Source organism: Intrasporangium sp., from assembly GCF_032907665.1.
Classification (GTDB): Bacteria; Actinomycetota; Actinomycetes; order Actinomycetales; family Dermatophilaceae; genus Intrasporangium.
Genome location: NZ_JAJJPG010000008.1, coordinates 1 through 49,506 on the forward strand (window position 1 = coordinate 1; position 49,506 = coordinate 49,506).

The window sequence follows — 49,506 nt, forward strand, 5'->3', positions numbered from 1 at the left end:
CCAGTGCGAGCCCGCCGGCCCGGCGGCGACCTGGCCCCCAGCGCCGCCCCCGGTCTGGCCGCCAGCGCAGCCGCCGTCTCAGGATGGCGACGGCATCGTGGACGCCTGAGGCCCGGCCGTAGACTGCGATTCCCACAGCGTCAACCGGGAGCCACATGTGAGCATCGTCGTCCAGAAGTACGGCGGCTCGTCCGTCGCCGACGCCGAGTCGATCAAACGGGTCGCCCGCCGCATCGTGGAGACGCAGCGGGCGGGCAACTCGGTGTGCGTCGTCGTCTCGGCCATGGGCGACTCCACCGACGAGCTGCTCGACCTCGCGGAGCAGGTCACCCCCACCCCGCCCGCCCGGGAGCTCGACATGCTCCTCACCGCGGGGGAGCGGATCTCCATGGCGCTCGTCGCCATGGCGATCGCGCAGCTCGGCGCCGAGGCCAGGTCGTTCACGGGCAGCCAGGCCGGGGTCATCACCGACGACGCCCACGGCGCCGCGCGGATCATCGACGTCACGCCCGGCCGGATCCAGAGCGCCCTCGACGCCGGGCACATCGCCATCGTCGCCGGCTTCCAGGGAGTCAGCCAGACCACCAAGGACATCACGACGCTCGGCCGCGGCGGCTCGGACACGACCGCGGTCGCCCTGGCTGCCGCCCTGGGGGCCGACGTCTGCGAGATCTACACCGACGTCGACGGCGTCTTCACCGCCGACCCGCGCGTCCTCCCGAGTGCCCGCAAGCTCGGCGTCCTCTCCCTCGAGGAGATGCTCGACCTGGCCGCGAACGGCTCGAGGATCCTGCACCTGCGCTGTGTCGAGTACGCCCGGCGCTACGGCATCCCCATCCACGTCCGCTCCTCCTGGTCGCAGAAGCCGGGCACGTGGATCAAGGACAACCCCTACGAAGGAGAAGGCGCTGTGGAAGCTCCGATCATCGCCGGCATCGCCCACGACCGCAGCGAGGCCAAGGTCACCATCGTCGGCGTCCCCGACCGGGTCGGCATCGCGGCCAAGGTCTTCCAGGCCATCGCCGACGCCGGGATCAACATCGACATGATCGTCCAGAACGTCTCGGCGATGGAGACGCACCGGACCGACATCTCCTTCACCCTGCCGCAGGGCGACGGGCCCAAGGCGATCCAGGTGCTCCAGGGCATCAAGCAGGACGTCGAGTACGAGGACCTCCTCCTCGACGACAAGATCGGCAAGATCTCGCTCGTCGGCGCGGGCATGAAGTCCCACCCGGGCGTCTCCGCACGGTTCTTCGGTGCGCTCGCCGACGCCGGCATCAACATCGAGATGATCTCGACCTCCGAGATCCGGGTCTCCGCCGTGACCCGCGCCGACCAGCTCGACGAGGCAGTGGGTGCGGTCCACACCGCGTTCGGGCTCGACTCGACCGAGGGCGAGGCCATCGTCTACGGCGGCACCGGCCGCTGACCCGCGCCGGACCCTAGCTGACGATGCCGTGCCGGGCGTTCCAGAGTCGCGCGCCCTGGTACGCGTCGACCAGTCCCCAGACCCAGAAGCCGAACACGCCGAACAGCCCGACGACGAGGATGACGAGCAGCCAGCTCACGAGGTAGCCGACCATGATGACGATGCCGCGCGCGACATCGCCGTTGATGATCGAGCCGAGGCCGGGCACGAAGAACGAGGCGAGCAGGGACAGTCCGGGGTTCTTCGGCGTGACGTAACCGTAGGGTGTCACGAAGGGCCCTCCGACGGGAAGCGCACCTGGGGGTCGCTGGTAGAGGCCGGCCGGCACGGCCGAGTGCGGCTGGGGCGGGGGCCAGAAGCCCTCGCTCGGGGCGGGTCGGTGACTCAGCCCGTGCGCGTCCACCGCCGCGGGAGGACCGGTGGTCGGTGCGGCCGGCGCGCGGACGTGGCTGGTCCACGACTGACCGTCCCAGAAGCGCTCGCTGTCACCGACCGGATACCACCCGGCCGGTGGTGGGGGCTGCTCCGCCATCGAGGTCTCCTCGCTCTCTCCCGGTGCTGTCTCGAGCCGCTGTCTCGAGCCTAGGTGACGCGTCACGTGGACCGGTAGGTATGGGCTGTATTGGCTCATCCGAGTGGGCCGTTTCGTCGCGTACGGTCCTCCCATGACAACGACGACTCACCCCCTCCACAGCATTCCCGTCCGCCTCGACGTCGACGCCGTCGTGCCCGACTTCAGCAAGGCGATGAACCACCTCGACACGACCACGAACCGCGAGCTCGACCGCACCGGCTTCCCCGCCGGGCTGCGCGAGCTGGTCCGCCTGCGGGCCTCGCAGCTCAACGGCTGCTCCTACTGCGTCGACACCCACAGCACCGAAGCCCTGGCTGCCGGGGAGCCGCTCCAACGCGTCCTCGCTGTGGCGGTCTGGCGCGAGTCGACCTTCTTCACCGTGCGGGAGCGGGCTGCCCTGCAGTTCACCGAGTGCGTCACCCTTGCCGCGCAGACCAAGGTCCCGGCCGAGGAGTACGCCGCTGTGGCCGAGCACTTCTCCGAGGCGGAGGTCGGGGCCCTGCTGGCCCTCATCGTCACCATCAATGCGTGGAACGCGATCGGCATCGCGGCGCGGCCGTGGGAGCCGGCGCTGCGCGACGGGTCCGTGCCCGTGACGGTGGAGCAGTGACCGCGGACTCGCGCTGGGTAGATGAGAGGGCATGATCCCTCAAGAACCGCGCCTGCTGCCTGACGGCCGCGTCTTCCCTCCGGTGACGCCCGACCCACCGACCCCACCGGGCCAGGAGGAGGTCGTCGTCCCCGACCTGGTCATCGAGATCGAGGCGGAGCGACGAAGCGGCCCGGCGACCGAGCCGGACACTGACTCGGAGGGGCACTCCTCCGAGCAGACGGCCTGAGCGGTCCCGACGCGCATGCCCACGCTCAGGCGTGACCGTATGCCGCTGGGCAGGCTCGGTGTGCTCGTGCTCTCCGCGCCCCTGGCGGTCGCGATCGCCGGGTGTGGCTCGCCGGAGTCGGAGGCAGCGAGCGCGGCGGCGGCGCGGTTCCTCGACGTCGTGTCGGAGGATCCCGGCGCCGCTTGCGACCTCCTCGCACCGCCCACTGTGGAGAAGGTAGCCGAGGAGGGCGGCGGCGACTGTGCCGCGGGCCTCCAGTCCGCGGGACTGTCCCTCGGGTCTCCCGCCGCCTCCGAGCTGTCGGCCGAGGTCGCGGGCCACACCGCCCGGGTGACCGTCGGCCGCCAGACGGTCTTCCTGTCCCTCTTCGACGACGGGTGGAAGGTCCTCGCCGCAGGGTGCGAGCGCCGGTCGGACGACCAGGCGGAACCGTACGACTGCGCAGTGCAGGGAGACTGACGTGCGTGCGATGTTCTGGGTCCTCATCGCGTTCATCACGGTCGGCCTGTTCGTGCAGATCGCCTGGGGGGTCCTGCAGCGATGACCGGGCAGCGACAGCGGGGCTTCCTCAAAGACAACGCCCTCTCCCTGGCCTTCCTGCTCCTGCTCGTCGTTAGCCTCGTCGGCCAGGCCGTCTCCGGCGTCGCGGGCTACAACGAGGAGGCCCGGACCGCCGGGCTCCAGGAGATCTCGCTCTGGCGTTACCTCACCTCCTCGCGGTTCGCCGTGGACGTCGCCGAGAACTGGCAGTCGGAGTACCTGCAGTTCACCGTCTTCATCTTCCTCACCGTCTGGCTCGTGCAGCGCGGCTCGTCCGAGTCGAAGAAGCCAGGAGAGGAGGGCCGCGAGTCGGACAAGAAGCAGCTCGTCGGGCGGTATGTCCGTGCGGACTCGCCGGCCTGGGCGCGTGCCGGTGGGTGGCGGACGTGGGTCTACTCCCACTCGCTCCTCATCGTGATGACCACCATCTTCGTGCTCGCATGGACCGCACAGGCGGTTGCGGGTCGGGTCGCCCACAACGAGGAACGGATGCACGACCTGCTCGAGCCGCTGGGGCTCAGCCAGTACCTCGCCTCACCGGACTTCTGGGGCCGGACCTTCCAGAACTGGCAGTCCGAGATGCTCGCCATCGCCAGCATGGCGATCTTCTCGATCTACCTGCGCGAGCGAGGCTCCCCGGAGTCGAAGCCGGTGGGCATGCCGCACGACGAGACGACGGCGGACGAGTGAGCGCGACGCCGGTCAGTCCGCGTCGCCCGGCTCGGCCCCGGTCTCGATGACCCGCGCCGCGATCTCGCGCAGCTTGATGTTGCGGTCCTGGGAGGCCTTCTTCAGCATGGTGAACGCCTCGGCCGGCGTCACCCGGTGGCGCTCGATGAGGATCCCGATGGCCTGGCCGATCAGCCGGTGGCTCTCGATGGCCTTGGCCAGGTGGGACTCCCGGTCGGCGAAGGAGGTGGCGGCCACGACCCGGTCGACCGCGAGGGCGAAGGCCTGGCCGAGCAGGTCACCGACGATGCGCTCGTCGGTGGTGACGAGGCGTGGACGCCGGAACTGCACCCACACCCGGCACTCCGAGGACGGGTGGTTCTGGGGAGAGATGAGCAGACCGGCCACGCGCTCGGTCGGGTCCGGCGCCTCGGGGTCCTCTGTCGTCAGGGCCTCCCAGAGCGCGTCGTCGAGGTCGGCGCGGTGGACCGGACCGGCAGCCGTGAACACGTGGTCCTCCGCCCCCGCCAAGGCCCGCACCGTCGAGTCGCCGTCGAAGAGCTCCGCGAAACCCGTCACTGCGGACTCGAGCACCTGCGTCAGGTCCGCGGCGCTCCCGAACTCCGCGCTGAGCTCGGCGGCGGCCTGGCGACGGGTCCTCGCTGCGTGCTCACGGGTCACGTCCTGCATCGTCATGACGACGTAGTCCGGCTGGTCACCGACGCCCTCGACCTGGCGGGTGCTGACCCGCACCCACACGTCGCGATCGTCCCTGGTCACGAGGCGGCACTCGCACCCGTCGATCGTCTCGCCACGCAGGGCCGTGCTCGTGGCCTGCTCCACGCGCTCGCGATCCGTCATCCCATCCGGGCCGACGTCCGAGTCGGTCGCAGCCGGCCACCAGGGGTGGGGGAGCTCGAGCGGCCCGTCGACCGGCGAGTAGCCGAGAAGCTGGGTGAACGCCTCGTTGACCTCGACGACGTGACCGGTCGTGTCCGTGATGAGGATCGCGTCCTGGAAGGACTCCATGACCGCGCGGCGCCACGAGGCATCGCGGAGCCGAGCCCGGGACCGCTCGAGGTTGCTCCCCAGGCGGGCCTTGAGCTCCGCGAGGGAGAACGGCTTCGAGACGTAGTCGTCGGCACCGGACGTCAGGCCCTCCTCCGTGTCGCGCTCACCGGCGCGCGCAGAGAGGATGAGGACGGGGACGTGGCGCAAGTTGACGTCCTTGCGGATCGCCCGGGTGAGAGCGAAACCGTCGAGCCCGGGCATCATCGCGTCGGCGAGCACGAGGTCCGGCCGCGACACCAGACACCGTTTGAGGGCGGCCGTGCCGTCGGGCACGACCTCGACGTCGTAGTCGCCGGACAGGGCGGACCGGAGGTAGGTCCGCATGTCGGAGTTGTCCTCCGCGATGAGCAGCCGAGGCCGGTCGCCGGTCGGGGCCTCCGCCACCTCCTCCGGAACCTTCTGCTCGGGAGCCGGCTCAGCGGCATACGGCAGGTCCCATCCCTCCGTCTCGGCAAGGAAGGCATCGACGTGGCGCGGCGTGATCGAGTGCCCTCCGACGGGCACGGTCGGCGGCTCGCCCCACGGCAACCGGATCGTGAACGTCGAACCGCGCCCGAGGGCCGACTCCACCTCGACGGTGCCGCCCATGAGCTCGGTCAGCTGCTTGACCATGGCCAGGCCGATGCCCGCCCCTTCGTGGGAGCGGGCCTTGCCGGGGCGGGGCAGCTGCTCGAAGCGCTGGAACACGCGGGGGATGTCGCGCTTCCGGATCCCGATCCCGGTGTCGGTGACCGAGACGGTGAAGCCGTCGGGGCCCGGCTCCAGCCGCAGGGTGACCCGGCCTGCAGGGGTGTACTTCAACGCGTTGCTCAGCAGGTTGAGAACGATGCGCTCGTACATGTCGCGGTCGAGATGGGCGGGCCGATCGGTCTGCGGGCACTCGGCGACGAACTCCAGCCCGGCCCGCCGGAAGGCCCCGGCGAAGGAGTCCGCCATGGCACGCGTCTGTCTCGTGACGTCGAGCGGCTCGACCTGCGGTTGCACCTTGCTCGCCGCCATCCGCCCGAAGTCGAGCATGGCGTCGACCATGCGCGCGAGTCGCACCGCGTTGCGTTGGGCGAGCTCGAGCCGCTCGCGCTGGTCCGCGGTCAGGCTGCGGTCGGCCACGGCTTCGGCGAGCGGGCCGCTGATGAGGGTCAAGGGCGTGCGCAGCTCATGGCTGATGTTGGTGAAGAAGGCGCTCTTGGCGATGTCGAGCGCCTCGAGCGTCTCCGCTCGCTGCCGCTCGGAGTCGAGCTCCCGGATGCCGCTGAGCGCGGTCCCGAGGTGCGTGATGCAGAGTGCGAGGTAGGTCGCGAGCGCCGGATCCCACCGCCGGTGTGCCGACCGGCCGATGACGAGCACAGCGGACATCGCCTCGTCGGTGGGCAGGGTGATGGGCAGGGCGTGCAGCCCGTCGACCGCCAGCGCGTCCGGGGCATCGCTCATCGGAATCGGCGAGGGCAGGGCGCGATGGATCTGGCGCCGCTCCGTCGCAGCCTCGGTCGCGGCGGCGAGGACATCGCCACGAAGGTCTTCCGGGACGTCGAGGTCACGCGGGTCGTCGGGCAGGTTGTGCGCATCCACCATCGCGACGAGCGGGTGGTCCTGCGGGTTGGAGCCGAGCACGTCGGCGGCGAGGCGGCGGACGTGCCCGGCATCGGTGGCCTCGCCGAGACGACGCGACAGCACGCCGAGTGTGCCCAGCCTCCGCTCGCTGAGGACGTGCTCGGTCGTCTCGGTGACGGTCGTGAAGACGCCGCCGATGTCTCCGGCGTCCGTCGTGATGGGGCTGTGCGAGTAGGTGAAGTAGCACTCCTCGAGGTAGCCGTTGCGATCGAGGAGCAGGCGCTCGTCCCGGGACCACGTTGCCGCCCCGGTGGTCATGACGGTATCGAGCAGCGGGGCGGTGACATCCCAGATCTCGGGCCAGACCTCGTGGCCGGGGGACCCTAGGGCCTTGGGATGCTTGGCCCCGAGCATCGGTCGGTAACCGTCGTTGTAGATCATGGTGTGCTGCGGCCCCCACCAGATGAGGATGGGGAAACGCGACGTCAGACAGATGCTCACCGCGGTCCGCAGGCTCTGCTGCCACTCGGAGATCGGACCCAGCGGGGTGAGGGACCAGTCGTGCGCGGCAAACCGGGCGCCGAGCTCACCGGGATGCTCCGGGCTGAGGTCGGGTCCCGGCAAACGCGTTGGAGCCGTCATGGTGCGTGCCTTCGCTGGTGGCGACATGTCGGCGGTCCTCTCCACCGGGTTCGCCTTTCGCGAACCTTGACACGGACACGCGCCCGTGGCAAGTCCAGTCTTGCCGCTCCCACGGCTGGTGTCAGCGGATCCGGGCGACTGCCTCGAAGGCCTCGAGGCTCCGGCGGCGCAGCTCACCGAACCGTGCCCCGTCCGTGTTGCCCGGACGCCAGGGCAACCGTGCGGCGGATCCGCCGATCGAGCGAGTGGCGGGGTCCATCCACACGTCGACGAGAGCGAGGTCGTGGGAGATCGTCTCGAGCTGTTCGCCCGGGACGGCCTGTTCGAGGAGCCGAGCCTCGACCTCCTCCTCGGCGCGGGTGTGGCCACCGAGGGCCTCCTCCAGCAGGCCGAAGTAGATCATGAAGTCCATCGAGTCCGGGTCGAGCCCCTCGAGGTTGGTGATGACCGCCTCGATCTCGCGCTCCTCGACGACCCGGCCCTGCACGGCGGCGCGGTCCCCGACGGCCTGGAGGCCGACGGGGTGCATGAAGGTCTGCTCAGCGGACTCGTGCAGTGCGACATAGTGCAGCAGCTCCGCAACCGCGGCTCTGCGGGCCGACCCTTCGGTCTCCGTGACTCGCGAGAGTAGCGAGGCGATGCGCGCGTGCTGGCGACGCAGCACACGGAGCAGGTGTTGGGGGGCGGACATGCTCTCCTCGAGGTGGCGTGTGACGTCAGAAGTGAGGTACCCACGCCCTGACTGGGTAATCGTTCGTCACGCACCGGCGCCGGTGCGCTGGCTCACACCGCGGTCCCGCTGCGAGGGGCGGGCGGAGAACGCGGCCGGTGAGCGCACCGTCAAGGAGGCGAGCGATGCGGCTCAGGAGGAGTGATCCCGCGAAGCCGGGGCTGCGGCGCGTGCGGCGCGGCACGGGCTTCGCCTACGTCGATGCCGAGGGTCGGGCTGTTGACGCGGCCACGAAGGAGCGGATCCAGTCGCTCGTCATCCCGCCGGCGTGGGAGGACGTGTGGGTCTGCCCGTGGCCCAACGGTCACATCCAGGCCGTCGGGACCGACGCTGCGGGGCGCCGACAGTACCTCTACCACCCGGCATGGCACGAGAGCCGCGGCCGGGTCAAGCACGAGAGGGTGGTCGGCCTGGCCCGTCGACTGCCTGAGGCGCGCGCGGAGGTCAGCAGGCGCCTGCGCCGGGCAGGGTTGGGTCGGGAGCGGGTCGGCGCGGTGGCGCTGAGGCTGCTCGATGCAGGTCTCTTCCGGACCGGCGGCGAGGAGTACGAGAGCGAGAACGGCAGCCACGGCGTCGCCACCCTGCTCAGGGACCACGTCGCGGTCCGGGGTGACGTGGTCGCGTTCTGCTTCCCCGCGAAGTCGGGGCTGGAGCGGGAGGCCGAGGTCCGCGATCCCGCGCTCGCGAAGGCGGTGTCGTCCCTCAAGCGCAGCCGTGGGCCGAGCGACCGGCTGCTCCAGTACCGCACCGAGGGCGGACAGTGGTGCGACCTGACGTCCACGGAGATCAACAAGGACTTCAAGGAGCTCGTCGGTGACGAGTACACGGTCAAGGACCTGCGGACCTGGGCTGCGACGCTGCTCGCTGCAGCCTCGTTCGCCGACCGCGTCAACGGGGGGCCGCCGACCTCCGAGCGCGAGCGGAAGAAGGCTGAACGGGAGGTGCTGGCCCTCGTCTCCGAGCACCTCGGCAACACCCCCGCCGTCGCCCGCCGCTCGTACGTCGACAGTCGCGTCATCGACGAGTATGCCGCTGGGCGCACCATCGGCCGGGCGCTCGGCCGGGCTTCTGCCGCAGATCGCAGGCGGTTGCGTCGGGGCGACCTGGCGGAGGTCACCGGGCGCGCGGCTCTGGAGCGGGCCCTCGTGCGGCTGCTCGCCTGATGGTTAGACGCAGGGCCCGCGGGTAGGCGCCGAACATGAGCATGCATGCAACCTCGCGCTTGGCGCCCCACCCGCTCACACCGGGCTGTGTGCCGGGGTTGGACACGATCCCGGAACCGCCGGAGCGGCCGATGCCTCCTCCCGAGCCCGGACCGACCCCGGGTCCGACCCCGGGTCCGACCCCGGGGCCTCCGTCACCCGGCCCGTTCCCGGGACCCGACCCGACCCCGGGTCCGCAGCCCTTCCCCGAGCCGTATCCCACTCCCCAGCGTCCGACGCCGGCACCGCCCGATCCGACGCCGCCCGACACGACCCCGAAGGACCCGTCCCCGACCGAGCCGACGCCGACCGAGCCGACGCCTACCGACCCGTTGTGAGGCGTCCCGGGGTTCAGGTGCGGGTTCGCCGTGTCACGGGTCCTGACGTGACGAGCCGCAGCGCGTCGTCGCGCACCGATCGCGGTCGGGTGGCGGGCGTGTCGCCTCCGAGGCCCCGGGCCATCGCGTCGACGAGCTCGCGCCAGGCGTCGGCACCGGTGTGCCGGGCGCGCCAGCCGAGCTCCCGTTCGGCGCGACCGGTGTCGACGAGGGGGACCTCCGCGGCCATGCGCAGCCACCCGGCGTCGAGTGGCCACAGGTGCGCGGCCCAGAGGGCGTCGGTGACTCGCAGCAGGAGCGCCGAGGGCAGCCGGAGCGGCCGGCCACCCAGGGGCTCGGCGATCTCCCGAGGACCGAGGACGTCGGGGGCCGAAAGGTTGAACGGTCCGGGCGACCGGGTCTCGATGATCCTCGCGATCGCGTCGGCGACGTCCTCCGCGTGGACGACCTGGAGCTCGGCGTTCCGCCCCACGGGCATCACAGGCAGGTGGGGGAGGACTGCCCGAGGCATCAGCGGAGCGACACCCACCCGGCCCAGGGAACCGGCCGCCTTCCCCTGCGCCACGAGCGTGGGACGCGGCCAGCTGATGACGAGCTGCTCGGCGACAGCAGGGTCCCTCGCTGCGCCGGCGAGGACGGTCTCGGCTGCCGCCTTCTGCCGGCTGTAGGCACACAGGGGATTCCCGGTCACCGGGTGCGACTCGTCGACCGGTCTCCCCGTCCGCCCCGGCGCGTAGGCACCGGTCGAGCTGAGGGCGACGAGGTGGCGCACCCCCGCGGCCCGGCACGCGGCGATGGTCTGCTCCAGGCCGCGCACGCCCACACGCTCCTGGTAGTCGGTGCGGCGCATCGGCTGGATCGCCCACGCCGCGAAGACGCAGGCCTCCGACCCCTCGAGCAGGGCGGCCAGGTCCTCGGTGGCCGACTGCGACGTCACGTCGACCCGACGCCACGTCGCAGCCGTCGTCATCCGGCCCGGCCGGGGAAGTCGCCTCGCGGCGCCGGTGACGTCGTGACCGTCCGCCGCGAGGCGGGCGACGGTGGCCGTGCCGATGTTCCCGGTGCCACCGATGACGGAGATGCGCATGCCCTCCCCTTCCCCGGGGGCAGACGGTCCCAAACGTCAGGTGCGGTCGTATGCCGCTGGGCCGGCAGGGCGACCGACGACCCGTCCGCTCGGCACCCTCAGTCGAGTGGCCGCAAACGCGGCTGGTCGCACTCAAGGGTCGAGTGGCCCCAAACGCACGATCGCCTGCCGCTGGGTAGGGGGCAGTCGTGGACGGGACGACGTACGACGCCGTGGTCATCGGTAGCGGGCCGAACGGGCTCGTCGCCGCCAACCTGCTCGCCGACGTGGGGTGGCGGGTCATCGTCCTCGAGGCCCAACCGACTCCGGGCGGCGCCGTGCGAAGCGACGAGGGCGTTCGACCCGGCTGGATTCACGACACCTTCAGCTCCTTCTATCCCCTCGCCGCAGTGTCGCCCACGATCCGGAGCCTCGAGCTCGAGCGGTTCGGTCTCGAGTGGGTGCGCGCGCCGTCGGCGCTCGGGCACCCCCTGTCGGGCGGTCGCTGGGCCCTCATCCACCCTCAACGGGACGAGACGGCGGACGCGCTCGACGGGCTGCACGGGGGGGACGGCGAGGCCTGGTTGCGGGCCTGCGCACTCTGGGACCGGGTCGGGGACGACGTCGTGGGAGCCCTGCTCAGCCCGTTCCCTCCGCTTCGGTCCGGGGCGCGGCTCGGCCTCAAGGCACCACGCATGGGGGGCCTCGCCTTCCTGCGTGAGCTGCTGCTGCCGGTTCGTCGGCTCGGCGACGAATGGTTCGGCGGCGAGGCGCCCAAGCTCCTCCTCGCCGGCAACGCCGCCCATTCCGACATTGCTGTCGACTCACCGGGCTCCGGGCTCATGGGCCTGCTCCTCGCGATGCTCGCGCAGACCCACGGCTTCCCGGTCCCGAGGGGCGGGGCCGGGCAGCTCACAGCTGCCCTGCTGAGGCGACTCGACACAGCCGGCGGAACGGTGCACACCGGCGTGCACGTCGACGAGGTCGTCGTGAGATCCGGTCGGGCTGTCGGTGTGCGGCTCGATACGGGCGATGTCGTTGGTGCCGGTCGCGCGGTCCTGGCGGACGTCAGCGCGCCCGCCCTCTTCGGTGGGCTCGTCCCGTGGTCCGAGCTGCCGGAACGCCATCGCAGGCGGATGGGGTCATTCGAGTGGGATGCCGGGACGGTGAAGATCGACTGGGCGCTGAGCGCGCCCATTCCCTGGGCGTCCGCACCGGAACTCACCCCGGGGACGGTTCACCTGGCCGAGAGCGTCGCCGACCTCGGGCTGGCGGGCTCCGAGATCGCGGCCGGCCGCGTCTCCGAGCGGGGGCTCGTCATCATCGGGCAGATGGCCGCAACCGACCCGAGCCGGGCACCTGAGGGGAGCGAGTCGGCCTGGGCGTATCTGCACGTCCCTCAGCGGGTGGCAGCGGAGGACCGTCCCGGGGGTGCGGGCCTGGACGAGGCACGCGCCGAGGAGGTCGCGGACCGCGTCGAATCCCGAATCTCCGAGCACGCACCCGGATTCCGGGACCTCGTCCTGGATCGCCGGGTGCTCGGGCCGGCAGAGCTCGAGCGCCGGAACGAGAACCTCGTCGGCGGTGCGCTCAACGGGGGCACGGCGGCGATCCACCAGCAGCTCTTCTGGCGGCCCATCCCCGGGCTCGGACGCGCGGAGACGCCGATTCGGGGGCTCTACCTCGCCTCGGCCTCGGCGCACCCAGGTGGTGGCGTCCACGGCGCGTGCGGTTCCAACGCGGCACGCGCAGCTCTGCTCCACGACCGGCTCCGACGACTGACCCCGAGCTCGAGGGACCGGGCAGCCATCAGTGCCGATGGCGGGTCCGCTGGATGGGTATGAGGTAGGCATGAGCCACACGTCGCGCTTCCTGCGCTGCACCCCGGACGACGTCTTCGACGTGCTCGCCGACGGGTGGAGCTTCGCCTCGTGGGTCGTCGGGGCTGCCCGGATCCGGGAGGTGGATGACACCTGGCCCGAGCCCGGCAGCCGGATCCATCACTCCGTGGGCCTGTGGCCCCTCCTCCTCGACGACACCACGTCGGTGCTGTCCATCGATCGTCCCCGCTCGATCGAGCTCAAGGTGCGGGCCTGGCCGACGGGTGAGGGCATGGTCCGCCTCGAGTGCACCGTCGAGGAGGGCGGCACTCGAGTGGTCATGACGGAGCAGGCGACGGACGGCCCCGCCAAGCTCATCCCGCGCCTCGTCCAGGACCCACTGCTCGACGCGCGCAACACCGAGGCGCTGCGACGCCTGGCCCACTTGGCCGAGCGCCGGTCTGCCGAGTCACGACTCCCGGGAAACGGGTAGGGGAGAGGCAGCCAGACCACGGATCACCCCAACCGGAAGGGAACACGCATGTCCGGTGTCATCACGCTGATCAAGGAAGACCACAAGAAGGTCGAGGCCGTCTTCAAGAAGCTCGAGAAGGCTGAGCCGATCGAGATCCCCGACCTCCTGCGGCAGGTGCAGGAACTCCTCGTGCCGCACTCGAAGGCCGAGGAGCAGGTGGTCTACCCGGCGATCAAGGAGATCGTTCCCGACGAGTCGTCCGACGTCGATGACGGGCTCGAGGAGCACCACCACGTCGAGGCCACTCTCGAGCAGTTGCTTGCCTCCGACCCCGAGGCCCCAGGTGTCGACGGCCTGATCGCCGCGATGATCGGCGAGGTGCGGCACCACGTCGAGGAGGAAGAGGAGCAGATCCTGCCCTCCTTCAGCGACGCCGCGAGCAACCAGCAGCTCAGCGAGCTGGGTGAGGAGTTCACCGCCGCGAAAGAACGGGCCCTGCAGGCGCTGAGGACAGGAGCGGCGCCCGCCTGACCCGCCCGACCCGGTTCATGGGCGTGAGCGACGTGCCCGGTGGCGCGCGATCGCGGCGCGGGCGCCTCGCTCGTCCGCCACAGGAATTCGGTCAGGTCGGTGATCAGCGGCCGGTGGACTCGTTGACGCGGTCGCTGCGCTGGGCGCCCAGTGCGGCGCGGGCACAGTGGGAGCAGCAGAAGAAGCCGTGCTCCGACTCGATCCCGTGTCCCAGGATCCGGCAGCCGCAATGTGCGCATCCCGGAGCCCACGCGGTGATGGCGCACTCGAACGAGTCGTAGGTGCCCTGACGGTCTCCGCGCGTGACCGTGAAGGTCTTGTCGTAGTCGTTCCCGCACATGTCGCAAATGGCCATACCGGTCCTTACCCGCCCATGGTCACGGCATTCGCCGCAGGTTCCGTCGTCCGTTTCAACGGCGGTTCGGAGCCGTCGCCATGGGTAGAGGACGGGCGTCGTGTCGATACGGGAAGGGGAACGATCATGCCACGTCGTCGTGGACCAGGTCCGTCCGTCAAGGACAAGGAGCTCTACGAGTCCCTCCGTGAGGACGGAGCGAGCAAGGAGAAGGCAGCCCGCATCGCCAACGCTGCCGCCAACTCCTCACGGAGCTCCGTCGGGCGCAAGGGCGGGTCCTCCGGTGACTACGAGGACTGGACGAAGGACCGCCTCCTCAAGCGCGCCCGTGAGATCGGCATCGAGGGCCGGTCGACGATGAACAAGGGTGAGCTCATCAAGGCCCTCAGGAATCACTGACTGGCATCACTGACTGGCATCACCGACTGGCATCACTGAGCGGGATCACTGAGCGGAATGACTGAGCGCGGGCCGGCGATGACGGCATCGCCCTCGCGACGAAAGGCACCGTCATGAGCAACCTCGCAGGCCGACACGGCAGCGTCTGGCTCGATGACCCCGGCCGGCGCAGAAACCCCGCGACACCCCTCGCAGGCGAGGCCGAGGCGGACGTCGTGGTCATCGGCGCCGGTATCACCGGGCTCACGACGGCCCTGCTCGCCGCGCGGGAGGGGCACCGTGTCGTCGTGCTCGAGGCGCGCCGCATCGGTGACGGAACGACGGGGTACACCACCGGCAAGGTGACGGCCCAGCACTCCCTGATCCACGCCCGCCTCGTCGAGTGGGCCGGTGTCGAGCGGGCCCGGCAGTATGCCGACGCGAACCGGGCCGGCATCGACCTCGTGGCCGACCTCGTCGAGGAGTATGACATCGACTGCTCCCTGACCCGGGCAGACGCCCTCGTCTACACGGCCTCCGACGACGCCCAGACCATCCGGTCCATGGAGGACGAGGCCGTGGCGGCCCGGCGGCTCGCCCTGCCTGCGACCCTCGTGAGCGACTCCGACCTGCCGTTCCCCATCTCCGCCGGCGTCCGCTTCACCGAGCAGCTCCACCTGCACCCGCGTCGCTATCTCGACGGGCTCGCGGACGCGGTGGTGACGGCGGGCGGCGTCATCCACGAGAGCAGCCGGGCGACCCGCGTGTCGGAGGCGCACGGACGGGTCACCGTGCAGACCGACGGCGGGACCGTCGAGGCCGGGAGCGCGGTCGTGGCCACGCTCCTGCCGATCGGCCTCCTCGGCGGCCACTTCGCGAGGACCCGGCCGCACCAGTCCTACGGCCTCGCGGTTCGGCTCCGCGGCGAGGCGCCGCGCGAGATGACGATCTCCGTGGACGAGCCGGTGCGCTCTACCCGCCCCTGGCTGGAGGACGGGCCCGGCGGTCTCATCGTGGTCGGTGGTGGTCACGAGGTCGGGGCGGATGTCGACACGGAAGGTCGCTATGCCGATCTCGAGCGGTGGGCCCGCGAGACGTTCGACGTGGCTGAGGTGTCGCATCGGTGGAGCGCGCACGACTACGTGACGCCCGACCGGGTGCCTTACGTCGGCCGGGCGTTGCTCCACCAGCACGTCTATGTCGCAACCGGCTTCGGCAAGTGGGGCCTGGCGGCGGGAAGTGCGGCGGGGCTGATGATCACGGACCTGCTCGCTGGTCGCGAACCGGTGTGGCTGCCGGTGTTCGACGCCGGCCGGATCGACGGCGTGCGGTCCGTGCCGACCCTGGTCACCGGGAACATCAAGGTGGCTGCCGAGCTCGTCACCGGTGAGCTGCGCCGAGACGCGCCGCGGTGCTCACACCTCGGCTGTCGCCTCCGCTGGAACGTGGCCGAGGAGAGCTGGGACTGTCACTGCCACGGCTCCCGCTTCGCCTCGGACGGCGCCGTCCTCACCGGACCGGCCGTCCGACCGATCGACGTCGGCGGGACCGACCGGTCCGAGCCGGGCCAGGACGTACCGTGACGCCATGAACGTCGACGACCTGTCTCGCGCGGTCCAGCGGAGGCTGGGCCGGGCCCTCCGGTCCCGCGTCGCGGGCGACGACGCCGCCATCCATGCGCAGCGGATCTGGGGCGCGACCGGTGAGCGTTGGTTCACGCCGGCGGACCCGATCTGGCGCGTCCACGCCGATGCTGCGATGTTCCCGGGCGGCATCGCGTCCCTGCTCATGCAGTCGCTGCACCCGCTGGCCATGGCTGGCGTCGCCGGACACAGCGGCTACAAGAGCGATCCATGGGGTCGGCTGCAGCGCACGAGCCATTACCTCGCGACGACGACGTTCGGCACGACCGCATCCGCCGAGGAGGCCATCGCCCGGGTCCGGTCGATCCACGAGCGCGTGCGCGGGCGAGACCACCGCGGACGCCCTTACCGGGCGGGCGACCCCCATCTGCTCCTCTGGGTGCACGTCGCGGAGATCGACTCCTTCCTCCGGGCCCACCAGGCCTTCGGGGAGAGACCGCTGACCCGCGAGGAGGCCGACCTGTACGTGGCGCAGACGGCGGTCGCCGCCACGCGGCTCGGCGTCACCGACGCGCCGGCCACCGTTGCGGACCTGCGCCGCGCCCTCGACGCCTACCGGCCGGAGCTCGAGGCGACACCGGCGGCACGCGAGGCGGCCCGGTTCATCCTCCTCGAGCCTCCCCTGCCCATCCTCGTGCGGCCGGGGTACGCCACCCTCGCCTCGGGCGGACTGTCCGTCCTGCCGGGCTGGGCCCGAAACATGCTCGGGATCCCACTGCCCGAGCGCCTCGCCCGGTGCATCGCCCAACCCCTCGGGCACGCCGGCACGGCAGCCGTGCGATGGGGCATCTCCGGGCTGGACGAGCGGCGCCCATCGGACGTTCCCGCCGCCGGGTGAGCGACCGTCCCGGCGTTCGGGGCCACTCGACCGGGGCGGTTGGTCGAGTGGCCCCGAAATACCCCCGCGGGTGCGCACAATTGGCCACTTGAGTGACCCGCGGGGCGGCGTTTGGGGCCACTCGACTTTGGGGGCGTGCATTTTGGGGCCACTCGACGGTCACCGCTCCAGTGAGGGGCTCCCAGGGCCCGGAGCCCACATGGCGGACGCCGGGTGGGCTCCGTCGACGAGGGCCCCTACTCTCGTCGCAGGTCACGAGTTCCAGTGCCAAGCCCCGGCTCGCTGGACAGCAACCCTCCACCACGGCGGGGTGCTCCGGGTGAGGACCTGGCGACGGCACCAGGCCGTCGCAAGCGTGGAGTCTCGGTCGAGGCACCATGCCGTCCGGGACGACTCGTCAGACCGGACGGCGGGGTCTGCGGACTCGTGTCCCGACCGGGCCTCTCTCCACGCTCCCGCCATGGACGCCACCGGGCGTCCCGACGAGAGGAGACAGACCATGACCACGACGACACAGCTCACGTCCACCACGATCCCGAGTGAGCACCACGTCCGACCGCAGATCCGGACGGCGCTGCGACCGGGGACGGCGACGGAGGTGTCCGTCGATGCGGGCCGCCACCGGTTCACCATCGACGAGCCTGCCTCGCTCGGCGGCACCGACCTCGGCGCCAACCCGGTCGACCACCTGCTCGCGGCGTTGGGCGCGTGCAACGTCATCACCTACCAGGTGTGGGCGGAGAAGCTCGGGATCCGGCTCGACGGCGTGGAGATCGAGCTCGCGGGGGACATCGACATCCGGGGCTTCTTCGGGATCGACCCCGACGTGCGTCCCGGCTTCCAGGGCATCGAGGCGAGGGTGACGCTGCGCGGCCCCGAGAGCGCGGAACGCTACGTCGAGCTCAGGGAGACCGTCGAGGCCCACTGCCCCGTCCTCGACAACCTCACGGCGGGGGTCCCGGTCACGGTCGTCGTCGACGTGGCCGCCTGAGACGCGATCCGGCGCGAAGGGAGCCGTATGCCGCTGAGCCCGGGCCCAGCGGCATACGGCCGCCCGTCGTCGGTGGGCTCCCGCTGGGTAGGGGAGTGCCGTGACTGCACGGTGGTACCGCAGCGGCGTCATCTACAGCGTGGACGTCCGGCTCTTCCAGGACTCGAACGGTGACGGGATCGGTGACTTCACCGGGCTGACGAGCCGGCTCGACCACCTCAGCCGCCTCGGCGTCAGCATCCTCTGGCTCAACCCGATCCACCCCTCGCCGTTCCGCGACGGCGGCTACGACGTCGCCGACTATTACGGCGTCGACCCAGCCCTCGGCAATCTCGGCGACTTCGCGGAGTTCATGGCCGAGTGCGACGAGCGCGGCATCCGGGTCATGCTCGACCTCGTCCTCAACCACACGAGCGACCAGCACCCGTGGTTCCAGGCGGCCCGCTCCGACCGTGACTCGCACTTCCGCGACTGGTACGTCTGGTCCGAGGAGGAGCCGCCCAACCGCGACCATGGGATGGTCTTCCCCGGCATCCAGGAGGCGACGTGGACCTACGACGAGACGGCCGCCGCCTGGTACCACCACCGCTTCTACTCGTTCCAACCTGACCTCAACGTCCTCAACCCGCAGGTCCGCTCGGAGATGAAGAAGATCGTCACCTTCTGGGAACGGCTCGGTGTCAGTGGGTTCCGCCTCGACGGCGCACCGTTCCTCATCGAGAAGACCACCGCGGAGGGCGGTGTCGGCCGAGATCACGGGTTCCTCGTCGAGCTGCGCGACCGGCTGTCGTGGCTGCGCGGTGACGCGGTCTTCCTCGCGGAAGCGCACGTCCCGAACGACCAGCTGCTCGAGTTCTTCGGTGACGCAGACGGTGCGGCGAGCCGGGTCCACATGCTCTTCGCCTTCCGCCTCAACGAGGCGCTCATGCTGTCGTTGGCACGCAAGGACGCCAGCGCGATCGAGGACGCGCTGACCGGTCTTCCCCCGCTGCCGCGGAACGCGGCGTGGGCCACCTTCCTGCGGAACCACGACGAGGTCGACCTCTCGCAGCTGACCGCCGACGAGCGGGCTGACGTCTTCGAGGCGTTCGGCCGGGAGCCCGAGCATCAGCTCTACGAGCGCGGCATCCGGCGGCGGCTCGCGCCCATGCTCGACGGCGACGAGGCGCGGCTCCGACTGGCCTACAGCCTCCAGTTCACCATGCCGGGGACTCCGGTGCTTCGCTACGGCGACGAGATCGGTATGGGGGAGGATCTCGAGCTGCCCGAGCGTGACGCGATCCGGACGCCGATGCAGTGGTCGGGCACAGAGAACGGCGGCTTCTCGACCGCATCGCCGGATCGACTGCTGCGTCCGGTGGTGGATGCCCCTCCCTTCGGCTTCAAGGACGTCAACGTCACCGACCAGCGGCTCGAGCCCGACTCCATGCTCACGTGGTTCGAGAGAATGCTGCACACCCTCCGGGAGTGCGAGGAGGTCGGCGCCGGAACGCACCGCGTCATCGACGGCACCGCCGCGCCGGTCCTGGCGCACGTGGCGGAGGGCTCCACCGGGGTGGTGCTGTTCGTCCACAACCTCTCAGCCGAGCCGCAGCAGGTGGCGCTCGGCGACCTGCCGCTCGGCGACCAACCCCCGGTCGAGGTCTTCTCCGATCACCCGTACGAAGGTGAGCTCGACCCCACGCAGCTGGAGGTGGCTCCCCATGGGTTTCGGTGGATCCGCCTTCGCCGGTCCCATGGCCCGGCGCCCGGCTGACCGTCGGCTCGGTGGACCGGGGGAGTCGTATGCCGTGGGGCAGAGCCCGGCGGCACACGGCACCGCCGTCAGGCCGAGAACTCGACGCGGAACCCGGTGCCCGTGTTGGGCAGGATGAAGGCGCCGTCCTCCGGCGCGAGGTCGGCGCCGTCGTGGTGGACCACCGCGGGGGCGGCGCCGTGGACGACGAGCCGGAAGGCCTCTCGTCGGAACTCGGGGTAACCCTCACCCTCGACGTCGGCCACGAGCGACACGCTCTCCCCGGCTCGCTCGACGACGAGGGTCGTGCGCAGTCGCCGGCCCTCGAGGGCCGCGAAGGTGAGGCCGTCGTCCTCGACGAGCAGCGAGTCGTAGCGACCGTCCCCGAGGGGGACGAACAGGTGCAGCTCGACGAGGTCGGGATGGTAGCCGGCGGTCGACTCTGGCGCGTCGGGCCACATGGGAATCACTGCGCCCCCCTTGGCGTACAAGGGAATCCGGTCCATGGGGGTGGCTGCGATGACGTACGCGCGGCCAGTAACCGGCTCGTCCGACTCCCACGCGTACCAGCCTCCGGTGGGCAGGTAGACCTGGCGCGCGGTCATGCCGGGCTTGTCGACCGGCGCGACGAGCAGGTCGCGGCCGAAGAGGTACTCGTCGTCGACGTCACGGACGGCCGCTTCGTACTGGTAGTCGAAGACGAGGGGCCGCTGGATCGGCTCCCCCGTCTCCGACGCGCGCACGAACGCGGCGTAGATGTAGGGCATGAGGCGGTAGCGCAGCCGGATCGCTTCGCGCGCGAGCTCGTGCACGACCTCACCGAAGGCCCACGCGTACTGGTCGATCTTGCCCGTCTCGGCGTGGTTGCGGCAGAACGGCGTGAGCGCGCCGAACTGCATCCAGCGCAGGAACAGCTCTGCGCTCGAGTTGCCCTGGAAGCCGCCGATGTCGGCGCCGACGAACGACTGTCCGGAGATGCCGAAACCGCAGCCCATCGAGATGGCGAGCCACAGGTGGTCCCACCGGGCCTGGTTGTCCCCCATCCAGTTGGCGGCGTAGCGCTGGATCCCGGCGAACCCCGACCGGGACAGGATGAAGGTCCGCTGCTCCGGCATCGCCGTGAGCAGGCCCTCGGTCGTGCCCATCGCCATGAGCAGGGCGTACTGGTTGCGATAGCGCTCGTGCGGCTGCGTGCCGCGCTCGAAACGCATCGCGTGCGGTGGGATGTCCCCCGTGGCCGGCTCGTTCATGTCGTTCCAGATGCCGGCGAGCCCGGACTGGACGTGCGCCGCGTTGAGCTCGCCCCACCACGTGCGGGCCTCCTTGGTGGCGAAGTCGGGGAAGGCCGTGTTGCCGGGCCAGACCTGGCCGATGTACGTGTCACCACCCGAGGTCCGGCAGAAGACGTCACGCTCCAGGCCCTGGTCGAAGACCCAGTAGCCGGGCTCGTGCTTGACCCCGGGGTCGATGATCGTGATGACCCGGAACCCTTGGTCCGACAGGCGCTTCAGCATGCCCTGCGGGTCCGGGAAGGACTCCTCGTCCCACGTGAACACGCGGTAGCCGTCCATGTAGTCGATGTCGAGCCAGAGCGCGTCGCAGGGGAAGTCGTCGTCGCGGTGCCGCTGGCCGAGCGCCTCGACGGCCGCCTGGTCGTACTTGTGCCACCTGCACTGGTGGTAGCCAAGGGCCCACAGCGGGGGGAGGGGCATGCGGCCCGTGAGCCAGGTGTATGCCGTGAGGATCGTCGGCATGTCGGGCCCGGCGAAGACGTACTCCGTCCACTGCCCGCCCTCGAAGGTGATGCGGTACTCCGTGGCCGGACTGAACTCGTAGCTACCCCGGTAGCCGTTGTCCATGAACGACCCGGCCATCTGGCCGTCGGGGTGGGTCTGGTGGTGGAAGAACGGCACGGAGACGTAGTAGGGGTCGAACTCGGTGCTCGTCCTGTCGCCGCGGGGATCACCCGGCTCGCGGCCCTCGGTGAACTCTCGCGATGCATGGGGGCTGAGCACGTCGGTGTTCCACAGGGTGAAGTCACGTCCCCGGCGGTTGTGGCGACCGCCCTTCTCGCCGAGGCCGTAGATCGCGTCGGCGCCCCCGCACCGCCGCCGTACGGTGAAGGCGTCGTTCAGTGTGGCGTAGGTCCAGTAGCGTCCATCGGCGTCCGCGGCGCTCTCGATGACCGGCGTGCCGTCGCTGCGGTGCACGTCGACGCGGAACGGGTCGAGCCACAGCGTGACGACAAGGGAGTCGGTGACCAGCCGGACGCGCTCCCGGTCCTGCTCGTACCGGAACTCGACCCCCCCGGCACCAGCGCCTTCAAGCGGGTCGACGCTCACGGCATACGTCGGGGACTCGTCGAATCGGCCGCCGCGGCTCATCTTGATGCGGACGACGTCGTCGCGGACGACGTCGATCCGCAGCTGCTCGGTGTGGACGTCCGCGAGCAGCCCGTGGTCGGTCTGCTCGACCGAGGCAACCCGGTCGAAACGGATGAAGTGGTCGGTCTGCAGCATGCTTCTCCTCATGGGCCGGTCGGAGCAGGCGGGGGTCAGCTCCTCCAACCTATGCCGGGCCACTGTGGCCGCACGCGGCCTGGGTCAGGGCGAGCCCTCGCTGGTCGTGCCACCCACGCCGTGGAATCGGCTCCGGTAGACCTCCTCGGCCATCTCGATGGCTTCGTGACCGACCCACGCGATGGCCTCCACCGCGCCGACGAGCGGCTCATGGTCGGTTCCTGAGCCGACGAGGACCCCGGCGAGCAACCACGGTCGACGGTCACCCTCCTGCTGCCCTTCGGGCGGGTCGGCCTGCTGCTGGAGGTCGAGGTACTTGCACAGACGCCTGGCCACCCAGTCCTCGTCGGGCCGGGTCCACCACGGCTCCGGGCTCAGGCTGGCGACGGGGAGACCGGGAAGGCTGACGTCAGCCTCGACGTCGCGGCTCGCCCTCTCCGCATCCGGTCCGGGACCCGCCGAGAACCGGATGTACACGGGCGCGCGCAGGCGGGCGATCTCGACGAGCTCGTCGAAGGTCTCAATGGTCTCCACCACGTGCACGTACCCAGATCAGGAGGGCACGCGCGCAGGACCGCTGCTCCGCTCGGTACGAGAGGCGCCGGCGAGGTTCGCCGAACGAGGCCCTACGTCCGGGAACGCAGCCGAGATGTCGACCGGCGTATGACGTGTCGAGTCCGCGCCGGTCCAACACTCGAGGCAACTGCCACCACAAGAGATTGGAGGGCTCGTGCCCACGTCATCACCCGTTCGAAGATCCCCGTTCCGCTGGGAGGCCGCCGGCAGCCTCACCGCCGCAGCGGCCGGGATCGCCGTGCAGATCCTCGGCGGAGCGGACTACCCCACGGTCCCGCCAGGGTTGCTGATCCTGCTGGCCGCCGCCGCCCTCGTCGCCTTCGTCCACGCACGGTGGGTCGTCGTGGCCGCTGCGGCGGTGACCGTCTTCATCACCATCGGCGGGATCGTCACCCCCAACCTGCGGAACCAGCTGGCGGACCCCGGGGCAGTGCTGGTGTTCACCGGCAGCGCGCTGCAGGTCCTGGCCCTGCTCGGTGCCCTGGCGTTCTGCGGGCTTGCCTCGAAGCACGCCTTCCACGGTCGCGGACGCGACCTCGAGGAAGCCCTTCGATGACGAACAACACCGAAAGACGAGAGCCAGGCAAGACGAGAACAAGGAAAGGTCCTGTGCGAACACGAACAACCCGAGTCCTGACCGTTGGGGCAGCGCTGCTGGCGACACTCACGGCAACCGCTCCCGCCCATGCCCTGGAGCAGGCGGAGGCCTCGGCGACATCGACCCCATGGGCTGCCTCCTGGGCGGCCGCCGAGCAGTACCCGAGGCAGCCCTTCTGGCCGAACGACTGGTCAAAGGCGGGCTTCCAGGACCAGACGCTCAGGCAGGTGATCCGCCTCAGCAGCGGAGGCTCGCGACTTCGGATCAGCCTGACCAACCGATACGGGACGCAGCCGCTGCAGATCGCCGGAGCGACGATCGCCAGGAGCGAGGGGGGAGCGACCGTCGATCGTGGATCCCTTCGACCCCTCAAGTTCGACGGCAGGACTGCCACCACCATCCCGCCGGGGGAAGGCCTGACCTCGGACCCGGTGGCGTTCCCGACTCAGGCGCTGGAGAGCGTCACGGTGACGCTGTACCTCAGGGAGCCCACCGGGCCGGCCACCTACCACGCCGGTGCGAACGCAACGAGCTACCGGGCCGACGGTGACCACCGGTTCGATCCGCGGAGCACCGACTTCGACGAGACGAGCACGTCCTGGTACCTCCTGAACGGTGTGCATGCCGACGGACCCGCAGAGGCTCCCGGCACGGTGGTCGCCTTCGGCGACTCGCTGACGGACGGACGAGGCACGGCACTCGACGAGAACAACCGCTACCCCGACGAGCTGGCCGAGCTCCTCGCCGCCCGCGGCACTCCTCGTCCGGTCGCGAACCTCGGGATCGACGGCAGCAAGTTCCTCGTCGACTCGCCCTGCTTCGGGGAGAGCGGCCTCAAGCGCTTCCGTGACCAGGTCCTCACCCAACCGGGTGCCGAGGTCGCCATCGTCTCGATCGGACTCAACGACATCGGCTCGGCTGGGTGGCCAGAGGGGTTCTGCGGAGCCAACCCCGCCGTGACGGCGGAGCAGCTGATGGCGGCGCACCGGGAGGTCGTCCGCCTGGCACACGAGCACGGTCTGCTGGCGGTGGCCGGCACCATGCCGCCGATGAAGGGTCACAGCTACCACTCGCCGGACAACGAGCGGATCAAGGACGAGGTGAACGAGTGGATCAGGACGAGCGGGGTCTACGACCGGGTCGTCGACTTCGAGAAGGTCCTGGCCGACCCGGAGGATCCCGACGCCTTGAACCCAGCCCTCGACTCGGGTGATCACATCCACCCGAACGACGAGGGACGTCATCGCATGGCGCAGGCCGTGCTGGCAGCTCTGGAACCGATCCCCAGCCGGCCCTGAATCGGCTCCGGGGGTATCCGTCGATCGGCGGATACCCCCGGCGTGCTGTGTGCCGCACCATGCAAGGGCGGGTGTCTTTCGGCACCCCAAACCCAGTGCGCCGGAGGAGCCGTCGGCCGTACGTTTCGCTGCGTAGGTGCGACGCCAACACCGAACGGATGAGTGCCACGTCGTCGTTTGCGAGATTCGGGTCATGTTAGCTGCAGAGACAAGAGAACTCACCAAACGCTACGGAGAGCTGGCCGCCGTGGACGGGGTGAACCTGACCGTTCACGAGGGGGAGATCTACGGCTTCCTCGGGCCGAACGGGGCGGGCAAGACGACGACTCTTCGCATGCTGTTGGGACTCGTCAGACCCACCAGCGGAAGCGTGCGGATCAAGGGCAGGGACCCGGCAGCCCGCGGCACCATGGACGAGGTGGGAGCCCTCATCGAGGGCCCGGCCTTCTACCCCTACCTCTCCGCACGGAAGAACCTGGTCGCGCTGAGCCACCACGCGGGCGTGCCGGCCGACCACGTCGAGGAGGCCCTGCACCGGGTGGGGCTGACCGACCGGGCGGGATCCCGCTTCGACCAGTTCTCGCTGGGGATGAAGCAGCGACTGGGAATCGCTGCGGCGCTCCTCAAACGCCCCCGGATGCTGGTGCTGGACGAGCCCACCAACGGGCTCGACCCCGCAGGGATGGTTGAGATCCGGGAGCTGCTCAGAGAACTACGCACGGCCGGAGTGACGGTACTGCTCTCCAGCCATGTCCTCGCCGAGGTCGAGCAGATCTGCGACCGAGTGGGCATTCTCGTCGAGGGCAGGCTCCTGGCCGAGTCATCCGTCGACGCCCTGCGCGGCGAGGCGGGGACCCTGGTCATCGAGGCAACCCCCTTGGCCGAGGCAGCGTCGGTCGCCCGCAACCTCCTGGGGCACGACACTGTAGCGGTGAGGCAGAGCAGCCTGCACCTCACGGCAGCGGCTCAGGAGGCAGCCCGCGTGAATGCCGCGCTCGTCCGCGCCGACGTTCAGGTGCACAGGTTGGCGTGGCGTGAACCCGACCTGGAGGAGACCTTCCTCCGGCTCACGGGAGGGGGTGGTGATCGTGCTCTCTGACGTGCGAGCCGAGCTGCTCAAGGCCACCCGGCGCCCTGCGACGTGGCTGCTCGTCGTGGTCGCCGTGACACTGGGACTGCTGTTCAACTACGTCGTGCCGTACGTGAGCAACACCAACGGTCTCGGGACGGGGCCGAATGCCCAGCGTGACCTGGAGTCGGTGCTCCCCGGCAACCTGGTGGGCAACTCCATCGCGGGAAGCGCCCTGTTCGTTGGAGCGCTGGCACTGATCTTCGGAGTCCTCGCGGTCGGCAGCGAGTACGCCTGGTCGACCTGGAAGACCGTGGTGCTGCAGGGCGTCACGCTCCGTCAGGCGCTGGCCGCGAAGGTGATCGTGCTGCTCGCCTTCTCCCTGGCGATCACCCTCTCACTCTTCCTCACGGGGGGCCTGGCCTCGGCCCTGATAGCGATCCGCGAGGACGTGCCGATGGGCTGGCCGTCGGCGAGCGAGCTCGGCCTGGCGCTCCTCGGCGGCTGGCTCGTCACGGCGATGTGGGGGAGCCTCGGTGTCCTCCTCGCGGTCGGCTTCCGGTCCGTTGCGATGCCCATCGGCCTGGGACTCGTGTGGTTGCTGGCCGTGCAGAACCTCGTCGCCACCCTGGCTGCTCCGCTCATCGACTGGGTCGACTCCATGCAGACGTTCATGCCGGGCCCGAATGCGGGATCCTTGATCGCCTCGCTCGGCGGAAACGCCGACACGCCGGGGGTCGTGGCGATCGTGGCGGTGGAGCGAGCCGCGACGACCACCTCGGTGTACCTGTTGCTCTTCACGGTCGCGGCCGGCTGGCTGCTCGGGCGTCGCGACATCGCCTAGGAGAGAGATGGTTCGCGCGCGCACCGCTCCCACGTTCGACGTGGCCCTCGCAGCGGTCCTCGTGGCTGGCAGCGTCGTCGGGGTGCTGACCACACAGCTGCCCCGGTCACGCGAGGTGGACGGCTGGGCACTGTCCCTGGCCGTGGGCGCAGCGGTGCTGACCCTGGCGCGCCGGAGCTGGCCCGTCGTGACTGCGGGTGTCATCACCGCGTCGACCTCGCTGTACCTCCTGGTCGGCTATCCCTACAGCCCCATCCTGGTCTCGTTCTTCGTGGGCATGTACTCGGTGGCTCGATACCGCCCGCTGCGCCACGTCGTGCCGACAGCGGTGGTCGCGTTGGCGCTCCTGCTCGTCCATGTCGGCGTCCAAGCCGGTCTCGAGAGCGTCTGGGAGATCCTCATCCCCCGAGCGGCCTGGGTGCTCATTCCGGTCGCGGTGGGCGTGGCGGTGCGCCAGAGCGTCGAGTCGGCCGAGCGCGCCCGTCGCGAGCTGATCCGACAGCACGTGCACGAAGAGCGGATGCGGGTCTCGCAGGAGGTGCATGACGTCGTCGGTCACGGCCTGGCGGCCATCAAGATGCAGGCCGATGTCGCCCTGCACCTCCTGCCGCGGAAGCCCGAGCACGCGGGGGTGGCCCTGGATGCCATCAGCCGGACGAGCGCTGCCGCCCTCGACGAGCTGCGGGCCACGCTGACGACGTTCCGACACGACCCGGAGCGCCGGCCGGTCATGGGGCTCGCGCGACTGCCGGAGCTGGCCCAGAGGATGGCGCAGGCGGGGATCGACGTCCGTGTCGTGGTGGAGGGCGCGTCGAGAGCGGTTCCGACCGATGTCGACCTGGCGGCCTACCGGGTCGTCCAGGAGTCGCTCACCAACGTCATGAGGCACTCCAGCGCGGACACGGTGCACGTCACTGTTGCCCATGCAGGTGCACGGCTGGAGGTCACGGTCCTGAACGGGGGCGACCCCGATGCCCCCGAATCCAGCATGGAAGGGTTCGGGATCGACGGCATGCGGGAACGGGTGGAAAATCTCGGGGGTGAGTTCTCTGCACGCCGTCGGCCTGAGGGGGGCTTCGTCGTGCACGCCATCCTGCCGCTGGGGGCGGAGGGCAGATGATCACTGTCGCGCTGGTTGACGACCAGGAGCTCGTGCGCTTCGGTCTCCGGTCCCTCATCGAGGCCGAGGACGACATGGAGGTCGTCGGTGAGGTCGCGGACGGACTCGCTGCGGTGGAGCTGGCTCGCGCGACCCTGGCGGACGTCGTCCTCATGGACGTGCGGATGCCAGGGATCGACGGCATCGAGGCGACCCGCAGGATCACGGCAGATCCGCGACTCGCGCGCACCCGGATCATCGTGCTGACGACCTTCGAGCTCGACGACTACGTGTTCGACGCGCTGCGCTACGGAGCCAGCGGGTTCCTGCTCAAGGACACTCCCCCCGGTCAGCTACTCGAGGCGATCCGGGTCGTGGCTGCCGGGGAGGCGCTGCTCTCCCCTTCCGTGACGCGCCGCGTGGTCCGTGCGTTCGCCTCCGCGGTCCCGCGGCAGCCGAGACCCCACCCGCAGCTGCCCAGCCTCACTCCGAGGGAGCTGGAGATCGTTGCGCTCGTCGGGCAGGGCCTGAGCAACGACGAGATCGCCGAGACCCTCTGTGTCAGTCCGGCCACGGCCCGGACCCATGTCTCCCGCGCGATGGTCAAGCTGGCCGCGCGGGACCGGGCACAGCTCGTCGTGTTCGCCCACCAGTCCGGTCTGGTCGACTGAACCGGCCGCAGGTCAACTCTTCTCGGTCCAGGGCATCGTGGCCCGTGGGGACTCGCTCACTTCGGCGGACGGTCACCGGGTCGGCGCAGGAGCAGCCAGCGGTAGCCGTAGCCCTCGATCTCGAGCTGCGGCTTGCCGTCCTTGGGGATGGGGTGCTCGCTGCGGTCGTTGACGAGGTCGACGAGCGTGGAGCCGGGTTCGACGTCGCCGAGGGCGACGTCCACGAGGCAGCTCTCGGGGGCGAGGTTGTGCAGGGCGAGCATCGTCCAGCCGTCCTCCTCGCGGGCAATGTGGGCGAGGACGCTGTGGGGCTTCGTCCGGGGCACCTCGACGGTCGACCAGCCCAGCTGCGGGTACTGCCGCCTCAGCCGGATGAGGTTGCGGATGAACCACCACAGCGAGTCCTGGTCGTGTCGCTGGGAGGCGACGTTGATGCGCTCGGGAGAGTAGAGCCCGTCGGGGAAGGGGCGGGTGAGCTTGCGAGGCGGGGCATCGGTGAAGCCGCCCTGCGGGTCGTCGCCCCATTGCATCGGGGTGCGCACCGAGAGTCGGCCGGGCACCTCAAGGTTCTCCGCCATCCCGATCTCCTCGCCGTAGAAGAGCACCGGGGTGCCGGGCAGGGAGAACATGATCGAATAGATGAGGCGCAGGCGGCGGGGGTCGCCACCGACCATCGAGGGCACGCGCCTGCGCAGGCCCCGACCGAAGAGCTGCATGTCTGGATCCGGGCCGAAGGCGTCGAAGACCTCTTGCCGCTCCTCGTCGGTGAGCTGGTCGAGGGTGAGCTCGTCGTGGTTGCGCACGAAGTTGGCCCACTGGCTCGTGACGTCCATCTTCGGCCGTCGGCGCAGGGTTCTCTCGAGGGGTCGCGAGTCCTCGCGGGCGAGGGCCAGGTAGAGCGCCTGCATCGCGGCGAAGTCGAACTGCATGTTGAGCCCGTCCCCGTCGTCGCCGCCGAAGTAGGTCTTCTGCTGCTGATAGGGCAGGTTGACCTCCCCGAGGAGCAGCGCGTCGCCGAGGCGCCGGGTGACGTACTTGCGGATGTCGCCGAGGTAGCGCTTCGGGTCGAACGAGACGGTGTGGCCGTCGGCCGGCACCGTGTCCGGTGTGAAGAGGAACGGCACAGCGTCGACCCGGAACCCGGAGACGCCGAGCTCGAGCCAGAAGCCGATCGTCCGTGCGATCTCCTCCTGCACGTCGGGGTTGAGCACGTTGAGGTCCGGCTGGTGCTTGTAGAAGTGGTGCAGGTAGTACTCGCCCGTTCGCGGCTCGAGCTCCCAGAGGCTGTCCTCCTGGTCCGGGAAGATGATGTCCTTCGGGTTCGTCTTGGGCTTCGTGGGGCTCCAGACGAAGTAGTCGCGATAGGGGTCGTCCTTGCTGCGTCGGGCCGACCTGAACCACGGGTGCTGGTCCGAGGTGTGGTTCATGACGAAGTCGACGATGACCCGGATGCCGTGCGCGCTCGCGGTGCGGACGAGCTCGACGAAGTCGCCGTGGGTGCCGAGCCGCGGGTCCACGCCGTAGAAGTCGGTGATGTCGTAGCCGTCGTCCTTCGACGGGGTCGGGTAGATCGGCATGAGCCACAGGCAGGTGATGCCGAGGTCCGCGAGGTACTCGATCTGCTCGGTCATCCCTCGCAGGTCTCCGACGCCGTCGCTGTCGGAGTCGTAGAACGTCTGGACGTCGGCGCAGTAGAGCACCGCGGTCTTCCACCACAGGTCACCTGTCTGGCTCATTCTCATGAGTGAGTCGGTACCCACTCCCCGTGGGATCCCCACGAGAGCCCCCGAACCGCGCCTTTGCGCACGTCGGCTGGGGTTTCGGCGGGACTTGCGGCGGGTAGACGGCTGCTGCACCTGAGAGCCCCCGACGAGAAGGACCGATTCCGGATGCCCACCATCGGGTTCCACTGCTCGCACGAGCAGATCGCACCGTCCCAGCTGCTGGAGGACGTCAAGCATGCCGAGGCGGCAGGCTTCACCGCTGCGATGTGCTCGGACCACCTCGCACCATGGAGCACGGACCAGGGCCAGTCCGGCTACGCCTGGTCGTGGCTCGGTGCCGCCCTCAACGCGACGAGCCTGCCCTTCGGGGTCGTGACGGCCCCGGGCCAGCGCTACCACCCGGCCATCACGGCCCAGGCCATCGGCACCCTCGGCGAGATGTTCCCCGGCCGCTTCTGGGCCGCGCTCGGCTCCGGCGAGGCCGTCAACGAGCACGTGACCGGGGACGGCTGGCCCCGCAAGGAGCTGCGCGACCGCAGGCTCCTGGAGTGCGCCGACGTCATCCGCCGGCTCCTCGAGGGGGAGGAGGTCTCCTACGACGGTCTCATCACGGTCGACCGGGCCAAGGTGTGGTCCCGGCCGAGCACCCGGCCCGATCTCGTGGCCGCTGCGGTGAGCAGCGGGACCGCGGGGCGGGCCGCCGGGTGGGCGGACGGGCTCATCACGGTCAACCAGCAGGAGGGCGGGGACCGCAAGGCGCTCGAGGCCTATCGCGCCAAGGGCGGACGGGGGCAGACACGTCTCCAGCTGCACGTGAGCTGGGCACCCTCGGAGGACGAGGCCCTCGACATCGCGATGAGCCAGTGGCGCAGCAACGTCTTCGGGTCCCCGGTGGCCTGGGACACCGACTCCGTGGAGGCGTTCGATGAGCTCGGCCGCCACGTCACCGAGGACGACGTCAAGCGCGCCGTGCACGTGTCGAGCGACCTGGAGTCGCATGCCGCGCGGATCCGTCAGGGTCTCGAGGACGGCTTCGACGCCGTGATGGTGCACTTCGTCGGCACCGACCAGTCCGCCTTCATCGACGCCTTCGGCTCCGAGGTCCTCCCGCAGTTCGCGGACGCCCCGCGCGGGGCCGGGCCCCTCGCCGGGGCGGCCGGAGGCACCACCGGAAGGAGCACATCGTGACCAGCATCGGAGAGCGCGCCGCCGCCATGGTGCGCAACGACGACAAGGGCGGCTTCCCCCCGCAGCAGCAGGACCCGCCCGGACTGACGACGAGGATGGACCCGCCCCCGGACCACGGGGAGGAGACCTACGTCGGCCACGGCCGGCTCGAGGGGCTCCGGGCCCTCATCACGGGTGGCGACTCGGGCATCGGTCGTGCGGTCGCCATCGCGTTCGCCCGGGAGGGCGCCGATGTCGCGATCAACTATCTGGCGGATGAGCAGTCCGACGCCGAGGAGACGGCCTCGTGGGTGCGCAAGGCCGGGCGCAACGCGGTGCTCGTCCCCGGTGACCTCACCGAGCGCCAGACCTGCGACCAGGTGGTCACGGACGCGGTGGACGGGCTCGGAGGCCTCGACATCCTCGTCAACAATGCCGGCTTCCACTGGGACAAGGGTCCGGCCGAGGGCCTCGAGAGCCTGACGGACGAGAACATCGAGCGAGTCATGCGCACCAACCTCCACGCCGTGCTCTGGCTCTCGCGGGCCGCGCTGCCCCACCTCCGGCCGGGGTCGTCGATCATCAACACGACCTCGATCCAGGCCTACGACCCCTCGCCGGCCCTGCTCGACTACGCCGCGACGAAGGCAGCGCTCAACAACCTCACGGTAAACCTCGCACAGTCCTTGGGCCCCAAGGGGATTCGGGTCAACGCCGTGGCGCCGGGGCCGATCTGGACGCCGCTGCAACCGGCGACCCGGGAGACGGACAAGATCGAGACGTTCGGATCGGACACCCCCTTGGGCCGGGCGGGCCAGCCTGGCGAGGTGGCCCCCGCCTTCGTCTTCCTCGCCTCGCCGTCCGACGCGAGCTACGTCTCAGGCACCGTCGTCGGCGTCACCGGCGGTGGAGCAGTCTTCTAGGTCGGCCGGCCCATCACGCCGTATGCCGCTGGGCTGGGAGAACTGGACCTTGCCTCCCACGAGTGCTGAGTACCCCGGCGCGGAGCCCTTCGTGCCGGAGCGAGCGACGCTGCCGCGTCTGCGGGGCGCCGTCGACGACTGCCGCGGCTGCGACCTCTTTCGTGACGCCACTCAGGGGGTGATGGGCGACGGCCCAGTCCCGGCGCGGCTCATGCTCATCGGCGAACAGCCGGGTGACAAGGAGGATCTCGCGGGGCTGCCCTTCGTCGGCCCTGCCGGGCGCCTGCTCGACCGTGCCCTGGTCGAGGCCGGGATCGACCCCGCCGGCACCTTCCGCACGAATGTCGTCAAGCACTTCCGCCACGTCGTGAAGGGCGGGAAGCGGATCCACCGGTCACCGGTGCGATGGCAGGTCGCGGCGTGCGAGCCATGGCTGCTCGCCGAGCTCGAGCTCGTCAGGCCCGAGATCGTCATCATCCTCGGCAGCACCGCCGGCCAGGCGGTCTATGGGCCCACCTTCCGCGTGGGCGCGACGCGCGGTCGAGCCCTCGAGTGGCCGGCCGAGCAGATGGGCGCGGGACCGTCCGCGGCAGTTGCGACTGCGCATCCCTCGTCGGTCCTGCGCTCTCGCGAGCGCGAGAAGGACCGTGCGGCTCTCGTGGCGGACCTCGTCGTGGCCCGGGAGCTGCTCGCCCGGCGCTGACCTCGGGAGGGCTGGGTGGCCGCGGAGAGTCGAAACCCGCTCAGCGGCATACGTGCTCGTCTGTCTCTCAGTCATCCCGTTCCCACGGCGCCTGCTCTCCCCACTTGGCGTAGTACTTCGCGAGGTGGCTTCGCACCCGTTCGCGGTCCCGGTCCGGCAGGTCGACGCCACCCCGCGAGCCCTGCATCACTGCTGCCGCCGCCATCACCCCGCGTGGCACCGCCTTGAGCCGGCCGTCGACCACGTCGGCGATGAGCAGCTTGTACGCCGTGAAGTTGTCCTTGTTGTCCGCGTCGTACCAGACGTGCGCGTCACGGTACTTCTCATTCGGACCGTCCTCCGCGCCGGCCCAGTCACGGACGCGCTGCTCCGCGGCGTCGCCGTCCCACTCTCGTTCGCGGTCGGCCAGGGGCAGGTCCTGGAAACTCGTCACACTCATGACAGCTCCTCTCGTCGCTTCTCCCCACTTCTCGTGCGCCGCTACCCGGCCGGCACCCGGACGAAACGGCGGCGAAAACGGGCCAAACCGCTCCGACACTTCGTTTTCGGGGGGTGCGCGCAGACAAAGTGTTCGTTCTCGTGGTGGTCGCCTGCTTCGCCTCCCCGCCAAGGTTGAGGGGACTTCACGAGCGGTTCAACCACGAGCTGACTCCGTCACCCGCACACGCAGGAGATGAGTCATGTCACGCATGAAGTCCGTTACCCCCACCACCCACCCCACCCCGATCCGCCGCCGTAGCGGCCGATTCGTCGAGCGGGACCGGAAGGCGGAGGAGCTGCTCCTCGAGCTCTCGCGTACAACGAACTGCGCGGAGCGCGAAAGGCTCACCGAAGAGATCGTCCGGCTCCACCTCGACCTCTGCGACGGGGTCGCAGCCCGCTACGCCGGGCGCAGCATCCCGACCGAGGACCTCGTCCAGGTCGCGAGGCTCGCCCTCGTCGTCGCGATCCGCCGCTACAAGCCGGGACCGGGAACGTCGTTCATCGGCTACGCCCTCCCGACCATCTCGGGCGAGCTGAAGCGGCACTTCCGTGACCACGGCTGGATGGTTCGCCCACCGCGCCGGCTCCAGGAGCTCGGTCCCGTGCTGCGCCTCGCGCGTGAGCACTGGGAGCAGGAGCACGGCACGAGTCCCACCGCCCACGATCTCGCAGGCGAGGTCGGGGTCGAGCCCGAGCAGGTCAACGAGTGCCTGTCGGCCGAGCACAGCTACCACCCGCTCTCGCTCGACCTCACCTTCGGCGACGACGAGTCCCGCTCCCTCGCAGAGAGCCTCGCCGAGCCGCAGGAGGAGCTCGAGACGGCGGCCGACCGGGTCTCGCTCGCCACCGCCCTGCACAGCCTGTCGCAGAAGGAGCGCGAGCTGCTCCAGATGCGGTTCGTCGACGGGATGACGCAGAAGGAGATCGGCCTGTCGCTCGGCGTCAGCCAGATGCAGGTGTCCCGCCTCGTGCGCGCGGTCCTCGAGAAGCTCCGCACGCAGATGGGTGTCACCGTCGAGGACGCCAAGGAGGCCGTGGCCGCCTGAGCCGTCCCATCGGCCACCGGTCGGGCCTTCGAGCAGCGCAGCCCGGCCAACCGCCGCCCCCCGGCCGCGGCCCCGTCCCTCTCCCCGGGTCCGCGGCACCCCCCGCAACACGCCCGGCAATGCACAGCTGATACTCGACATTTCAGGGTTCAGCACGTGATTGCCGGGCGTGTTGTCGTGTCGGCCCGCGCGCTGGCGAGACAACGGCCAGGGTGCACACCTCCCCATCCGGCACGGAGGTGGTATAGGCTCTGAAGGTCAGTTTGCCGGAGACGGCAGCTGATGGGTCAAACCACGGCCCTCGGACACGTCAGCCTTGGAGTTGAACATGTCCCCATCGAGCATCACGAGCACCATCCACCAGGTTGCCTTCACGGCGACCGACCCGGTCGAGATCGAGCGGATCTGCGCGGAGGAGCTCGATGCCCCTCTTCGCCTGGTCGACGGTCCCGACGGGTACTACTTCTCGGTCACCCGCACCGAAGCAGGTCGGTTCTCCTTCGTCGACCTCTCAGGCTCTGGCCTCTCGGCGGAGCTGGCGCCGACCGGTCCTGCCGACGCGCGCGGATCGGCGCTCTTCGTCACCGGCGAGCGCGGGCTGCTCAGCTACGAGACGAGCGACGTCCGGGAGCAGATCGGCCCGGGCGAGTCCGCGTGCGTGGTTCCGGCGGCCGAGGCCAGTCGAGTTGACTGGACCGGCGACGAACCCCGAGCCCGCTGCGTGCGTGTCGACCTGGCCCTGCTGCGCGACGTCGCGTCAGCCACGACGGGGGTCACCGACGTCGTCTTCACGGGGAGTCGGCCCGTCAGTCGCGCAGCAGAGCGCCACTGGCAGGAGACCGTCGAACACGTGGCACGGACGCTCATCGGCGGTCCGGGGTCCTCGGTCACGCCCCTCGTCGTGGGAGAGTCAGCGCGGTTCCTCGCGGCCGTCGCTCTGTCGACGTTCCCCAACACGACGATGGAGCCGGCCGCGCCCGCTCGGGACCTGCCCCTCACGGCGGAGACCGTCCGGGACGCTGTCACCTTCGTCGAGGAGCGCGCCGACACCGACCTCACCGTTGCGGACATCGCTGCCGCAGCAGGAGTGACGCCACGGGCGATCCAGCTCGCCTTCCGGCGGCACCTCGACACGACGCCGATGGCCTACCTGCGGCGAGTCCGTCTGGCCCGAGTCCACGAGGAGCTCGAGCTCGCCGGACCCGACGACGGCGTCACGGTCACAGAGGTCGCGTCGAAGTGGGGCTTCAGCGGGTCGAGCCGTTTCACGTCGTACTACCGCGACGCGTTCGGCGAGGCCCCGAGCCAGACCCTCGCGAGCTGACGGGTTCGGGGGACGGAAACCGAACGTCCACGAGCAGGATCCCGAACTGGCGGCGCGCCAGCTCCATCTGGCCACCGAGGTAGGCGAGACCGGTGGCGACGCCGAGGGAGACTGTCACGGGCGTCGGCGTTCCCGCCGCCGCAGCGATGAGGGCCCCGAGCGTGCCGGCAACGAGGGTGTTGACGGTGATGAGGAAGAACGCCGTGCTGGCGATGAAGTGCGACGCCCCGCTGCGCCGCATCCCCAGGGCATAGGTCGCCTGGAGGCCGGACTCGTCGTCGTGCGTGGACGCGGTGAGGTAGGGCTCGATCTCCGGCGCGAGCTCGACGTAGGCCCGCCGCAGTCGGTTCATGGCCCGCACCAGCTGGGCGTCCTCGTTGCTCGCGTTGACGACGCGGAGGCTCGTCAGGGTCCCCATGACCAGGGCCGTTGCTGCGAAGCCGATGGACATCACCCGGAACGTCACCCCGAGCCCGGTGGCCGAGGCGACCAGCGCGAGCACCACGAGGAAGGCCGAGACCACCGTGAGGTAGATCGTGATCCGGCTCATGATCTCGTTCCAGGTCAGGCTGCGGGTGCCGAGCAGACTCCAGTGCTCCGTGGCGAGCAGGGACGCCACCTCCGGGCGCAGAACGGGTGGCGCGGCCTCGACGGGGGGTGGCTCGGGCACGGCGGGCTCGGGCAAGGCTGGCTCGGCCTTCTTCTGCTCGTGAGCGGTCATGGCGCCTCCCTGGTGCGCTTTCATTCCCAGCAGTGTCCGCCTCCTTGTCGGCCGGCGTCCCCGTTTCCACGTCGTATGCCGCGGGGCTCGCTCAGGTGCCACGGCATCGATACCGTCCGGCTGGGGTGCACCCGCCTACGCTGGGCGGGTGGAACTCGAGTTCAGCGGCGAGATCATCTGGTGGCGAGGACCCGCGCCGTTCCACTTCGTTCGCGTCCCGCCCGAGGAGTCGGCGCAGATCGAAGCCGCGAAGGAGCTGCTCACGTATGGCTGGGGCGTCATCCCGGTCACGGCCCAGGTGGGGCAGACCGAGTTCACCACGTCGCTCTTCCCCAAGGACGGGCGCTTCCTCGTGCCGCTCAAGGACCGGGTTCGCTCGGCAGAGTCCCTCGAGCTCGGCGACGTCGTCGCCCTGCGCCTCACCCTCGATGTCTGACCCTGCGGATGTCTGACCCCGACGGGCCATACCCCGATGCGCCCGATCGCGCCGGGGCAGACCGTGCGAGGATGCGGCGCAGGTATCTGAGCCTGGGCCTCGGGGAGCTCGCCTCGGCCTTCCTCTTCCTCGTCGTGGCGAGCAACCTGACCGTCACCCGACTCGGTGCCGGTCGTGACGCGCTCGCCGTCTGGTCCGCTCTCGTGCCGCTGCTCGTCGTGCTCGTCCAGGCCGGCGCGTACTGGCTCCTGGCCCGGGACTGGGTGGGGCGCGCGCCGATGCCCGCAGCGACGGCGCGGCTCTATCGGACCTTCCGGGTCGGCGACGTCGTGCTCCTCGCGGCCGGCCTGGTAGGGGTCCTGACGTGGTGGCCGGAGCGATCCGGCATCGGTGTGCTCGCTGTGGGGATCTGGTTCTTCGGCGTGGTGGAGTATGCCAACTACTTCGTGGTCCGGCTCTCGTACCCGCTGCGAAGGTGGTTCGCCAGCGTGACGACGTGGCGGACCCCGCGGCTGGTGCAGGACCTCGCTGCCGCGCAGCGCTGAGGTCCCGACGTCCTGCTTTCGTGCGGGCTGGGCCTGCCCGCGTGGCCGTATGCCGCTGGGCTCGGTCCCACGCAGACCGCGCCTCCCGCACCGGCGGCGTTGGTCGCTCGGTGTCTAGGCTGTCGGGATGTCATCGACGAGCGGCTACACCGGCGCACCCGCCCCGGAGCAGCTGAACCTCGCCGAGCTCACCGTCGGCCGCTCCGCCGCCACGGCCCCCGACCGGGATGCCCTCGTCGTCGTGACCGATGCGGGGGACCCGCCCGACCAGGCCGAGCGGTGGACCTTCGCCGAGCTCGACGACGCCGTCCGGTCCGTTGCCGCTGGTCTGCTCGACCATGGGCTCGCGCCCGGCGATCGGCTCCTGATCCGCTTGGGAAACACGAGCGACTACGCCCTGCTCCACTTCGGGGCCATGGCCGCCGGGATCGTCGCGCTGCCCACCTCGCCCCAGCTCACGGCCGACGAGGTGCGCTTCCTCGTCGAGGACTCCGGCGCCCTGGCCGTCGCCGCCAGCGACGCCCTTGCCGTGGACCTGCCGCCCGGGGTCTCGCGGATCTCGCCCGAGAGCGTCGCCCGCTGGCGAGCGGAGGCCAGCCCAGCGGCATACGCCATCACTCGCGCCGACGACCCGGCGTTCCTCGTCTACACGTCGGGGACGACCGGGCGGCCCAAGGGGGTGCTCCACGCCCACCGCTCCGTCTGGGGACGACGACCGATGCACGACGCGTGGCTCGGGCTGCGACCCGGGGACGTGCTGCTTCACGCGGGGGCCTTCAACTGGACGTACACGCTCGGCGTCGGGCTCACGGACCCGTGGGCGAATGCCGCAACAGCATTGATCTACAACGGTGCCCGTGATCCCGGCGTCTGGGCGCGTCTGATCGAGCGACACCGGGCGACGATCTTCGCGGCGGTCCCCGGCGTCTACCGACAGCTGCTGCGGAGCCGGTCCCTGGAGACGGCAGACCTCTCGTCGCTGCGCCACGGGGTCACCGCGGGTGAGGCGCTCCCGGCGGCGCTCCTCGCCCAGTGGCGGGACGTGACCGGGCTCGAGCTCTACGAGGCCCTGGGCATGAGCGAGGTGTCGACGTTCGTCTCGTCCGGGCCGGCGACACCCGTGCGCCCGGGCAGCCCGGGGCGGCCCCAGCCGGGTCGGTGCGTGACGGTGCTGCCCGTCGACGGCGGCGTCGAGCCGCTCCCGCCCGGCGAGACCGGTCTGCTCGCCGTTCACCGCACGGACCCTGGGCTCATGCTCGGCTACTGGCGGCGCCCCGACGAGGAGGCGCAGGTGATGCGGGGGGAGTGGTTCGTCGGGGGCGACGTCGTCGAGATCGACCCTGACGGCTACGTGACCTTCCACGGGCGTGCCGACGACGTCATGAACGCGATGGGCTACCGGGTCTCGCCCCTCGAGGTCGAGGACTGCCTCGCACGGCACCCCTCCGTCGCCGAGGTGGGCGTCACCGACGTCGAGGTGCGGCCCGGTGTGCGGATCATCGCCGCGTTCGTCGTGCCCGTCGACGCTGACAACCCCGACGACGTGGACCCCGCGGCCCTGCTCGCGCACGCAGCTGAGCACCTCGCCGCCTACAAGCGGCCGCGGGAGATCGTCTACGTCGACGCGCTGCCGCGGACGGCCAACAGCAAGCTCCGGCGGGCCGACCTGCGGCGGCTGATCCACTGACGGCGTCCGAGTGGTAGTGGGTTCGTATCGTCAGGCAGGCCGGCCCGGGTGCCTCCACCACCGCCAGGACGTTGCCCGCCGCGTCGAGATCGCCGACGGAGAAGCGGGCTGGACGTGGCTGGTGTCCCAGTGGCCTCACGAAGGAGGGGTGAGGGACTCGTTGATCTCGGTGGCGCCGGTGCTGCGCCACGTCGTGATCGCCGACCACGTGACGGCGGCAAAGGGAACCGCCAGGATGGCGCCGATGATGCCGGCGGAGATGGTCCCCACCGACAGGGCGAGCAGGATGGCCAGAGGGTGCAGCGACAAGGTCTTGCCGAGCACGATCGGTGAGAGCACGTCGCCCTCGAGCTGGTTGACGATGATGACCACCGCCACGAGCACCAGAGCGGCCACGAGCCCGTTGCTGACCAGGGCGATGAGGGCTGCGAGGGTGCCCGCCGCGGTAGCGCCGAGCAGCGGGATGAAGGCCCCGATGAAGACGACGATCGCGATGGGGAGCGCGAGCGGCACGCCGAGGACGGCGACGGTGACGCCGATGATCGTCGCCTCCACGAGCGCGATGAGAGCCGTGCCCCGGACGTAGCCGCCGAGCGTCAGGACCGCTTCGTCCGCCACCCGGTCGAACCGCGCTGCGTGGCGATCGGGGAGCAGCTCGTCGCGCAGGAAGTTCCAGATCCGCGTGCCGTCCTTGAGGAGGAAGTAGAGCAGGACGAGGCCGAGGAAGATGCCCGCGATGATCTCCACGACGAGGGTCGCGCCCGTGAGCACACTGCGCCCCTGGGGACCGGCAAGGACCTCGCCCGCCTGTGACCAGAGCTCCTCGAGCCGTTCGCGGTCGAGACCGAGGGGTGGTTGTGCGAGGAACCGCTCGAGCTCCTGGACGCCCTGACGGGCGCCTTCGGCCAGCTCGCCCCACTGGTCCTGCGCCGCCCTCGCCACCGCCCAGATGAGGCCGCCCAGCACCGCGAAACCGGCGAGCAGGGTGACCCAGACCGACGGCGCCCGCGGGAGCCCGCGGCGGTGGAGCCAGCCCACGACCGGGCTCGCGGCCGCGGCAATGAGGACAGCGATGAGGAGGGGGACGACGACGAGCCGGAGCTGCACACCGACCCACACGACGATGACGACGAGGGTGAGCAGAACGAGGGCTTGGAGGCTGCGGATCGAGGCGCGACCCAGCCGGTCCTGCCACGGACCCGGAGGGGCCGCTGGGCGCTGCAGTTCGCTCATGGCCGAACTCTTCCACAGCGAGTCGCCCTCGTGGCGGCACACGCCGACGGCGTCCGTGGGTGCCCCGACGGGCGCGCACCCGCGTCACTCCCTGACCTGACATTCCGACCACGCACCTCGTCGGGTCCTGCAACGAGACCTCGACGAAGGGACGGAAACCATGGGCTCCGTGAACGCCGCAATCATCTACTACAGCGCCACCGGCTCTGTGCACGCCCTGGCGCGAGCAGCAGCCGACGGCGCTGCGGCAGCTGGTGCGGAGGTGCGGCTGCGCAAGGTCCGTGAGCTCGCCACCCAGGAGATGATCGACTCGCGGCCGGCCTGGGCCGAGCACGTGGCGAACACGTCCGACGTCGCCGAGGCCGAGCTCGATGACCTCGCCTGGGCGGATGTCGTGCTCTTCGGCACTCCCACCCGTTTCGGCAACCCCACGAGCCAGCTCCGCGCCTTCATCGAGACGACCGGACCGCTGTGGCAGCAGGGCACGCTCGCCGGCAAGGTCTACTCGGCCTTCACCGCCTCCAACACCGCGCACGGGGGGCAGGAGTCGACCTTGCTCACTCTGGCCAACACCTTCTACCACTGGGGCGGCATCATCGTGCCGCCCGGTTACACCGACCCCATCCAGGCCAGGGCGGGCAACCCCTACGGCGCTTCTCATGTCGCCGGCGACGGCCCTCCCGGCGAGGTGGCTCTCGAAGCGGCCCGCTACCAGGCGCGGCGGGCGGTCGAGACCGCCTCGGTGCTCAAGGCCGGTCGGGTTGCCCAGCAGTCGGAGGCACTCGCCTCGCCGCGGTGACGGCGCCTCCCCTCGCCGCGGCGACGGCGCCTTCGCCTCGTCGCGGTGACCGCGCCTTCGCCGGGCGCTCAGGGGGCCGGCCGCTGCACGGCACCGTCGTCGACGTCGAAGAACGGTCGCATCGTGTGGGCTGTCGCCAGGGCCGAGCGGCCACCCCCCGCCAGTTCGAGAAGCTGGTCGCGGGTGGCCGCAGCGCGGGTCGGGTCGTCCTCGTGGACGTAGGACGTCGTCGGGTCGGCGAGCTGCGCGGCGTGGACGAACGCGTCACCCGTCACGACGACGATGTCGTGCGATGAGGTCACCACGACCGACTGGTGACCAGGAGTGTGCCCCGGGGTGGGGACGGCCGCAACGGTCGACCGGCCGGCGGAGCGCAGGACCTGCCGCCCGCGGATCGGCCTGAGCAGGTCACCTCGGCGGAGCGGCTCGACGACGTGCTGTCGCAGGCCCGGGCTCGACTCCTCGGTCAGGGACTCCAGCTCACGGTGCTGGATGACGTGCTCGGCGTTGCCGAACAACGGCTCCCCGTCGTCGCCGAGCACCCACCCGCAGTGGTCTGAGTGGAGGTGTGTGAGCACCACGACGTCGACGTCCTCGGGACGGATCCCCGCGGCCGCCATCGCCAGCGGAAGGCGCCCGGGCGTCGGAGCCCATCTGGAGGCGGGGGAGTGCTCCGAGCCCACCCCCAGGTCGACGACGAGCACCCTCCCGTCATCTCCGCGAACGGCGAACGCCCGGAAGGAGAGTCGCCAGACCGACGGTTCGTCGCATGCCCGGGGGTCGAGCTCACGCGCGGCTGCCAAGGCGCTGGGTGAGGCGCCGGGGAAGGCGACATCGACGGAAACGGGGAACACGCCGACCGCGTCGTTCAGCGCAGTGACGGTGAACGTGCCCACACGCCGCGCCTCGACAGGTGCGGCTCCGTCGTCGCCGCTCACGGCGCAGGACTCACGAGGCCGGTCTGATACGCGATGACGACGAGCTGCGCACGGTCCCGAGCACGCAGCTTGACCATGGCTCGGCTGACATGCGTCCGCGCTGTGGCGGGGCTGAGGAACAGCTCGGCGCCGATCTCGGCGTTGCTCAGACCACGTCCCACGAGCCCGACGACTTCGCGCTCACGGTCGGTGAGGACGGAGAGCCGGTCCTCTGCGACGGCGGTCGCGGCGCGGTGGGCAGTGAACTGGGCGATGAGCCGGCGGGTGATGCGCGGCGCGAGCAGGGCCTCGCCGGCCGCGACGACCCGGATGGCGTGCAGGAGCTCGGCAGGGCCTGCGTCCTTGAGCAGGAACCCGCTGGCACCGGCCTCCAGCCCCTCGAAGACGTAGGCGTCGGTGTCGTAGGTCGTCAGGATGAGAACGCGGACGTCCTGCAGCCCTTTGGTCGAGGCGAGTTCCCGGGTGGCCTCGATGCCGTCCATCCTCGGCATTCGGATGTCCATGAGCACCACGTCCGGTCGGGTGAGGCGAGCCTGCTCGACGGCCTCGCTGCCGTTGGTGGCCTCACCGACCACGACGATGTCGCTCTCGAGGTCGAGCAGGAGGCGGAAGCCGGAACGCACGAGCTCCTCGTCGTCGACGAGCACGACCCTGATCCGGCGGTCGTCACGCGACGCGTCGCTCGGGCCCATGATCACGCCAGACCAGCAGGCGCGAGGGGCAGTCGTGCCGTGACCTGGAACCCGCCTCCCGGGACCGGTTGCGCGTCGAGCTCCCCGCCGAGGAGCTGGCACCGCTCGCGCATCCCGAGGATGCCCCGACCCGCCCCAGTCGGTGCCGTTGCTCGGTCCCCGTCGCTTGCGGAAGCCTCCTCTCCCACCCCGGCGCCTGCGGGCGCGGAGGGCTGACCGTCGATGCGCCGACCTCCATCGGTGACGCGGACCTCCACCACGTCCGACGTGCACCCCAGCGCGATGTCGACCCTGGTGGGACCGACGTGCCGCAGGACATTGGTGATGGATTCCTGGAGGATCCGATAGACGGCACTGCCGACCGCGCTCGGCACTGTCGCCGGGAGGGGACCGGTCTGGAGTCGCAGGTCGAGGCCGGCGTCGCGCGCCTTGGACGTGAGCTCGTCGATCTGTCCGATCCCCGGGTGCGGGACGCGCCCGTCGTTGGCGTCACGGAGCACCCCGAGGATGGTGCGCATGTCCTGCAGCGCCCGGGCACTGGTGTGCTCGATGGCCTCCAGGGTCTCGCGGGCCCGTTCCGGCCTCTTGTCGAGGATGTGGGCGGTGACGCCGGCCTGGACATTGATGATGGCGATGGCGTGCGCGACGGTGTCGTGGACCTCGCGGGCGATCCTCAGGCGTTCCTCGTCGACGCGGGCCCGGGCCTCCTCCTCGCGGGTCCGCTCCGCCAGCTCGGCCCGCTCCAGGGCCTCGGCTGCGATGAACCGTCGGGACCGGACGCTCTCCCCGAGAGCAGCGCTCATCACGGACGCGCCGATCCGGAAGAACACCCAGCCGATGGCGGCGCGCGGCTCCAGATCCGCGGCGGCCACCAGCCAGCCGACACTGAGAGCGAGGATGCCCACGGCGGCAATCCGCACCGAGCGTCGGCCGTCGCCGAGGGCGGTCAACGTGTAGAGGGCGACGAAGAGACCGAGCCAGCCGGGCCCATCGGGGAAGTCCAGGGTGTAGTAGGTGAGGCTGACGAGGGCTGTGAACGCGAACACCGCGACAGGCCAGCGGCGGCGGACCGTCAGGACGACACCGCTCGCGACGAGCAGCACGAAGCCGAGGTGCCCGAGATCGGTGAGCGGGCGCATCACGCTGCCCAGGTCGGCCGCTTCCCGGGAGACGGTTCCCTGGACCTGCGCCGCGGTGACGAAGAGGGCGAGCAGCACATCCTGCACCCACACAGGCAGACGGTAGTGGGCGGTGCGCTCGGGCATGCACCCATGCTAGGGACCGCCGCGGGACCGCACACCCTCTTACTTTCGCAGTCGCCTACGGCGAGAAGCGTGGTCGCCAGAGCGCGGGTTACGCCGGTCTGCGTAGGCACGGTCCTCGACTGGCCGACGACCCACGGGCTGCCCGGACGCGACGATCGACCGCGTCACTCACCCTGTCCACATTCCGAGGCGTCATCACGGCAGCGCCTGTGGCAATGGAAGGAGCACTCACATGCGCAAAGTCTTCACCGGTCTGACGGCACTGCTGTTGCTGGCCGTCGTCCTGCAGTTCTTCTTCGCGGGCAGCGGGGCCTTCGATCCCGCCCCCAACGACGAGTCGTTCGGTCCCCACCGCTCCCTGGGATACCTCACCGTCGTCCTCACGCTCGTCACGGCGGTCGCCGGCGCCCTGGCCCGGGTACCCGGACGGGTCCTCAGCCTGACGGTGGTCGTGCTGGGACTGGTGGTGCTCCAGCCGGTGCTCGCAGTGCTCGCGGGCGGACTCGGCGAGGCCGGCAGTGCCACGACGCCCGGGAGGCTGGTCTCCGGACTGCATGCGCTCAACGCGGTCTCCATCGTCGCCGTGCTCGGGACCGTCATCCGCAGGGCGCGAGAGCTGGCGGTGCCCGCAGCCGCGACGCCGCGATCACACGCGTCCACTGCTGCATCGCCGACGGCCGGCTCCGAACCAGGCGCGGGGACAGCTGAACTCAGCTCATGACATCCCTTCAGCTGATCCTGCTCGACCATGCGGCCGCGCTCGTGGGTGCGGCTGCATGGTTCGGTGCCGGGGCGGCCGTGGCGGTCCGGCGGGTCCGCCTGGGACGGTGGCTGACGGGGACCGCCGCCGTGGTCGTCGCGCTCAGGGTCCTCACCGTGATGCTCCTGGCCGGGCGCGGCTGGTGGTTCGTGCAGGAGAAGGTCCTGTTGGGACTGCCGCTGGTCTCCGTGGCCGCGCTCGCCGCCCTCACCATCGCGGGGCCTCGGCTGCGACGGGCGCGACGGGAGGGCAGCCCGGTCGCGCTGGCATCCAGTGTCATCGCCCTGCTGACGGCCGGATTCGCAGCGCTTGCTGCCTTCGCGGTGACGTTCCTCGCCGGCTACCCGCTGCGGTGGAGCACGGCACTCCTCACGATCTCCGGGGTGGGGGCCTGTGCCCTGGTCACGGCCCGGGTGCTGGCGCCGCACCTCCAGCCCGTGAGCGCTGCATCGGACGGGGATCGCCGTCCGGATGCCCGGCCCGGCCTCTCGCGGCGCCGGTTCCTCACTGTGGCCGGGGGCGCCGCCGTGGTCACCGTGGGTGGTGCCGGTGCGGGGCTGAGCCTGCTTCCGGGTCCCGCTGTGGCCAGTGGGGGAGGGCCCGCGCCGTTGTCGACCGCAACCGTACCGGTGAGCCGGCTCCGTGGAGCGGCCGGCCCCGCGCCGGGCGGGGTCGTGCGCCGAGCCGCGCTGAGCGCCGGGACGGCCAAGGTCCGGCTTGCCTCCGGCAGACAGGTCGACGCCTGGACGTACAACGGCCGGTTGCCGGGGCCGGCGATCGTGGCCACGGCCGGAGACGTCGTGGAGGTCACCCTGAGCAACGTCGACATCGACCACGGCGTCACCGTGCACTGGCACGGCTACGACGTCGCGTGCGGTGAGGACGGTGTGCCCGGGCTGACTCAGCCTGCGGTCCTGCCCGGCGAGGACTTCGTCTACCGCTTCCGCGCCGACCAGGTCGGGACGTACTGGTACCACACGCACCAGGACTCGCACGACGGCGTGCCCCGCGGCCTCTACGGGACCCTGGTCGTGCACCCGCGCGACACCCAGCCCGAGACGGGCGACGCCGCAGGGACGACTGCGGCGGCGCCCCTGGACCTGACACTGCCCCTGCACACCTTCGGCGGCGCACTGCTCATCGGTGACGAGGACGGCCCCACCGAGCGATCCGTGGCTCCGGGGGCTCGAGTCCGTCTTCGCTTCGTCAACACGGACTCAGAGGCACACCACTTGGCCTTGGTCGGCTCCACGTTCCATGTGGCCTCGGTCGACGGGCGCGACCTGAACCGGCCGGACGAGGTGGAGGACGTCGCAGTGCGGCTACCAGCAGGCGGGCGCCACGACCTGGTGCTCACGATGCCGGACGCACCGGTCGCGGTGCGTGTCGACAACGACGGTGGTGGCGGCCTGAGGCTCCTGCCACCGGGCGTGTCGGCAGCCGCCGCGCTCCACGCCGAGACGGACACCGGCGGCTGGCCCGACCTCGACCTCCTGCACTACGGACAACCCTCGACACCACCCTTCGACCCCGCGGAAGCGGACCGGCACTTCTCGCTGGTGCTCGATCGGGGACTCGCCATGGTCGATGGCAGGCCTGCGTTCGCCCAGACGGTCAACGGCAAGGGGCATCCCTCGATCCCCGACCAGGTCGTCGCCGAGGGCGACCTCGTCAGGTTCACGGTGGTCAACCGAAGCCTCGAGACCCACCCGTGGCATCTGCACGGTCATGCGGTTCTGGTCCTGTCGAGGGACGGGGTGCGATCCTCAGGCAGCCCGCTGTGGGTGGACACCTTCGACGTGCGGCCCGGTGAGGTCTGGGAGGTTGCCTTCAGGGCGACCAACCCCGGCGTGTGGATGAACCACTGCCACAACCTGCCCCATGCCCACCAGGGAATGATGCTGCGGCTCGCCTATGACGGCTTCGCTCCCGTGTCGGCGACCGGCCACCCTGGGCACTGACCACCGCTCTGGGCACTGACCGCCCGCCCTGGACGCACCACGGGTCGACTCAGCTGCGCGGTATCCAGCGCTCTCCGAGCTCGCTGTCCGATGGTGGTGGCCCGGGGAGCGGATCCGAGCGACTGCGCGGGCGGCGGGCCGCGATGGCCTCCAGCTGGAGTGTGAGGTAGCGGCGTCGCAGCGTGCCAGTCCGGTCGGGGTCAGCCACGCGGACGGCAGTGGCCTGCTCGAGGATCATGGCGACATCGTTGAAGACGAGACCCGTACGGAACGACCCAGCCTCCTCAGCGCGCCGAAAGACCTCTGATCCCAAGGCGATTGCTTGCTCCGAAAGCGCCCCGAGCTCCGGGGTCGGGGTGAACGTTCCAGCCAGCCGGACCGTCAGGGCGTGTACGTCAGCGTCGACGATCTCCGTGATGAAGTCGACGAAGGCGTGCCAGGGGTCGGCTCTGCTCTCCAAGGAGCGTTGAGCCGCCGCGATGTAGCGGTCGAGGCCGTCTGCGCACAGGCTGGCGAGCATGGCGTCCTTGTTGGCGTAGCGGCGGTAGAGGGCACTGATGCCGACGCCGGCCTCGCTGGCCACCGCCGCGATGGGGGCCGACGGGTCGCGGAGGAACACGGTGCGTGCGGCATCGAGGATCAGGGTGTCGTTGCGGGCGGCCTGGGCCTTCCGGCCCGACAGGCCCGGTGGCGTGTCAGTCATGAGACCCATCCTAGGGGTTGTGCGGAACGGAGCATTCCGTTACTCTAGAACGGAACGCTCCATTCCGATCAAAGATCCAGCACAGGGAGAACACCATGACCAGCACTGCCACCACGGCCAGCAGCGAGATCCGCCCCTTCACCGTCGAGGTCCCGCAGTCCGAGATCGACGACGCCCTCGACCGTCTGGCCCGCGCCCGGTGGACCGACGAGATCGAGGGAGCCGAGACGGCATACGGCGTGCCGCTCGCCAAGGTCCGCGAGCTCGCCGAGCACTGGCTCACCGCCTTCGACTGGCGAGCCCTCGAGGCCCGGCTCAACGCGCTGCCACAGTTCACGACGACGATCGACGGGCAGAACGTCCACTTCATCCACGTCAGGTCCGCGCGGGAGGGCGGGATCCCGCTCCTGCTCACACACGGCTGGCCCGGGTCCGTCCTCGAGTACCTCGACGTCATCGAGCCGCTCACCGAGGCCGGCTTCGACCTCGTCATCCCGTCCATCCCCGGCTACGGCTTCTCCGGTCCGACGACCGAGGCCGGCTGGGACAACCTCCGCATCGCCCGTGCGTGGGTCACGCTCATGAGCCGTCTCGGCTACGAGCGCTACGGCGCGGTGGGCAACGACGGCGGGTCGATGATCTCGCCCGAGGTGGGGCGCCTCGACCCCGAGCACTGCATCGGCGTCCACGTGACCCAGCTCTTCTCCTTCCCCTCCGGCGACCCGTCCGAGCTGCAGGACCTCACTCCTGACGAGCAGGCCGCGATGGAGGTCCTCTCGTGGTTCTGGGAGAACCTCGGCGCCTTCAACGTGCTCCAGTCGCAGGCGCCCCAGACGCTCGCCCACGCGCTGGCCGACTCGCCCGTCGGCCTGCTGGGGTGGAACTCCCAGCTCATGCTCGACCAGGACAACGACTTCATCGTCGGCAACGTCGCGCTCTACTGGTTCACCCGGACAGCGGGGTCGTCGATCCGCCAGTACCGGGAGAACCACCTGGCCCAGCACCGGCCGGAGGGGCCCACCACGGTGCCGATCGCGCTCTCGTCGTGGAGCAACGACTTCCGCTCGATCCGCCGCTTCGCCGAGCGTGACCACGCCGACATCCGCATGTGGCGTCTCCGTGACGGCGGCAGCCACTACGCCGCCCACAACGACACGGCCACCCTGGCCGGCGACGTCGTCGAGTTCTTCAGGAGCCTCTGACCACCCGGTCACGCGAGACGAGCGCCACGCGCCGACACCCGTCGGCGCGTGGCGCCGCGTCGGGACGGGAGGTGCGCGTGGTGGGCGGTCCCGAAGCCGGCTCAGCGGCATACGCCCCATCGGTGAAGGAACCGCCCGCGATCGGTCAGGAATCGAGAAGCACCACCGCGCCGGCCGACCCTAGCGTCGAGGACATGACTTCCATCAACGCCATCACCCTCGAGGTGGCCGACCCGTCGGCCAGCCAGCACTTCTACTCCGACGCCCTCGGGCTGGACACGCAGGTGCGCCTGCGCGCGTCCGACGCCCCCACGAGCGGCTTCCGCGGTTTCACCGTGTCGCTCACGACGTCCCAGCCCGCCAACGTCACAGCCCTCGTCGGTGCGGCCGTCGACGCCGGCGCCACCGTGATCAAGCCGGTCGCGAAGTCCTTCTGGGGCTACGGCGGGGTCGTCCAGGCACCCGACGGAGCGATCTTGAAGGTCGCGACGGCGGCCAAGAAGGACACCGGCCACCCCACGAAGGACTTCGATGACTTCGTCCTCCTGCTCGGCGTCGCCGACGTCGCCGCCAGCAAGCGGTTCTACGTCGAGCGGGGCCTCGCAGTCAGCAAGAGCTTCGGCCGCAAGTACGTCGAGTTCGACACGGGCACAGGCGGCGTGAAGCTGGCCCTCTACGGCCGCCGCGCGCTTGCCAAGGACGCCGGGGTGCCGGTCGACGGCACGGGGTCGCACCGGCTCGCGGTCAACAGCGACGCGGGATCCTTCACGGATCCGGACGGGTTCACCTTCGTGGGCCCGGAAGGCTGAGGGGTCCCATGTGCAACCCCGTGTGGCAGCGGGCCCTCAACGAAGCGCACCGGCGCGGGGAGGTCGGATCGGCTGGGCCGGAGCCGGTCGACCGCCCTCGCGCGGCGGAACGACCGGGTCGCAGCGGCCACCGGCCAGCATCTCGCCCCGAGAGGGGCCAGCTTGCCCCGGCTGCCGACACCCGGATCATGCCGTATGCCGCTGGGCCGGCCCCGCTCACGGGGACCCACCAGCCGGGCCGGTTGGCGCGGGTGTCGGCCGATTCCCCTCACACGCCTCGATCAGGCGCTACCT

Annotated in this window: 48 protein-coding genes and 1 riboswitch; of the genes, 33 read left to right on the top strand and 15 right to left on the bottom strand. The window is 70.6% G+C overall.

Annotated features, from left to right (window positions below):
- Positions 1-157 precede the first annotated feature (157 nt).
- Entirely contained in the window at positions 158-1,432 is a 1,275-nt protein-coding gene (locus LOY02_RS02465) for an aspartate kinase (protein ID WP_317180738.1), read from the top strand.
- Positions 1,433-1,445: 13 nt separating this feature from the next.
- On the opposite strand, the gene LOY02_RS02470 is transcribed toward LOY02_RS02465, so the two are convergent.
- On the bottom strand, positions 1,446-1,964 hold the full coding sequence (locus LOY02_RS02470; protein ID WP_317180739.1) for a DUF2510 domain-containing protein: 519 nt from the start codon (positions 1,962-1,964) through the stop codon (positions 1,446-1,448).
- 133 nt (positions 1,965-2,097) lie between these two features.
- Here LOY02_RS02470 and LOY02_RS02475 point away from each other — a divergent pair, with 133 nt between their 5' ends.
- The 4 genes from LOY02_RS02475 (at position 2,098) to LOY02_RS02490 (ending at position 4,075) form a co-directional block, all read left to right on the top strand.
- Positions 2,098-2,616 (top strand): carboxymuconolactone decarboxylase family protein, encoded by a 519-nt coding sequence (locus LOY02_RS02475; protein WP_317180740.1) that lies wholly within the window; start codon positions 2,098-2,100, stop codon positions 2,614-2,616.
- A 31-nt stretch (positions 2,617-2,647) separates the two neighbouring features.
- The gene (locus LOY02_RS02480; RefSeq protein ID WP_317180741.1) at positions 2,648-2,845 is read left to right on the top strand and encodes a hypothetical protein; all 198 of its coding nucleotides are present in this window, start codon (positions 2,648-2,650) and stop codon (positions 2,843-2,845) included.
- A 15-nt stretch (positions 2,846-2,860) separates the two neighbouring features.
- Complete coding sequence (locus tag LOY02_RS02485) at positions 2,861-3,304, top strand: hypothetical protein (protein ID WP_317180742.1); 444 nt, start codon at positions 2,861-2,863, stop codon at positions 3,302-3,304.
- Positions 3,305-3,385: 81 nt separating this feature from the next.
- A complete protein-coding gene (locus tag LOY02_RS02490) occupies positions 3,386-4,075 on the top strand; it encodes a DUF6766 family protein (protein WP_317180743.1) in 690 nt (229 codons plus the stop codon).
- A 12-nt stretch (positions 4,076-4,087) separates the two neighbouring features.
- On the opposite strand, the gene LOY02_RS02495 is transcribed toward LOY02_RS02490, so the two are convergent.
- Both LOY02_RS02495 and LOY02_RS02500 read right to left on the bottom strand, forming a co-directional pair.
- Positions 4,088-7,315, bottom strand: a complete 3,228-nt coding sequence (locus tag LOY02_RS02495) for an ATP-binding protein (protein ID WP_317180744.1) — start codon at positions 7,313-7,315, stop codon at positions 4,088-4,090.
- Between the two features lie 121 nt (positions 7,316-7,436).
- Positions 7,437-8,006 carry a hemerythrin domain-containing protein gene (locus LOY02_RS02500; protein ID WP_317180745.1) on the bottom strand — a complete coding sequence of 190 codons (570 nt, stop codon included), beginning with the start codon at positions 8,004-8,006 and terminating at the stop codon, positions 7,437-7,439.
- 164 nt (positions 8,007-8,170) lie between these two features.
- Here LOY02_RS02500 and LOY02_RS02505 point away from each other — a divergent pair, with 164 nt between their 5' ends.
- Positions 8,171-9,208, top strand: coding sequence for a DNA topoisomerase IB (locus LOY02_RS02505; protein ID WP_317180746.1), 1,038 nt, complete (start codon positions 8,171-8,173; stop codon positions 9,206-9,208).
- Positions 9,209-9,598: 390 nt separating this feature from the next.
- Here the strand turns inward: LOY02_RS02505 and LOY02_RS02510 are convergent, their stop codons facing one another.
- Positions 9,599-10,672 (bottom strand): NAD-dependent epimerase/dehydratase family protein, encoded by a 1,074-nt coding sequence (locus tag LOY02_RS02510; protein WP_317180747.1) that lies wholly within the window; start codon positions 10,670-10,672, stop codon positions 9,599-9,601.
- Between the two features lie 188 nt (positions 10,673-10,860).
- On the opposite strand from LOY02_RS02510, the gene LOY02_RS02515 reads away from it, so the two are divergent.
- The 3 genes from LOY02_RS02515 to LOY02_RS02525 are packed head-to-tail and all read left to right on the top strand — an operon-like array spanning position 10,861 to position 13,477.
- Complete coding sequence (locus tag LOY02_RS02515) at positions 10,861-12,495, top strand: NAD(P)/FAD-dependent oxidoreductase (RefSeq protein ID WP_317180748.1); 1,635 nt, start codon at positions 10,861-10,863, stop codon at positions 12,493-12,495.
- A gap of 7 nt (positions 12,496-12,502) precedes the next feature.
- A complete protein-coding gene (locus tag LOY02_RS02520) occupies positions 12,503-12,964 on the top strand; it encodes an SRPBCC family protein (protein ID WP_317180749.1) in 462 nt (153 codons plus the stop codon).
- A gap of 48 nt (positions 12,965-13,012) precedes the next feature.
- Positions 13,013-13,477, top strand: a complete 465-nt coding sequence (locus tag LOY02_RS02525) for a hemerythrin domain-containing protein (protein ID WP_317180750.1) — start codon at positions 13,013-13,015, stop codon at positions 13,475-13,477.
- A 103-nt stretch (positions 13,478-13,580) separates the two neighbouring features.
- On the opposite strand, the gene LOY02_RS02530 is transcribed toward LOY02_RS02525, so the two are convergent.
- The gene (locus LOY02_RS02530) at positions 13,581-13,832 is read right to left on the bottom strand and encodes a hypothetical protein (protein ID WP_317180751.1); all 252 of its coding nucleotides are present in this window, start codon (positions 13,830-13,832) and stop codon (positions 13,581-13,583) included.
- 126 nt (positions 13,833-13,958) lie between these two features.
- Here LOY02_RS02530 and LOY02_RS02535 point away from each other — a divergent pair, with 126 nt between their 5' ends.
- The 5 genes from LOY02_RS02535 to LOY02_RS02555 all read left to right on the top strand — a co-directional run bounded on the left by LOY02_RS02535 (position 13,959) and on the right by LOY02_RS02555 (position 19,438).
- The gene (locus LOY02_RS02535) at positions 13,959-14,231 is read left to right on the top strand and encodes a Rho termination factor (RefSeq protein WP_317180752.1); all 273 of its coding nucleotides are present in this window, start codon (positions 13,959-13,961) and stop codon (positions 14,229-14,231) included.
- Between the two features lie 113 nt (positions 14,232-14,344).
- A complete protein-coding gene (locus tag LOY02_RS02540; RefSeq protein ID WP_317180753.1) occupies positions 14,345-15,793 on the top strand; it encodes an FAD-dependent oxidoreductase in 1,449 nt (482 codons plus the stop codon).
- A gap of 4 nt (positions 15,794-15,797) precedes the next feature.
- Positions 15,798-16,691 (top strand): oxygenase MpaB family protein, encoded by an 894-nt coding sequence (locus LOY02_RS02545; RefSeq protein WP_317180754.1) that lies wholly within the window; start codon positions 15,798-15,800, stop codon positions 16,689-16,691.
- Between the two features lie 250 nt (positions 16,692-16,941).
- Positions 16,942-17,053: riboswitch (SAM riboswitch) on the top strand.
- 137 nt (positions 17,054-17,190) lie between these two features.
- Positions 17,191-17,682: an OsmC family protein gene (locus tag LOY02_RS02550; RefSeq protein ID WP_317180755.1), complete on the top strand. Its 492-nt coding sequence runs from the start codon at positions 17,191-17,193 to the stop codon at positions 17,680-17,682.
- Between the two features lie 100 nt (positions 17,683-17,782).
- On the top strand, positions 17,783-19,438 hold the full coding sequence (locus tag LOY02_RS02555) for an alpha-amylase family protein (RefSeq protein ID WP_317180756.1): 1,656 nt from the start codon (positions 17,783-17,785) through the stop codon (positions 19,436-19,438).
- Positions 19,439-19,506: 68 nt separating this feature from the next.
- Here the strand turns inward: LOY02_RS02555 and LOY02_RS02560 are convergent, their stop codons facing one another.
- Positions 19,507-21,936 carry a TIM-barrel domain-containing protein gene (locus tag LOY02_RS02560; RefSeq protein WP_317180757.1) on the bottom strand — a complete coding sequence of 810 codons (2,430 nt, stop codon included), beginning with the start codon at positions 21,934-21,936 and terminating at the stop codon, positions 19,507-19,509.
- 84 nt (positions 21,937-22,020) lie between these two features.
- On the bottom strand, positions 22,021-22,470 hold the full coding sequence (locus tag LOY02_RS02565; protein WP_317180758.1) for a DUF6098 family protein: 450 nt from the start codon (positions 22,468-22,470) through the stop codon (positions 22,021-22,023).
- Between the two features lie 196 nt (positions 22,471-22,666).
- Between LOY02_RS02565 and LOY02_RS02570 the strand changes: the two genes are divergently transcribed.
- From LOY02_RS02570 to LOY02_RS02595, 6 genes are all read left to right on the top strand, one after another.
- On the top strand, positions 22,667-23,068 hold the full coding sequence (locus LOY02_RS02570) for a hypothetical protein (protein WP_317180759.1): 402 nt from the start codon (positions 22,667-22,669) through the stop codon (positions 23,066-23,068).
- 53 nt (positions 23,069-23,121) lie between these two features.
- Positions 23,122-24,408 carry an SGNH/GDSL hydrolase family protein gene (locus LOY02_RS02575; RefSeq protein ID WP_317180760.1) on the top strand — a complete coding sequence of 429 codons (1,287 nt, stop codon included), beginning with the start codon at positions 23,122-23,124 and terminating at the stop codon, positions 24,406-24,408.
- Positions 24,409-24,601: 193 nt separating this feature from the next.
- Positions 24,602-25,507 (top strand): ABC transporter ATP-binding protein, encoded by a 906-nt coding sequence (locus tag LOY02_RS02580; RefSeq protein ID WP_317180761.1) that lies wholly within the window; start codon positions 24,602-24,604, stop codon positions 25,505-25,507.
- Positions 25,497-26,321 (top strand): ABC transporter permease, encoded by an 825-nt coding sequence (locus LOY02_RS02585; protein WP_317180762.1) that lies wholly within the window; start codon positions 25,497-25,499, stop codon positions 26,319-26,321. The genes LOY02_RS02580 and LOY02_RS02585 overlap by 11 nt, the downstream gene beginning before the upstream one ends.
- Positions 26,322-26,328: 7 nt before the next feature.
- Positions 26,329-27,441, top strand: a complete 1,113-nt coding sequence (locus LOY02_RS02590; protein ID WP_317180763.1) for a sensor histidine kinase — start codon at positions 26,329-26,331, stop codon at positions 27,439-27,441.
- The gene (locus LOY02_RS02595) at positions 27,438-28,091 is read left to right on the top strand and encodes a response regulator transcription factor (protein ID WP_317180764.1); all 654 of its coding nucleotides are present in this window, start codon (positions 27,438-27,440) and stop codon (positions 28,089-28,091) included. Before LOY02_RS02590 ends, LOY02_RS02595 begins: the two co-directional genes overlap by 4 nt.
- A gap of 56 nt (positions 28,092-28,147) precedes the next feature.
- Here LOY02_RS02595 and LOY02_RS02600 read toward each other — a convergent pair whose 3' ends face one another.
- A complete protein-coding gene (locus LOY02_RS02600; RefSeq protein ID WP_317180765.1) occupies positions 28,148-29,833 on the bottom strand; it encodes an alpha-amylase family protein in 1,686 nt (561 codons plus the stop codon).
- 147 nt (positions 29,834-29,980) lie between these two features.
- Here LOY02_RS02600 and LOY02_RS02605 point away from each other — a divergent pair, with 147 nt between their 5' ends.
- From LOY02_RS02605 to LOY02_RS02615, 3 genes are read left to right on the top strand one after another with little or no spacing between them, the layout of a single operon-like run.
- The gene (locus LOY02_RS02605; RefSeq protein ID WP_317180766.1) at positions 29,981-31,003 is read left to right on the top strand and encodes a TIGR03885 family FMN-dependent LLM class oxidoreductase; all 1,023 of its coding nucleotides are present in this window, start codon (positions 29,981-29,983) and stop codon (positions 31,001-31,003) included.
- Positions 31,004-31,029: 26 nt separating this feature from the next.
- A complete protein-coding gene (locus tag LOY02_RS02610; RefSeq protein WP_317180790.1) occupies positions 31,030-31,905 on the top strand; it encodes an SDR family oxidoreductase in 876 nt (291 codons plus the stop codon).
- Positions 31,906-31,927: 22 nt separating this feature from the next.
- Complete coding sequence (locus tag LOY02_RS02615; protein ID WP_317180767.1) at positions 31,928-32,608, top strand: UdgX family uracil-DNA binding protein; 681 nt, start codon at positions 31,928-31,930, stop codon at positions 32,606-32,608.
- 67 nt (positions 32,609-32,675) lie between these two features.
- On the opposite strand, the gene LOY02_RS02620 is transcribed toward LOY02_RS02615, so the two are convergent.
- Complete coding sequence (locus LOY02_RS02620) at positions 32,676-33,047, bottom strand: hypothetical protein (protein ID WP_317180768.1); 372 nt, start codon at positions 33,045-33,047, stop codon at positions 32,676-32,678.
- Between the two features lie 250 nt (positions 33,048-33,297).
- On the opposite strand from LOY02_RS02620, the gene LOY02_RS02625 reads away from it, so the two are divergent.
- Positions 33,298-34,137, top strand: coding sequence for a sigma-70 family RNA polymerase sigma factor (locus tag LOY02_RS02625; RefSeq protein WP_317180769.1), 840 nt, complete (start codon positions 33,298-33,300; stop codon positions 34,135-34,137).
- A gap of 328 nt (positions 34,138-34,465) precedes the next feature.
- Positions 34,466-35,461, top strand: coding sequence for a helix-turn-helix transcriptional regulator (locus LOY02_RS02630; protein ID WP_317180770.1), 996 nt, complete (start codon positions 34,466-34,468; stop codon positions 35,459-35,461).
- On the opposite strand, the gene LOY02_RS02635 is transcribed toward LOY02_RS02630, so the two are convergent.
- Positions 35,403-36,182 carry a hypothetical protein gene (locus LOY02_RS02635; protein ID WP_317180771.1) on the bottom strand — a complete coding sequence of 260 codons (780 nt, stop codon included), beginning with the start codon at positions 36,180-36,182 and terminating at the stop codon, positions 35,403-35,405. The two genes, LOY02_RS02630 and LOY02_RS02635, sit on opposite strands and share 59 nt — an antisense overlap.
- A gap of 148 nt (positions 36,183-36,330) precedes the next feature.
- Here LOY02_RS02635 and LOY02_RS02640 point away from each other — a divergent pair, with 148 nt between their 5' ends.
- From LOY02_RS02640 to LOY02_RS02650, 3 genes are all read left to right on the top strand, one after another.
- Entirely contained in the window at positions 36,331-36,618 is a 288-nt protein-coding gene (locus LOY02_RS02640; protein ID WP_317180772.1) for a DUF1905 domain-containing protein, read from the top strand.
- 71 nt (positions 36,619-36,689) lie between these two features.
- Positions 36,690-37,163, top strand: coding sequence for a hypothetical protein (locus tag LOY02_RS02645; RefSeq protein WP_317180773.1), 474 nt, complete (start codon positions 36,690-36,692; stop codon positions 37,161-37,163).
- Between the two features lie 127 nt (positions 37,164-37,290).
- Positions 37,291-38,850, top strand: a complete 1,560-nt coding sequence (locus LOY02_RS02650) for an acyl-CoA synthetase (protein ID WP_317180774.1) — start codon at positions 37,291-37,293, stop codon at positions 38,848-38,850.
- A 135-nt stretch (positions 38,851-38,985) separates the two neighbouring features.
- Here the strand turns inward: LOY02_RS02650 and LOY02_RS02655 are convergent, their stop codons facing one another.
- Positions 38,986-40,083: an AI-2E family transporter gene (locus tag LOY02_RS02655; protein ID WP_317180775.1), complete on the bottom strand. Its 1,098-nt coding sequence runs from the start codon at positions 40,081-40,083 to the stop codon at positions 38,986-38,988.
- Positions 40,084-40,252: 169 nt separating this feature from the next.
- On the opposite strand from LOY02_RS02655, the gene wrbA reads away from it, so the two are divergent.
- On the top strand, positions 40,253-40,882 hold the full coding sequence (gene wrbA / locus LOY02_RS02660) for an NAD(P)H:quinone oxidoreductase (RefSeq protein ID WP_317180776.1): 630 nt from the start codon (positions 40,253-40,255) through the stop codon (positions 40,880-40,882).
- Between the two features lie 68 nt (positions 40,883-40,950).
- On the opposite strand, the gene LOY02_RS02665 is transcribed toward wrbA, so the two are convergent.
- The 3 genes from LOY02_RS02665 to LOY02_RS02675 are packed head-to-tail and all read right to left on the bottom strand — an operon-like array spanning position 40,951 to position 43,777.
- Entirely contained in the window at positions 40,951-41,820 is an 870-nt protein-coding gene (locus LOY02_RS02665) for an MBL fold metallo-hydrolase (RefSeq protein WP_317180777.1), read from the bottom strand.
- Complete coding sequence (locus LOY02_RS02670; RefSeq protein WP_317180778.1) at positions 41,817-42,512, bottom strand: response regulator transcription factor; 696 nt, start codon at positions 42,510-42,512, stop codon at positions 41,817-41,819. Before LOY02_RS02670 ends, LOY02_RS02665 begins: the two co-directional genes overlap by 4 nt.
- A gap of 2 nt (positions 42,513-42,514) precedes the next feature.
- On the bottom strand, positions 42,515-43,777 hold the full coding sequence (locus tag LOY02_RS02675; RefSeq protein ID WP_317180779.1) for a sensor histidine kinase: 1,263 nt from the start codon (positions 43,775-43,777) through the stop codon (positions 42,515-42,517).
- Positions 43,778-44,009: 232 nt separating this feature from the next.
- On the opposite strand from LOY02_RS02675, the gene LOY02_RS02680 reads away from it, so the two are divergent.
- The gene (locus LOY02_RS02680) at positions 44,010-44,498 is read left to right on the top strand and encodes a DUF6220 domain-containing protein (protein WP_317180780.1); all 489 of its coding nucleotides are present in this window, start codon (positions 44,010-44,012) and stop codon (positions 44,496-44,498) included.
- Complete coding sequence (locus LOY02_RS02685) at positions 44,495-46,498, top strand: multicopper oxidase family protein (RefSeq protein WP_317180781.1); 2,004 nt, start codon at positions 44,495-44,497, stop codon at positions 46,496-46,498. Before LOY02_RS02680 ends, LOY02_RS02685 begins: the two co-directional genes overlap by 4 nt.
- 49 nt (positions 46,499-46,547) lie before the next feature.
- Here LOY02_RS02685 and LOY02_RS02690 read toward each other — a convergent pair whose 3' ends face one another.
- Entirely contained in the window at positions 46,548-47,201 is a 654-nt protein-coding gene (locus LOY02_RS02690; RefSeq protein WP_317180782.1) for a helix-turn-helix domain-containing protein, read from the bottom strand.
- A gap of 95 nt (positions 47,202-47,296) precedes the next feature.
- Here LOY02_RS02690 and LOY02_RS02695 point away from each other — a divergent pair, with 95 nt between their 5' ends.
- On the top strand, positions 47,297-48,403 hold the full coding sequence (locus LOY02_RS02695; RefSeq protein ID WP_317180783.1) for an epoxide hydrolase: 1,107 nt from the start codon (positions 47,297-47,299) through the stop codon (positions 48,401-48,403).
- Between the two features lie 194 nt (positions 48,404-48,597).
- Positions 48,598-49,212, top strand: coding sequence for a glyoxalase (locus LOY02_RS02700; protein WP_317180784.1), 615 nt, complete (start codon positions 48,598-48,600; stop codon positions 49,210-49,212).
- Positions 49,213-49,506: the final 294 nt, after the last annotated feature.

Coding starts and splice junctions, on each gene's coding strand:
- LOY02_RS02540 (WP_317180753.1), top strand. CDS start 14,345: ATGAGCAACCTCGCAGGCCGACACGGCAGCGTCTGGCTCGATGACCCC.
- LOY02_RS02675 (WP_317180779.1), bottom strand. CDS start 43,777: ATGCCCGAGCGCACCGCCCACTACCGTCTGCCTGTGTGGGTGCAGGAT.
- LOY02_RS02655 (WP_317180775.1), bottom strand. CDS start 40,083: ATGAGCGAACTGCAGCGCCCAGCGGCCCCTCCGGGTCCGTGGCAGGAC.
- LOY02_RS02520 (WP_317180749.1), top strand. CDS start 12,503: ATGAGCCACACGTCGCGCTTCCTGCGCTGCACCCCGGACGACGTCTTC.
- LOY02_RS02560 (WP_317180757.1), bottom strand. CDS start 21,936: ATGCTGCAGACCGACCACTTCATCCGTTTCGACCGGGTTGCCTCGGTC.
- LOY02_RS02500 (WP_317180745.1), bottom strand. CDS start 8,006: ATGTCCGCCCCCCAACACCTGCTCCGTGTGCTGCGTCGCCAGCACGCG.
- LOY02_RS02510 (WP_317180747.1), bottom strand. CDS start 10,672: ATGCGCATCTCCGTCATCGGTGGCACCGGGAACATCGGCACGGCCACC.
- LOY02_RS02475 (WP_317180740.1), top strand. CDS start 2,098: ATGACAACGACGACTCACCCCCTCCACAGCATTCCCGTCCGCCTCGAC.
- LOY02_RS02580 (WP_317180761.1), top strand. CDS start 24,602: ATGTTAGCTGCAGAGACAAGAGAACTCACCAAACGCTACGGAGAGCTG.
- LOY02_RS02670 (WP_317180778.1), bottom strand. CDS start 42,512: ATGGGCCCGAGCGACGCGTCGCGTGACGACCGCCGGATCAGGGTCGTG.
- LOY02_RS02680 (WP_317180780.1), top strand. CDS start 44,010: ATGCGCAAAGTCTTCACCGGTCTGACGGCACTGCTGTTGCTGGCCGTC.
- LOY02_RS02645 (WP_317180773.1), top strand. CDS start 36,690: ATGCGGCGCAGGTATCTGAGCCTGGGCCTCGGGGAGCTCGCCTCGGCC.
- LOY02_RS02490 (WP_317180743.1), top strand. CDS start 3,386: ATGACCGGGCAGCGACAGCGGGGCTTCCTCAAAGACAACGCCCTCTCC.
- LOY02_RS02495 (WP_317180744.1), bottom strand. CDS start 7,315: ATGACGGCTCCAACGCGTTTGCCGGGACCCGACCTCAGCCCGGAGCAT.
- LOY02_RS02605 (WP_317180766.1), top strand. CDS start 29,981: ATGCCCACCATCGGGTTCCACTGCTCGCACGAGCAGATCGCACCGTCC.
- LOY02_RS02700 (WP_317180784.1), top strand. CDS start 48,598: ATGACTTCCATCAACGCCATCACCCTCGAGGTGGCCGACCCGTCGGCC.
- LOY02_RS02610 (WP_317180790.1), top strand. CDS start 31,030: ATGGTGCGCAACGACGACAAGGGCGGCTTCCCCCCGCAGCAGCAGGAC.
- LOY02_RS02695 (WP_317180783.1), top strand. CDS start 47,297: ATGACCAGCACTGCCACCACGGCCAGCAGCGAGATCCGCCCCTTCACC.
- LOY02_RS02550 (WP_317180755.1), top strand. CDS start 17,191: ATGACCACGACGACACAGCTCACGTCCACCACGATCCCGAGTGAGCAC.
- LOY02_RS02635 (WP_317180771.1), bottom strand. CDS start 36,182: ATGACCGCTCACGAGCAGAAGAAGGCCGAGCCAGCCTTGCCCGAGCCC.
- LOY02_RS02525 (WP_317180750.1), top strand. CDS start 13,013: ATGTCCGGTGTCATCACGCTGATCAAGGAAGACCACAAGAAGGTCGAG.
- LOY02_RS02505 (WP_317180746.1), top strand. CDS start 8,171: ATGCGGCTCAGGAGGAGTGATCCCGCGAAGCCGGGGCTGCGGCGCGTG.
- LOY02_RS02630 (WP_317180770.1), top strand. CDS start 34,466: ATGTCCCCATCGAGCATCACGAGCACCATCCACCAGGTTGCCTTCACG.
- LOY02_RS02545 (WP_317180754.1), top strand. CDS start 15,798: ATGAACGTCGACGACCTGTCTCGCGCGGTCCAGCGGAGGCTGGGCCGG.
- LOY02_RS02485 (WP_317180742.1), top strand. CDS start 2,861: ATGCCCACGCTCAGGCGTGACCGTATGCCGCTGGGCAGGCTCGGTGTG.
- LOY02_RS02620 (WP_317180768.1), bottom strand. CDS start 33,047: ATGAGTGTGACGAGTTTCCAGGACCTGCCCCTGGCCGACCGCGAACGA.
- LOY02_RS02480 (WP_317180741.1), top strand. CDS start 2,648: ATGATCCCTCAAGAACCGCGCCTGCTGCCTGACGGCCGCGTCTTCCCT.
- LOY02_RS02615 (WP_317180767.1), top strand. CDS start 31,928: ATGCCGCTGGGCTGGGAGAACTGGACCTTGCCTCCCACGAGTGCTGAG.
- LOY02_RS02595 (WP_317180764.1), top strand. CDS start 27,438: ATGATCACTGTCGCGCTGGTTGACGACCAGGAGCTCGTGCGCTTCGGT.
- LOY02_RS02470 (WP_317180739.1), bottom strand. CDS start 1,964: ATGGCGGAGCAGCCCCCACCACCGGCCGGGTGGTATCCGGTCGGTGAC.
- LOY02_RS02690 (WP_317180782.1), bottom strand. CDS start 47,201: ATGACTGACACGCCACCGGGCCTGTCGGGCCGGAAGGCCCAGGCCGCC.
- LOY02_RS02685 (WP_317180781.1), top strand. CDS start 44,495: ATGACATCCCTTCAGCTGATCCTGCTCGACCATGCGGCCGCGCTCGTG.
- LOY02_RS02625 (WP_317180769.1), top strand. CDS start 33,298: ATGAAGTCCGTTACCCCCACCACCCACCCCACCCCGATCCGCCGCCGT.
- LOY02_RS02530 (WP_317180751.1), bottom strand. CDS start 13,832: ATGGCCATTTGCGACATGTGCGGGAACGACTACGACAAGACCTTCACG.
- LOY02_RS02590 (WP_317180763.1), top strand. CDS start 26,329: ATGGTTCGCGCGCGCACCGCTCCCACGTTCGACGTGGCCCTCGCAGCG.
- LOY02_RS02650 (WP_317180774.1), top strand. CDS start 37,291: ATGTCATCGACGAGCGGCTACACCGGCGCACCCGCCCCGGAGCAGCTG.
- LOY02_RS02600 (WP_317180765.1), bottom strand. CDS start 29,833: ATGAGAATGAGCCAGACAGGTGACCTGTGGTGGAAGACCGCGGTGCTC.
- LOY02_RS02535 (WP_317180752.1), top strand. CDS start 13,959: ATGCCACGTCGTCGTGGACCAGGTCCGTCCGTCAAGGACAAGGAGCTC.